Genomic DNA, 56,711 nt, shown 5'->3' on the forward strand with positions numbered 1-56,711 from the left:
CCCCGCCGATGACGAGCAGGAGCATCTGGAGCGAGCCGGTCGGCTTGTCGGCGGGCGCGTCGGCCGAGGCGAGCGCCACCGGGGCGGGGGATTCGGCCGGCTGCGCGCTCGGCTGCTCGGCCGCCGTTGCGGGGGCAGCTGCCGGCTGCGACGCAGGAGCGGGGGCTGCCGTCGTGGTGTCCGGCCAGCGCGTGGCGACTGCCGGCTGCTGCGCTTCGCTGCTCGTGGTCGGCGCGGGTTGAGTTGGCTGCGCCGGAATCGCTGAGGCAGGCGCGGTTTGTGCGGCGCCGCTCTGCGGCGCGATGTATTCGGCGCGCGCATTCTGCAACGATTGCGGCGGCGACGAATCCGGTTGCGGCGCGCTATTCGCGGTCTGCGCGGTGGTTGCGGCTTTGGGCCCCTCGGCGCGCAAATACCAGCATTGCCGCTTGGTTCCGCGTTCGACGCGATAGTGCCAGTGCTGTCCCTGCGGCGCTGCGCCCTTCGGCGAGGCGATACAATCGCTCGCGGCAGGTGCCGTGCTTGCGGTGGCAGGCGCGCTCGGCGCATTCTGCGAGACAGCGGCCAATGGTGCGCCGACAACAATGCTGCCGACCAGCGCGGATATGAACTTTGCGGTGCGGTTGCCCATCCTGGTCTCCCGATTACGCATGACGCAACTCGTTACCTTCCCTTTCTCACCAAAGAGTTAGGTGGCAATGAGCCGCAAATCCGGAGAGGATGTGGCTTGAATCGGGCCTGCGCGGCGTTCGTTCCAGCGCTAATTCAGGCTTTTTTCGTCTTTACTGCTTGGTTGAGGTCCAGGTTCCGCCGCAGCCGTCGGAGCGGCGCCAGGTGCCGGTCCCGCTGCGGCCGGAGAGGCGGCCTGCACTGGTGAAGGTCACGCCCTGGCCTTGTCCGTGCGTCGAGACCGAGCCGCTTGGGCTTACGGTTCCGCTCACCCCTTCGCCGATCACCCGGCCCGAACTGACCACGACCGCACCGCTGGTCGAGCCACCGCAGCCGACACTGGTGACGGCCCAGGCGCCGTCGAAGCTGCCGCCGCCGCCGCTACCGCCTCCGCCGCCGCGCCGCGACGACGAGCGCGGTTCATCGGCGGCCGGCTTGCTCCGGCGTGCCGACGGTGCGGGCTCCGCGGAACGATCCGATCGCGAGCCGGATAGCGATTTCTCGTCATTGCCGATCGAGCCGCCGGCGCTGCCGGATTGCGCGAAGGCCGAGGATGAGGCGAGGGACAGGACGAGCGCGGCGAGGAAAAAAGGGCGGCTAGTATTGTTCGACATGAGCGAGAAATCCATCATCATGAAAAATCAGCGGCAAGATCGACTGCAAGATCAACTGCAAGATCAACGGCCGGAGCCGTCGGCACAGACCGCACCAATAATGCGGCAAGCTTTGCCAGCCTTGCCGCAATCGTCAAGCGCGGCGTCCTTCGCGCGCTGGACGCTGTCGCGCTGGACCAGCGACCAGGACTTGTCCGAGATCGCGAACGCGCCACAGCTCTTGCCGTAGAAGGACAGCTCGATCGCACATTTGGCGCCGGCGCAATTGCCGCGTGCGTCCGCCACTGCCGCGCGCCGCGAGGCGTGATTCCACGAGATACCCCATTTGTTGGTGTCGGGCCCGTAGACGATCGAGCCCCACGGCTTGAGATCTTCCATCTTGCGCATCCGCAGCAGTAGGCCCTCGGTTGCTTCGCCGGTCGGCGCCATGGCAATGCGCTGTTGAAGCTTCGTGATGGCACGCGTCAGTCCGTCGGGCGTATCAGGATCGAAATTGAGCTCGTAGAGCCGCTCGTTCAACTCGCTGAGCAGCGCGGCGTCGCGCAACGGAACGCGGTCGGGATCGGCGCGGAGGCGCTCCGACGGCAGCGGATCTGCCTGCATCGCCGCGACCTGCGGCGGCGCAGTCTGCGTTGGCGGCACGAAATAGAACGTGCCGTCGATCGGCGAGGACGAGACCCAGGGTTGTTGCGCACCCGCGGTAGCGCGCTTCACGGCGAGGCCGACCTGGTTGAAGGTCTGGAACACGTCGAGGCCTGCGGTGCGTACGGTCGTAGCGAGCGCCTTGGTATAGGGGCTGTGACCGTCGCTGCCGTCCTGGGCGACATTGCCGGGCTGGGTCGCATAGGAGATCAGCGTGCCCTCGGGCGCGCGCATCTGCGCCAGGCCCCCCTCGGAGGAGCGCAGGCCGCGCGAGCCGAAGGGGTTGTTGCGGCAGGCGTCGAGGATGACGAGGTTGAGCCGCGTGCCGGAGCCCTGCATCTGCCGCAGCACCAGGTTGACGTCGGTCATCTGGAAGTCGACGTCGGCCTCGCGCGTCGGATTGGCGCCAACGGGCACGAGATAGTTGGAGCCGGCCACCTGCACGCCGTGGCCGGCATAATAGAACAGCGCAACGTCAGCGCCCTGCACCTGTTTCCCAAAGCTCTGCACGGCGATGTCCATCGCGGCCTTGTCGAGATCGAGCTGGGCACGGCCGCCGACCAGCGTGAAGCCGAGCGAGCCGAGCGTGTCGGCCATCAGGCTCGCATCCTTGGAGGGGTTGTCGAGCGGCGTGATGTTCTTGTAGGCGGAGTTGCCGACGACAAGCGCGATGCGCTTCTCGGCCGATGCCGGTTGTGCGGCGGTGAGCGTGGCTGCGACGAGCGCCGCCAGCATCACGACGCGATTGAAAATTCTCGCGTGCATCAATCCCCCCAAAGCAATGACGCCAGTTTATCAGCTGCATGCGTCGGCGGAAAGCGGTGTGAGGGAGAGCAACGACGGGCATGGGGCAAGCGGCCTGCCTTGACATACATCAAGAGCGGCGGCGGGCTGCCTTGCGAGGTATTGGCGTCGCCGCGTCGTGAGGGGCTGGGGCCATGCATCCGCTGTTCAAGGAAATCCGATCCAATCCTCTGCTCTGGATGCTCGTTTTCGTGCCCATTGTGCTTGTCGTCGAGCATGCCGCCCCATCCTCGCACACGACCTTGTTCGTGCTCTCGGTTCTCGCCATCGTGCCTCTTGCTGCGCTGCTCAGTCAGGCCACGGAGAGTGTCGCCGAAAGGACAGGCGATGCGATTGGCGGCTTGCTCAATGCAACGTTGGGAAACCTCACCGAATTGATCATCGCCATCGCCGCGCTCCAGGCGGGAGAATACATGCTGGTGAAGGCGTCGATTGCCGGTGCGATCGTGACGAACTCGCTTTTCATGCTCGGCGCCTCCTTTCTCCTCGGCGGACTTCGCAATCACGTCCAGGAGTACAATCGCGCCGGGGGCAGGCTGTATGCGTCGCTTCTTCTGATGGCGACGATCGCGCTGCTCGCGCCGGCCGCGGTTGCCGAGCTTGATCTGGCGCGAGGCGAGGTGATGGCGCAGAACCTCAGTGCGGCTCTCGCGGTGTTGCTGATCTGTGCGTATGGGCTGGGACTGTTGTTCTCGCTTCGGACACACAAGGAGCTGTTTGCCAGCGAAGACCATGGCGAATCCGGCAGCGGCGGATGGCCGATCGGACTGGCCGTCGGCACGCTCCTCGTAGTCACAGTGCTGGTAGCGCTGGTGAGCGAGATCTTCGTGAGTTCGGTGCAGAAGGCGGGAGGGACCCTGGGATTGAGCCCGGCCTTTGTCGGTTTCATCATCGTCGCGCTGGTTGGCGCCGCGGCTGAAATGGCGGTGGCATTTTCCGCCGCGCGCAAGAACCGGCTCGACATGAGCGTTAGTATTGCGCTCGGGAGCGCATCTCAAATCGCCCTGTTCGTTGCGCCCGTGCTGGTGCTGCTGAGCTATGTCGTCGGCCCAAAGCCGATGGACTTGCAGTTCTGGCCCGGCGCCGTGACCATGGTCATGATCGCGACCGTGACAGCTTGCTTCATCACCAATGGCGGCCGCTCGGCATGGTTTATCGGCGCCTTGCTTTTGTTTATCTATGCGATCTTTGCCATGACCCTTTACATGGTGCCGCCGGGCTCTCACGGCCAGATTTGACGCTTGCGGCGTCAGTTCGATCCGGGCGAAGGCTCATCGCCACACACGCGCCAGCTTCAGCGCCGACATGCCGAGAACGCCGCTGATCAGCCCCACCATCGCGTAGGATTGCGCGAACACGCCGGTCTGGATGAAAACCTGGCAAGCGATGGCAAAGCAGATCGCGGTGAGGAGCAGGCAGGCGCAGCCGGCGATGATCGTGACATAGCGGATCGCGACGGCGATGGGCCTGGCGGGGGATGCGGGCTCTGTCATGCAGGGGGATTAATATGTGGCGGACGGCGCGCGGCTGCGCCGTCACGCACGGGCAGGAGCATCACTTGCTTGCGCAGCTGTCGACCAGCAGACGCCAGATGCGCTGGATCTCGACGGACCTCTGCATCTCGAGCACGTGGTTCTCGGTTGCACGGGGGGAGGAAGCTACGATGCGGAGTTCGCGCGGCGCGATCCAGCGTTCCGAGATCGGATCGTACCATTTGCCGGGAGTCACCAAGGTCGTATCTCCTCTCCATTCCCCCCAAGTTGCCGCGCCTATCCCATGCGCCGATTGCTGGTGTTCTGGGTGAGGTTGCCGTGGGCCGCCTGTTCACGGATGTTCTGTTTCTCGTCGTCGCGATGACCCTTGGTCGTATCGACGGGTACGGTCGGCACGCTGCCGGCGCCCTTATGGCTCTGGTTCTCGTCGGGAACGGGTTGCACGTTCTTTGTCAGCGGCTTCGTCATGCAGTTCAGACTCCGTCGTTGCCTTGACTGGAAGACAACGCGCTGGACACGCAGGGCGTTCCAGCATCGGATCCGAAGTGATCTTGGATGAGGTGGATCGCGTCGCGCCAACTGGCCCCGTCGCCGGCTAACGCTACGTCATGTCGGCGCGAGGCTGCCGCCGCTTGAACTGGAAAGAAGTGCAGCGGAATTTGGACAATGCAGATCAGGCGACGATGTTCCTGATCGCCTCGATCGGGCGCGCCGTCAGGATACGCCTAGCATTTCGCCGAAATGTCTCTTCACCGCGCTGTTGCAGGCGCACGCGCTGGCTTGAAGAGCAGGGGCGTCAAGGATCAGGATCGCACCCCGACGCGTTGCCAGGATACGCCGTGCCTTCAGCATCTGGATGACGCGGCTGGCATAGCTGCGGGAGACGCCGAGCATGCCGGCGAGTTGCTCGTGGGTGAAGGGAATTTCGTCGCGGCCGATATGCTCCTGCGCCGCGATGATCCATTTCGCTGCACGCTGTTCGATCGAATGCGCGGCGTTGCATGCGGCGGTTTGCAGCAGCTGTGCGAGCTGGCAGTCCGCATAGCGCGCGAACAGATCCCGCAGGCTCGCCGATCGCTGCTGGATCTGCTCGAACGCGCGGAGCGGCAGGCGCTGCGCCGTGCCGCCGACCTTCACGATGATGCGCGCATAGGCCAGCGACGGACCGCGCCCCAGGGGAATGCCGATGGCGCCCTCGCGGCCGACCAGCAGGCTTTCCACCTCGCGATCGTCCTCGACCGGAACTGCGAACGACACGAAAGCGGCGTCGCAAGGGAAGTGGATGGCCGTGATGCTGTCGCCCGCATGATGCAGGATGTGGCTGGCGGGAAGATCGACCGGTTGCAAGTGAGGTGCGAGCAACTCGTAATCATGAGCGCTGAGCCTCTGAAGCAGCTCGTTCTGGGGCCGGCCGATCACGCTTGCTCTCTTGGCTGCCGGGAATCGGCACGGAGAGAACCCTACGTTCCCGCGGGGAAACCGACGGTTCCAAAGTGCACACAAGGGCTTACGGGAAATCGAAAAAGATTGGCGGAAAACGCCAATGCCCGCCTCGTGTTGCCTGTGCGCCACGCGCCGAACTCTGTTCTTGGCCGGAGAACACCGGATATGTCGAAAACGGAACACGTGCCCTGCCTGAGCGCTGATGGCCTGCGGCCACTACCCGAGGCGGGCCTCACGCGCCGCCGATTGGCGGTTCGCGCGCCGGTACGCATCGATCGCCCGGTTGGCGAGCATCAGCGGCCGCCGCTCGCCGGTTCTGAGCTGCGCTTCGATCGCGTCGAGAATGATGTCCGCAGAGACATCAGGCGGCCCGAGCTCGCCGGACTTCTCGAGGAAGCTCCAGGCGATGAAGAATGCGCTCTCGACTGTGCAGCGAATGGACATGCGCTGCCAACGCGGTGCGGCCGAAGCCGTTCCGCGCGCAGCGGCAAGACATCTCGCCGTCGGCGACGACTCAGTTCTTCAGCACGATGCGGCCGACCACCTTGCCGGCGCGCAATTCGTCGATCCATTTCTGGACGTCGCCCATCGGCTCCTCGCGCATCGGCGTCGGCTTGATCTTGCCGGCGCGGGCAAGCGCCATCAGCTCATGCGCCTCGGCAAGCGTGCCGACCATGAAACCCTCGACGGTCAGGCGCTTGTAGACCCATTGCACCATCGGCAGCGTGAACTGGCCGCCCATCAGGCCGGAGACCACGACCTTGCCGCCGCGCGCGGCGACTGCGACCGCAAACGCCATCGACTTCTCGTTGCCGGCGAAATCGACCACCTCGTCGAAGCCGCCATCGGTCTCCTTCAGGATACGCTTGATCACGTCGGGCTCGGACGGATCGTAGGCGTTGGCTGCACCGTTCTTCAGCGCAGTGTCGCGTGCGGCCGGTGACAAATCGGCAACCGTGATCGGCTGCTTGAACATTGCCTGTGCGAACGACAGGCCCATCATGCCGACGCCGCCAAGACCGATCAGCAACAGATTGCGCTGGCGCGGACGGTCGACCAGGCGCTTGAGCGCGCCGTAGGCGGTGACGCCCGAGCACATCAAGGTCGCAGCCTGGTTGACGGGCAGGGGATCGTAATCGAGCAGGTATTTTGCGTCGGGCACCAGCACGTGGGTGGCGAAGCCGCCGTCGATGGAGACGCCGAGGAAGCGCTGCTTGGCGCAAAGATTCTCGTCGCCGTTCTTGCAGTCGCGGCACTGGCCGCAACCGATCCAGGGAAACACCGCCTTCTTCGAACCGACGAGGCCTGCCGGCACGTCAGGGCCGACCTCGTCGACGATGCCGGCGATCTCGTGGCCGAGCGTGAAGGGCAGCGTCATGCCGCGCGTGGTGTCGAGCTTCTTGCCGCCGCCGAGATCGGCATAGCCGTCCTGGATGTGCAGGTCGGAATGGCAGAGGCCGCAGCGCTCGATGCGCACCAGCACCTCGGCACCTTGCGGCTTGGGCGTGTCGACGATGGTCTCGCACAGGGGCGCATCGAACTTGACCAGCGACTGCCGACGCATCAACGCCATATTCCTTCCTCCGAAATTCTTGATGTCAGGCTTCGCTGCGTATATCCGCCAATTCACGCGCCATGGCAACAAAGCCGGAGATAGGGATGGTCTCGGCGCGCCGCGTGGCATCGACGCCGGCAGCTTGCGCTAGTCGCGCGGGATCGACGCCCAGCGATTTCAGGCTCTGCCGCAGCATTTTCCGGCGCTGTCCGAAGGCGGCGGCAGCGACCTGTTCGAGCAGCTTGCGATCGCACGGCAGAGGTTCCGCGCGCGGCACCAGGCGCACGACGGAGGAGGTGACTTTCGGCGGCGGCACGAAGGCGGACGGTGCAATGTCGAACAGGATCTTGGTCTCGCAGCGCCAGTTGGCGAGCACGCCGAGCCGGCCATAGGCGTCCTCGTCCTCACGCGCCACGATGCGCTCGCCGACCTCGCGCTGAAACATCAGCACCATCATGTCGTACCAGGGCGGCCAGGGCTCGATGGTGAGCCAGTTGATCAGAAGCTGGGTCGCGATGTTGTAGGGCAGATTGGCAACGATCCTGGCGCGCTCGCCCGCAAGCAGCGGGCGCGGGTCGAAGGTCATGGCATCGCCATGCACGATCTCGAGCCTGTCAGGGTAGCGCGCGGAAATATCCTGCAAGGCCGGGATCGCACGCTCGTCATGCTCGATCGCGATGACGCGCTTGGCACCGAGGGCGAGCAGCGCCCGTGTCAGTCCACCGGGGCCGGGGCCGATCTCGACAATGACGCTCTCTTCGAGCGGAGCGGCCGCCCGGGCGATGCGCGCGGTCAGATTGAGATCGAGCAGAAAGTTCTGGCCGAGCGATTTGCGGGCCGACAGAGCGTGCTGGCGAATGACCTCGCGCAGCGGCGGGAGGTCGTCGATCGCGCTCATCAGCTGTTCGCGGCCGCCATGCGGCTCGCAAGCTTGAGCGCGGCGATCAGGCTCGCAGGGTTCGCCTTGCCGGTGCCGGCGATGTCGAAGGCGGTGCCATGGTCCGGCGAGGTGCGGATGAAGGGCAGGCCCAGCGTGACGTTGACGGCATCGTCGAACGCCACGGTCTTGATCGGGATCAGAGCCTGATCGTGATACATGCAGACGGCGCAGTCGTAGCTGTTGCGCGCGGCTTCATGGAACATGGTGTCGGCGGGCAGCGGCCCCCTGGCGTCGATGCCTTCGTTGCGCAGCACCTTGAGCGCCGGCGCGATCACGGTCTGCTCCTCATGGCCGAGCGAGCCATCCTCGCCGGCATGCGGATTGAGTCCTGATACCGCGATGCGCGGTTGCGCAATGCCGAAGCGGGACTTCAGCTCGGTCGCAACGATGCGCACCGTCGAGACGATCAGGTCGCTCGTGAGCTGGGTGAGGGCATCGCGCAGCGAGACGTGGATCGTCACCGGCACCACGGCGAGCCGCGGCGACCATAGCATCATCACCGGCTGTGGTGCGCGGCCGTTCGCTCCTGCGAGCTCGGCGAGAAATTCGGTGTGGCCGGGATGGCGGAAGCCGGCGCGGTAGAGCACGCTCTTGGCAATCGGATTGGTGACGACGGCGCTGGCGCGGCCTGCGCGGACATCGGCGACCGCCTCGCGGATCGAGACGAGCGCGGCCGGTGCGCTCGAGGCGTCGGGTTTGCCGGGCTCCGCGGTCGCGCTCTCGCCGGTCGCAACGACGGGCAGGGCGTCGGCAAAGGCGGCCACGGCCTCGCTGGGGTTCACCGAGGCGATCTCGATGTCGGCGCCGAGCGCTTTGGCGCGTCGGGCGATCAGCGCCTCGTCGCCGCGCAGATAGAAGGCGGGCAGGCCGAGCTCGCGGCGCCTGAGCCAGGCGGCGATGGTGATGTCGGGGCCGATGCCGGCGGGCTCTCCGAGCGTGAGCGCGAGGGGCTTTGCGGGAGCGGCCATCAGCGGTTGCGATATTCGATCATCGCCGCTTTACGGAGCTCGTCGAGATAGGCCTTCTGGGTCTTCTCGTATTTCTCCACGTACATCTTGTCGCGGATCTCGCGCTTCTTCGGCGTGTCGATCGTGGTCGGCTTGCGGTCGCACAGCACCACCATTTCGATGCCCGCCTTGGTCACCTCGGGCGCGGTGAGGTGGCCGACCGGGGTGTCGTCGAGCACCTTGCGCAGCGCCTCCGGCAGATCGGCCGTGGTCTTGGTGACGCTCTCGCGAATGGTGGCGTTCGGCGTCGAGCGGAATAGCGAATTGGCTTCCTCGCAGCTCCCGATGCGGGCGCGATAAGTCTCGGCTTCCTTCATCCGCGACTCCTGCAAGCCCGCAGACGAGCCGCGTGGCACGATCAGCACGATCGGCTGCATCTTGTATTCGGTGCCCTCGATCTGGAGCTTCTCGGTGCCCCCTTCGCGCACCTTGTCGGCGACGTCCTTCTCGCCGACGATCAGCTTCTCCTTGAACCGGCCACGTACGAGGCTGGTCCAGACCATTTCGGACTTCATGCGGCTCTTGAGGACGTCAGGACGGATGCCCTTGACCTCGAGCGACTTGGTGAGCTGATCGGGCGTGATGCGCATGCGCTGCGCCATACCCTCATAGGACTGGTTGACGTCGGAGACTGTGGGATCGACGCCGTATTTCTTGCCTTCCTTGAGCTTGATCTTGTCGTCGATCAGCTCGTTGATGACGTCCTGCCGGCTCGGCGTCTTCTGTGTCGTCAGCGTATCGAGCTTGGAGCGCTGCTCGATGTCGTAATCGGTAATGGGGTCACCGTTGACCATCACCACGATGTTCTGCGCCCGGGCCGGTGTGCCGGCGAGGACGAGTATGGCGATCAACACGGCGCCGAGGGCAGGAGTGAGGAGGCGGAAAACAGGCAAGGTGGTCGTCATGGTTGTCGCTCGCATGTCAGCCGAGATGATCCTGCGATAGGGATCGCGCGGCCGGCATTTTGGACGGGTTCACTGGATGCCGGTGGAACTGCTGGACGCCGCCGAGTTCGCGATCGTGCGCAAGCCGATCTGGAACATGAACGCGTGGCTCAGCACGGGCGGCGTGGTGCCCGCGGAATAGCTATACGAAGTTACATAGTTCGCCGCCAGCACGAAGCAATCGTCGACATAGCCGGCGCCGAGCACATATTGGTTGATCTTGTTGGCCTGGAGATCCCAGCGCGCCGAGCCCGTCACCACCCAGTTGGTCGCGACCTTGAGCGAGCCCGACGTCAGGATGCCCTCGCGCCGGGTCAGGTAGCCAAGTTCAGGCTGGGCCGCGTAATTGCCGTACAGCATGCTGACCGACCAGCGATTGAAATTGGCGCGGCCTTCCGCCTCGAAGCGCTGGAAGTTCCAGGTCTGCTCGTCCATGCGGGAGCGGACGCTGAACGTATAGGTGCTGTTCGGCGAGTAGCTGGCGCTGGCGACATAATCCGAACGCGGCTTGTCGAGACCGGAATTGATGCCGGTATTGATGGAGTCCTGCACCGCGAAGGAGTTCATGCCGAACAGCTGGTAGGACTGGCCGAACAGCACCTTGATCGCGCCGCCATGGTCGAACTGGGTGGTCGACTGCACGCCGACATTGGCGCGGCCGCCGCCCTCGACACGGTCATAGCCGGAGAACTTGTCGACGCTGAACAGGTTCGAGGCGTCGAACACCATGCTCTGCGCATCCTCGTTCGGAAGCCTGCCGGCATAGGTCTCGTTGGGACGGATGATGACCTGCGCGATCGGCTCGATGGTGGTCGAGCCCCAGGGCTGAACGTTGATGAAGGGATAGCGGTATTCGAGACCAACGGTCGGCATCAGGCGGAACGCCTGGGTGTCGCCGACCGGCAGGTAGTTCGAAACGCCCGGCTGGTTCGAGACCTCGGAGTTGATCGCATCGGCGCGCAGGATCGCGAACGGCGTCCAGATCTCGCCGAACGGATCGGTGTAGGACTTGCGCCACTGCGCCTCCGCCGACAGGCGGGTGTAGGTGCCGGGGAAGCCGCGCAGCAGGCACTGCGTCGGTGTGCGCGCGAGCGGATCGGCCGAGGCCATCGTGCACAGGCCGTTGGTATTGGCCGTCGTCGTGATCGGATCGAACGCCGCGTCGTTACGCGTCAGGTTGACGAAATTCGTCTTGTAGGAGACCTCGCCGCCGAAGATCGGATAGTTGAGCACGTTCGAGTAGTCGATCACGGGATAGATAACCGGGACCTGCTGCTGATTGCCCGAGAAGCTCAGGAAGTACATCGTGCGGGCGTCGAAGAAGCTGCGATTGCCGACGCCGGTCAGATAAAGCTGCGAGATCGCTTCCGTTGGTAGATTCAGGAACGATCCGAGCGGATCGCGATAGGCCGCCAGGCGGTAGTCCGACATGAAATAGTAATCGGACAGAAGAACGCCGTCCCAGCCCCAGACCCATTTGTCGTTCAGCGCGAACTGGCCCTTGGTCTCGACGCCGCCGCGGAACTGGCGGTCGCCGGGCTGGCCGGCGAAATTGCCCGGATTGAGCTGGTCGATGCCGTAGACACGGACCTGATAGGCGCCATCCAGCAGGCGCTGGCGGAACTCGGCCTGGAACAGCACGCCCTGCTTGGAGGTGATGCGCGGGTTGAACGTCGCGTCCATATCGGGCGCAATCGCCCAATAGAACGGGACTTCGACGCCGTAACCGAACGCCGTGTAGGAGGTGAAGCCCGGCATCAGGAAGCCGGTCTTGCGCTTCACGGTCGGATCGGGCGTCGAGAAGTAAGGCATATAGGCGAGCGGCACGCCGAAGAATTCGAGCTGCGCCGTCTCGAAATACAGCATCTTCTCCTGCTGGTCGTGGATGATGCGGGCACCCTTGACCTGCCAGAGCGGGGGCTTCTTCGGATCGTCCCGGCACGGCGCGCAGGCGGTGTAGACGCCGTTCTCGAACACGGTGTAGTTGCCCGAGGAGCGATCGGCGCGGGTCGCGGCCATCCGGGTCTGATCCTCGGTGTCCACGCGCAGCGAATCGACGAAACCGTCGCGGTAGTCGTCGGACAGATCCAGTATCTCGGCATAGGTGATCTTGCCGTCGGCATCCGTCATCCGGATGTTGCCCTCGGCATGCAGCCGCTTGGTCTTCTGGTCGTAGATGACCCTGTCGGCTTCGACGCTGGTGCCGTTGTAGAACAGCTGAACGTTGCCGACCGCCGAGACGCGCGAATTGTTGTAGTCGTAGTCGACCTCTGTCGCCTGCACGAGCATCTGGCCGTCATTGGCGGCCCGCGGCGGCTTCGGACGCGGCGGCAGCGGATTGTAGGTGAAGCCCTGCGCGGCGGCAGGCGCGACCGCTGCAACGTTCATCATTCCGGCCAGCGAAACGGTCGCGACCAGCGCGAGCAGGATCCGACGGACAGACAAGCCGTATCCGTTCGCGCGCACGCGGGTGCGCGACGTCGGTTCAGACACGGGTCCTCGTTGGACGGCAGTCACTAACCGTCCTCCTGGTACAGCAAGGCCAAAAAGCCGGTGAGGCCGCCCACCACTACGGGCAACCACGCCGCAGCGATCGGATGCATCAACTCAGCCTTGCTCAAGTCTTCAGTCACTTTCGACAAAACGTAGAGCAGAAAGCCTGCGCCCACGCCACTCAAAACCATCTTCTGTACGCCACCCATCCGGAAGAAGCGCAACGACACGGAGGCCGCGAGCATCACCATGGCTGCGAGCAAAAACGGCTGTGCCAGTAGCTTGTGATACTGGAGTCGATAGCCGGCTGTCGCGAAGCCCGAACTCTCGGACGAGCGGATGTAGCTCGGTAGTTGCCAAAAGGACACAGTCTCGGGTGTGGAAAAGCTGTTGCGGACCTGCGCCTCGGTCAGCGTCGTCGGAATCTCGAGGCTCGCCTGATCGACCGGCGGGGCATCGAGCGTGAAACGGCGCACGCCCCTGAACAGCCAATGGCCTTGCTCGAGCGTCGCCTCGCGCGCCTCGATCCGCTCCTTGAAGTGCTGATCTGTGTCAAACCGGAACAGCGTGAGGCCTGTCAGCCGGATGCCCTGCTGCTCGCTGCGTGCGGCATTGATGATGGTCTGGCCGTCGCTGGTGACCTGGTTGAGCCAAAAGCCGGAGGCGTCCTGGATGCCGCCGCCGGGCGCCGAGCCGAACAGCTCGGCTTCCATGCGCTTGGAGAGCTCGCGTAAGTTTGCCGACATCGGATTGTAGGCGACGGTGGCGAGCACGCCGATCACCAGCGCGCTGCCGAGCGCGGGCGAGATGAACTGCCAGGCCGAGATGCCGGCGGCGCGCGCCACCACGAGCTCGAGCCGGCGGGAGAGGGCGAGATAGCATGTCATGGCGCCGATCAGCATGCAGAACGGCGTCAGCTTCTCCAGCAGTTGCGGCACCCGGAACAGCGAGGTCTCGGCCACCATGATCGCGGAGGCGGACGCCAGGCCTGAAGTCTTGCGCACCATCTCGATGTAGTCGACCAGCACCAGCAGCAGGAAAATGCTCGCGAACACGCCGAGTGCGGCGACCACGAAGCGGCCGGCGAAATAGCGTCCGAGCGTGTTGGTGAGCATGCTCATGCGGCGGCCGGCCGTCCGAACAGCCGCGCAACCCGCGCGTTAGACCTGTTGATGGCTTCCAGCAGGCCGGGCGGCGGCTCGACCACGATGCCACCGACGATCATCCAGAGGCCGGTGCCGATCGCAGTCACCAGCATCGCATATTGCACGCCGGCGACGAACGGCGTCTTCACGGCCATCACCGAGCAGGCAAAGCCGGCCATGCGCAGTCCGAACACCGCGAGCACCGAGCCGCCGATCGAGAAGTTGCGGCTCTGCCGCGTCGTGCGCGGCGCGCCGAGGAACGCGAAGGTCAGCGCCGCAAAGGCGAACGGGTAGAGCGGCGCCATCAGGCGATCATGCAGCTCCGACCAGAACTGGCCGGGGACCGCCTTGTAGACGGGATCGTCCTGGGACGGCGCGAACAGCTCCCAGAGATAACGCTCGCGAATGCCGAGCGTGACGTCGTGACCCTGATTGCCGAACTTCGACATGTCGAAGCCATAGCGGCCGAATGCCACCAGCGCGGGATCGCGCTTGCCGGCCTCGAAACGTTCGAGATTGCCGTCCTTGAGCACCAGGAACGATCCGTTCTCGTTCTTCACGACCTCGCCGTGCTCGGCGACGATCGAGACGCGCTCATTCGGATCGCGGCGGTCGTCGATGAAGATGCCGGCGAGGATGCCGCCGGGCAGCCGCTCGCGGATGCGGATCGTGAGGTTCTTGTCGAGCTGGGCGAAGCGGCCGGGCTGCAGGATGTTGGTGAGCACGTCGGCGGTGATCTCGGCATCCCATTGCTTGATCCGCCGCATGCCGTCGGGGGCGAGATAGGCCGCGATGAAGGCGACCAGCAGCGCCACCACGCAGGTGGCGTAGAAGAACGGATAGAATAGCCGGAACGGCGAGAAGCCGGCGGCATTCATCACGATGATCTCGGAATCGGTCGCGAGCTTGTTCAGCGTGTGCGAGATCGCGATCATCAGCGCGATCGGCGAGATGATCAGCACCAGCGCGGGGATCACGAGGCTGGTGATGCCGAGGAAGGTCAGGATGGTTTGACCCTGGCTCGTCATCAGGTCGATGCCCCGCAACGCCTGCGTAATCCAGATCACGCCGGTGAGGCTGACCAGGACGAGCGCAAACGACGCCAGCGTCGTGCGGAAAATATACCTGTCAATCGACCCCATGCGCTACCGCACGAATCCCACCAAAGCCCCAACGCGCACACCGGAAATTCCTGATGTCCGACCAATCCCCTGACAGGGATCCCCAAGGCCGGCCAACCACCTCTTCCGGAGGCTTACTTTCTCACTACCATCCCTTTGATCCGTCAACAAAATGGCTGACCCAAGGCACCGTCAATATATGGTTAATATTTCCCTCGATGTGACCTCCACGCCACGGGCGGTGCTTGGCATTGTCAGCGCTTCTCGCCCATAGTGTGGAAAGCAGAGTGAATCGCCGTTCAGCCCAGGCCTCTGGCCGTCCCGGTTGATCGAAAAAAGTCCCATGAATCCGAGGAGTTACCCATGTCCGATGCCATCAAGGTCGGCTTTGTCCCGCTCGCCTCCGCCACCCGTGGCATTCTGGTCGTGTTTTGTGACGAGGCTCTGAAGGTCGGCCCGGCGACGGCCAAGGCGCTCGGCGGTGCTGGCGAACTCGTGAAGCGGGCGGCGGCGGCGGGCTCCTTCAAGGGCAAAAGCGGTGCGGCCCTGGACATCCTCGCCCCCGAAGGTCTCAAGGCCGAACGGCTGATCGTGATCGGGACCGGGAAGGCCGGAGGCCTGAAGGGCAACGACTTCCTCAAGTTCGGCGGCATGGCGGCCGGCAAGCTCAAGGCGGGTTCCGCTGCCATGACCATCATGGCGGAACTGCCTGACGGCGCCATGAACACCGAGCAGACGGTCGCGATCGCGTCGGGCCTGCGCTTGCGCGCCTACAAGTTCGATCGTTACAAGACCAAGAAGAAGGAGGGCGAGGAGGGCGCCTTGCGCGCCGACGTGTCGCTCGCGGTCGGCGATGTGGCGGCGGCGAAGAAGGCCTTTGCCTCGGCAGGCGCAGTCGTCGATGGTGTCATCATCGCGCGCGATCTCGTCAACGAGCCGCCGAACGTGCTTTTCCCCGAGGAGTTCGCGCGCCGCGCGGGCCAGCTCAGGAAGCTCGGCGTGCGAATCGAGGTGCTCGACGTCAAGGCGATGCAGAAGCTCGGCATGGGCGCGTTGCTCGGCGTCGGCCAGGGTTCGGCGCGACCGAGCCGCACCGTGATCATGCGCTGGGACGGGGGCAAGAAGGGCGAGGCGCCGGTCGCCTTCGTCGGCAAGGGCGTCTGCTTCGACACCGGCGGCATCTCGATCAAGGCGGCCGGCAGTATGGAGGACATGAAGGGCGATATGGGGGGCGCGGCCTGCGTCGTCGGCCTGATGCACGCGCTCGCAGCCCGCAAGGCCAAGGCCAACGTGGTCGGCGCCATCGGCCTCGTCGAGAACATGCCCGATGGCAATGCGCAGCGACCGGGCGACATCGTCACCTCGATGTCCGGCCAGACTATCGAGATCATCAACACCGACGCCGAGGGCCGCCTCGTGCTGGCCGACGTGCTCTGGTACGTCGCCAAGAAGACCAAGCCGAAATTCATGGTGGACCTGGCGACGCTCACCGGCGCGATCGTGGTCGCGCTCGGCACCGATCATGCCGGCATGTTCTCCAACAATGACGAGCTTGCCGGGCGTCTGCTCGCGGCGGGCATCGAAAGCGGCGAGAAGGTCTGGCGCCTGCCGCTCGGTCCCGAATACGACAAGCTGATCGATTCCCAGTTCGCCGACATGAAGAACACAGGCGGCCGCCACGGCGGCTCGATCACCGCGGCGCAATTCCTGCAGCGCTTCGTCGACGGCACGCCCTGGGCGCATCTCGACATCGCCGGCACCGCGATGGGCGCGCCCAAGACCGACATCAACCAGAGCTGGGGGTCTGGCTACGGCGTCCGCCTGCTCGATCGTCTGGTCGCGGATCACTATGAGCGCAAATGACGCACGATGACTGAAGTACTGTTCTACCATCTGCAGAACATGACGGTTGAGAACGTCTTGCCGCCGCTTCTCGAGAAATCGCTCGAGCGCGGCTGGCGCGTCGTGGTGCAGTCGACGTCACCGGAGCGGGCCGATGCGCTGGACGCGCATCTATGGACCTATCGCGACGATTCCTTCCTGCCGCATGCGACATGGCGGGTGAACGATGTTGCCGACCAGCCGATCGTGCTGGCGATCGAGGCAGACAATCCGAACCGCGCCAATGTCCGCTTCCTCGTCGACAACGCCGCGTTGCCCGAGGACGCGGAGGGCTATGAGCGCATGGTGCTGCTGTTCAACGGCGACGATCCGGATGCGCTTGCGATGGCCCGCAGCACATGGACGGATTGCAAGACGCGCGGATTTGAGGTCACCTATTGGCAGGCTGACGAACGGGGCCGGTGGCAACGGCGGAATTAGCCGCTTGCAATTAATGATGTCTTGGACTTTCAAGGGCAGATTGGTTTCGGCCACCTTCGTGCCGCAAAGTGATGTTGGGACAATCGCTTAGGGCTGCTGCTTCATGCGGGGAATTCAGGTTATCGTGCGACATCAAAAGCTTCCAAAGTCGCTTCTCGTTGCGTTGGCCGCTGTCGCGCCGCTGCTCGCGGGCTGTGCGGGGGGAACCGATCTCTTGGCGTCTGCCAAGGACGCCGAATGGTTCAACAAGCCGAGCCGCCTGTTCATCAAGAACATTTCGATCGAATCGCCGCCGCTGACCCCCAACAAGCCGGTGGGGGCTGAGGATCTCGTCAGCGCTGACGGCGCATGTCCCGGCATGGCGCCGCCGCCCGGACCTGCCGATGCCAATGCGTCGACGGCGCCGGCGCCGGTGGGCGGCACGGTTGCGCTCGGCCACACCGAGTGCGACGTCGTGCGCGGCATCGGCGCGCCTTCCAACGTCAATCTCTCCAGCGATGCCGCCGGCCGTCGCGTCGCGGTGGTCACCTGGACGACGGGCCCCCGCGCGGGCATCTACACCTTCACGTCAGGGCGCCTCTCCGCGATCGAAGGCAATCCGGAGCCGCCGCCCGCTCCAAAGCCGGTGAAGCCGAAGGCGAAGAAGAAGGCGGCGACGTAACGCGTCCTTGTCCTTAAGGCTGTGCCCATCAACGCGATTGGTTGCGCACGCTTCTCTTGGCCATCAAGCGGCCTTGCGCCCTTTGATCGCGGTCGCGCTGGCATGAACAGTGATTTCTCCCGTCGCGCTTGTCGGCAATCGCGATTCCAATCGGCGTTTCAGCTCTTCTCGCTCGCCATCCGATAGTTTTCCCAAGATGCCGCTCGGGCTGCTGACGACCATCGACAGCCAGTAATCGTCGAAGTCAGCGAATGTCCGCTCGACGACCAGCTCGCGGGTTTCGATCTCGCGCAGGCCAAGCTCCGCCCAAAGCGCTTTGAGCATCTCGAAGCGAGAGATGTCCGCGCTCGGCGGGCGAGCTGCGGGGATGCCGAGGGCATCCAACTCCTCCCACAGCGGCTGCGTCGGCGTGCCGCCCCGCAAAATGTCCCAGGTGTAGGACGCGACCATGCCGCCGGGCTGGGTGACGCGGACCATTTCCGAGGCGCCCTTGCGCGGGTCGGGGACGAAGAACAGCACCAGGGCCATCACCGCGACGTCGAAGCGGCCTGTATCGTAGGGAAGGGCCATCGCATCGCCGATCGAGAGCTCGACCGGTTTTGCCGCAAACTTCTGGCGCGCTGTTGCAATCTGGGCGTCGGAGGGATCGATTGCGCATACCTGCGATGGGCTGGATTTCGCAAGCAGGAGCTCGGTGAACGCGCCGTTGCCGGCACCGACATCCGCCCAGGCGAGACCAGGGCGTGGCGCCAGCCAGTCGAGGAACAGCGTCCCGGCCGATCGGCTCCACGGCGCCATGAAACGCTCGTAAGCCGCGCCGTCGGTGAATTTGATCGGTTCGGGTGACGACATCTGCGATCTCCCTCAAAATTGCCTATTCAAATGATCTTCGCGCCGAAAAGGTCCGGTCTCGATTTGGTAGCACGATAGCCTGATCGTGCGCGATGTGTCGCAGCATTTTGATCTGAACAATTTCCGATGAGAAGTCCGCCTTGCATCTATCGAATGCTAAGCCCGGGCAGCTACAGTATCGCCAGGGCTTTTGGGGGCGGGGGCATGAGGCGGCGCGAATTCATTGCGGGATTGACAGCGGCTGTGGCCGCGCCGTCGGGCGCGATCGCCCAACAATCCAAAGCACCGCGCCGCGTCGGCGTGCTGGTCGGCCTCGCGGCGAATATCGACGTGCCGGTCGCGCGGGCCTTTCTGAAGCCGTTCCGCGAGGCCATGGGTAAGGCCGGCTGGATGGAGGACGGCAATGTGCACATCGACTACCGCTTCGGCGGTGCGTTGTCCGATCTGGCCAGCACGAAAGCGTCAGCCGCCGAGCTCGTCGCGCTCGCGCCCGAGGTGATCTATGCTCAGGGCTTGCCGGCGACGTTGGCGCTGCGTCAGCAGACGACGACGATTCCCATCGTGTTCACGCAGGTGATTGATCCGGTTGGCTTCAAGCTTGCCGACAGCCTCGGACATCCCGGTGGCAACGTGACCGGTTTCGTGACCTGGGATTTCGCGATCGGCGGCAAATGGATGGAATTGTTGCGCGAGCTGGATCCGAAGCTTGCCCGCGTTGCCATCCTCTTCAATCCTGATACTGCGCCTTATGCGCCGGGCCTGGTCGCCGCTGCCAGGGATGCTGCTTCCGGAGTGGACGTGATCGAGATGCGGACGCGCAATGACGGCGAGACCGAAGCCCGGATCGAGGCATTCGGCCGCGCCGGCAATGGCAGCCTGCTCGTCATTCCGGAACCCTTCACCAACGGGCATCGCGATCACATCGTCGCACAATGCGCCCGCTTTCGCGTGCCGGCGCTGAATTCCGTGCTGGGCGCGGTCGATGGCGGAGCGCTGATGTCCTACACATTCGTCTGGGACGAACTCGTCAGCGCACCCGTCGACTACATCGATCGCATCCTGAAGGGCGCATCGCCGCACGATCTGCCGATCCAGGCGCCGCGCCGATATGAGCTCGTCGTCAATCTGACGACGGCCAAGGCGCTCGGCCTCGATGTGCCGCCCGTGCTGCTCGCGCGCGCCGACCGCGTGATCGAATAACTGGCTGCCTGATCGCACTGCTCATATGGCTCGAGGAATCGTCCCCGCCGCGCGCGTCGGGACGGTTCCGGTTGCACGCGATGGAGGCTGCTATCGCACACGACGGCACGCGCTCCTTCGTTTGCCTGAATCTTGCGAACAAGATCGGTGTGCTGTCGCATCGATTGCGACAAGGTTACTTGGGAAAAGTCGCTGGACCTTCCATCGGCAATCAATCCTTACAACATCGAAGTCGCGTCCCTGGGCCTCAAAATCACGCCGGCGTGACAAGTGATCCGGAAACGCCCGATGAGAGAGCGTTCGCAACCGCCGTTGAGAGTCGCCCCCAAGCAAATCTGGAGAGAATCTTCAGAATAATCACGCGCGTCTCAAGCAACGCTTCAAGAATGTCATGTTCGCGCCTGCTACGCATCGAGGGAGGGGCTAGATCGATCGAAGGATGATTTGAATGTCTATTACCTCTGTTTTTTCCCCGGTTACGGGGCAGCTCACGATTTTCGGCGACAGCGCCAATAACGGCCTCGTGATCGGCCGCGACAAGTCCGGACGCATTCTCATCAATAACGGGCACGTGAAGACGCTTGGTGGAGATCCCACCATCGCCAACACCGGCGAGATCGACATCTTCGGTCAGAGCGGTGACGACACGATCAAGGTCGATGAGCAAAACGGCCCGATGCCCGCGGTGCACATTTTCGGCGGCGACGGCAATGACAGGATCACCGGCGGCTCCGGGGGCGATCTGCTGTTCGGGCAGGGCGGTGACGATGTGATCAACGGCGGCGGCGGCAACGATCTGCTGTTCGGTGGTGCGGGCAACGACACGCTCGATGGCGGCAGCGGCAACAACCAGCTGTTCGGCGAGGCCGGCAACGATCTCATGATCTGGAATCCCGGCGGCGGCAGCAACGTTTTCGAGGGTGGTGACGGCAACGACACCGCTCAGGTCAACGGCAGCAATGCCTCCGAGACGTTCACCATCACCGCGAACGGCACCCGCGTGCGGTTCGACGAGACAGGGCCTGCGCCGTTCTCGCTCGATATCGGCACGACGGAAAACCTCGTGCTGCACGCCGGTGGCGGCGACGATGTCATCACCGCGGGCAACGGGCTCGGCAGCCTGATCTCGCTGACGCTCGACGGCGGTGCCGGCAATGACACGATCACCGGCGGCGACGGCAACGACCTCCTGATCGGCGGCTCCGGCAACGACATCGTCACCGGTGGCCGCGGCAACGACGTTGCCCAGCTCGGGTCGGGCGACGATACCTTCATCTGGAATCCCGGCGACGGCAGCGACACCGTGGAAGGTGGCTCGGGCAACGACAAGCTGGTGTTCAACGGCGCCAACATCAACGAAAACATCGACATCTCGGCCAATGGCAGCCGGGTGCGTTTCACCCGCGATGTCGCCAACATCACGATGGACCTCAACAGCATCGAACAGATCGAGTTCGATGCGCGCGGCGGCGCCGACAATATCACCGTCGGCGATCTCACCGGGACCGGCGTCAAGCAGGTGCTGGTCGATCTCGGAGCTATACCAGGCGGAACGCAAGGCGACGGCGCTGCCGATACGGTGACCGTCAACGGCACCAACGGCAATCAGCACATCCAGGTTGCGTCCGCTGGCACAACCGTGACGGTGACCGGCCTGCCTGAGGTCGTGACCATCGCGAATGCGGAATCTGCCAACGACCGTCTGGTGATCCAGTCGCTCGGCGGCAATGACGTGATCGATGCATCGCTGCTGGCCGCGGCGATCGGGCTGACCATCGACGGCGGCGCGGGCAACGACACCATCACCGGCAGCCAGGGCGCCGACACCCTGATCGGCGGCGACGGCAACGACAAGGTCACCGGCGGTCGAGGCAACGACGTTGCACTCCTCGGCGCGGGCGATGACACCTACATCTGGAATCCCGGCGACGGCAGCGACGTCGTCGAAGGCCAGGCGGGCACGGATACGCTGGTGTTCAACGGCTCCAATGTCGCCGAGAACATGTCGATCTCGGCGAACGGAAGTCGTGCGCTGCTCAGCCGCGACGTCGGCGCCGTCACCATGGATCTCAACGGCGTCGAGCACGTGCAGATCGCCGCCGCCGGCGGTGCCGACAACATCACCGTCAACGATCTCTCGGGGACCGATGTCACGCAGGTAGCAATCGACCTCAGCGCCGGTCCTGGCAGTCAGAGCGGCGACGGCGCGGCGGATCGCGTGACCGTGAACGGCAGCGGCGGCGAAGACACCATCAAGGTCACGACCTCAGGCGGATCGATCGTGGTCAACGGCCTGGCGGCGCAGGTGACGGTCGCGCACGCCGATGCCGGCGACGCGCTCGCCGTCAACGGTGGCGGCGGCAACGACGTCATCGATGCCTCCGCGATCAAGGCTGGGCAAGCGTTCAGCCTCAACATCAACGGCGGCGACGGCAACGACACCATCACCGGCAGCGCCGGCAATGATGTCGTGAACGGCGGCCGCGGCAACGATGTGGCCAATCTCGGCGCTGGCGACGACACCTTCGTCTGGAATCCAGGCGATGGCAGCGACACCGTCGAAGGCGGCAAGGGCACCGATACGCTGCTGTTCAACGGTGCCAACGTCAACGAGAACATCAACATCTCTGCGAACGGCGCACGGGTGCTGTTCACCCGCGACGTCGCCAACATCGCCATGGACGTCAACGGGGTCGAGCACATCGACTTCAACGCCCTCGGCGGCGCTGACAACATCACGGTCAACGACCTCTCCGGCACCGGCGTGAATCAGGTCAATCTCGACCTCGGCGCCAATGACGGCGCGGCTGACACCGTGACCATCAACGGGACCGGCGGGAACGACGTCATCTCGGTGACCGAGCATGACGGCATCATCACGGTGTCGGGCCTCGGCCAGGACATCAACATCAGTGATGCCGGCGCGGGCGACAGGCTCGTCATCAACGGCCTCGATGGCGACGATGTCATCACGGCCACCGGCCTGCAGAATGGCATCCAGCTGGTTGCGAGCGGCGGCAATGGCGATGACGTCCTCATCGGCGGCTCCGGCAACGATACGCTGCTGGGTGGGGCAGGCGACGACATCCTGATCGGCGGCCCCGGGCAGGACGTCCTCGATGGCGGCACCGGCAACAACGTCCTTATCCAGGACGGGGGTGCGATGGCGGCCGCGATGCTGCTCAACCAGGCCATGGCGGCGAGCTTCGTTCCCGCAGGCGACGGCCATGGTGCGATGCCGCTGGTCGATCCGCACACGGCGCAGACCCAGACGCTCGCTCCGCCGCAGCACGCTTGATCAGGTGCTCCAGTCTGGAGGACGCCCATGACGGCGAATGCGGTTTCGACTGATACCGGGCTCGACGCGATGCTCACCTTGCTTCATCTGCAGGGTGTGGCGGCCGATCGCGATCAGCTCAGGCACCGGCAAGGTGCGGCAAGCTTTGGCGCAGCGGATATCATCCGCTGCGCCAGGTCTCTCGGCCTGAAGGCGCGAACCTACCGCACGCAGTGGAGCCGTCTGGCGGACACCCCGCTGCCGGCGATCGCGAAGTTGCGCGACGGCAGCTTCATGGTCATCGCCAAAGCCTCGGCCGACAAGGTGCTGGTGCAGTCGCCAGTGGCGCAGCGGCCCGTGTTGATGGAGAGCGACGAGCTGTGCGCGATCTGGGGCGGTGAACTCATCCTGATGGCCCGCCGCGTCGGTCTATCCGATCTCGGGCGCCGGTTCGACATCACCTGGTTCATCGGCGCGATCGGCAAATACCGGCGGCTGCTGGGTGAGGTGGTGGCGGCCTCGTTCTTCCTGCAGCTGTTTGCGCTGGTCTCGCCGCTGTTCTTCCAGGTCGTGATCGACAAGGTGCTTGTGCACCGCTCGCTATCGACGCTCGACGTGCTCGTCATCGGCCTCGTCGTCGTCTCGCTGTTCGACACCGTGCTCGGGATCCTCCGCAATTATCTGTTCTCGCACACCACCAACCGTATCGATGTCGAGCTGGGTGCGCGGCTGTTCAACCATTTGCTGGCATTGCCGATGGCCTGGTTCCAGGCGAGGCGTGTCGGCGATTCCGTGGCGCGAGTGCGCGAGCTCGAGAACATCAGAAATTTCATCACGTCGTCGTCGCTGACGCTGCTGATCGACCTGGTCTTCACGTCGGTGTTTCTGGCGGTGATGTTCGCCTATTCGCCCGTCATGACCTGCATCGTGCTGGCCTCGTTCCCGTTCTACATCGCGATCTCCGCGGTGGCGACGCCGCTGTTCCGCCGGCGGCTGGAAGAGAAATTCCGCCGCGGCGCGGAGAACCAGGCCCTTCTGGTCGAGAGCGTCAGCGGCATCGAGACGCTGAAAGCGATGGCGGTCGAGCCGCAGATGCAGCGCCGCTGGGAAGAGCAACTCGCCGGCTACGTCTCTGCGAGCTTTGGCGTCACCAGCCTCGGGAACACCGCGAGCCAGTTGGTGCAGTTCGTCAGCAAGGTCGTGACCGCGGCCATCCTTTATGTCGGCGCGCGGCTCGTGATCGGTGACGCCCTGACCGTCGGCGAGCTCGTCGCCTTCAACATCTTTGCGGGCCGCGTCTCGGCGCCGGTGCTGCGGTTGGCGCAGGTTTGGCAGGACTTTCACCAGGCACGGCTCTCGATCGCGCGGCTTGGCGACATCCTCAACAGCGCGGCGGAGCCGGCTTACTCCGCCGGCCGCGCCGGGCTGCCGGCGCTGAGGGGCAACATCCGCTTCGAGCATGTCGGTTTTCGCTACCGGCTCGACGGACCGGAGATCCTGCATGATGTCTCATTCGACATTCCGGCTGGGCAGACCGTCGGCATCGTCGGTTCATCAGGCTCGGGCAAGAGCACCTTCGCAAAACTGGTACAGCGGCTCTACGTGCCGCAAGGCGGCCGCGTGCTGATCGACGGCATGGATCTGGTCATGACCGACCCGGCCTGGCTGCGGCGGCAGATCGGAATCGTGCTCCAGGAGAACATGCTGTTCAACCGGTCGGTGCGCGACAACATCGCGCTGGCCGATCCGACCCTGCCGATGGACCGCATCATGGGGGCGGCAAGGCTCGCCGGCGCGCATGACTTCATTCTGGAGCTGCCCGAAGGCTATGACACGGTCGTCGGCGAGCGCGGCTCGACGCTCTCGGGCGGGCAGCGCCAGCGCATCGCGATCGCCCGCGCGCTGGTGACCAATCCGCGCATCCTGATTTTCGACGAGGCCACCAGCGCGCTCGACTATGAGAGCGAGCGGATCATCCACGACAACATGAAGGAGATCGCGAAGGGACGCACTGTCCTGATCATCGCGCATCGCCTTTCCACCGTTCGCGGTGCCGACCGCATCTTCACGCTGGAGCGCGGCCGTCTGGTCGAGGACGGCACGCATGATGCGCTGATCAAAACTGGCGGCCGTTATGCCTCCCTGCATCGTCTCCAAGGAGGTATCTATGAGGTCGGCTAGCACTGTGCCGGTCCGAAAGCCGGAGCTATCGGTCGTTCCATTCAGGCCAGCGAACGGCCGGCGCCCCGAGGAAACTGCGTTCCTGCCGGCGGCGCTGGAGATCACCGAAACCCCGCCATCGCCAATCGGCCGCGCCATCGCGTTTGCGTTGATGGCGCTTGTCTGCGTGGTGTTCGCATGGTCCGCCTGGGGCACGATCGACATCGTGGCGTCCGCGACCGGCAAGGTCGTGTCGAGCGGGCGCAGCAAGGTGGTGCAGCCGTTCGAAACCGGCGTGGTGCGCGCCATCCATGTGCAGGATGGCCAGGCGGTCAAATCGGGCGACGTTCTGATCGAGCTTGATCCGACCGTAAATGCCGCCGAGCGCGACCATCTGCACGACGACCTCATGGCCGAACGGCTCAACAGCGCGCGCCTGCGCGCCGCGCTGGCCGCCGGCGAGGATGGATCTGCCGATCTTGTTCCGCCCGATGATGCCGATCCCTTGCTGGTTGCGACGCAGCAGCAGCTTCTGACAAACCAGGTCGGCGAGCACCGCGCCAAGCTCGCGGCGCTGGCAGGGCAGGAGGCGCAGAAGAACGCCGAACAGCAGACCATCGTGGCGACGATCCACAAGCTGGATGCGCTGCTGCCCGTCACCGAGCAGCGCGTCGATATCCGCAGGACGCTGATGGAAAAGGAAATCGGCTCCAAGCTGACTTATTACGAGACGCTGCAGCTCCAGATCGAGCAGCAGGAGGAGCTCGGCGTCCAGCGCAGCCGCCTGAAGGAAGCCGAAGCTGCCGTCGCTGCGATCCGCGAGACCCGCATCCAGGCCGTGGCGGAATATCGCAAGGGCCTGTCCGACGAGCTCGCCAAGAGCGAGCAGAAGGCCAACGGCCTCGCGCGGGACCTGATCAAGGCGGAGCAGAAGACAAAGCTCCAGCAGCTGACGTCGCCGGTTGACGGCGTAGTGCAGCAACTTGCTGTCCACACCGTCGGTGGCGTGGTCACGCCGGCGCAGTCGCTGCTCGTGATCGTGCCGTCGGATACGCATCTCGAGATCGAGGCGATGATCTCCAACCGCGACATCGGCTTCGTCGAGGCCGGGCAGGGCGCCGCCATCAAGATCGACACCTTCAACTTCACCCGCTACGGGCTGCTGCAAGGCCGGGTCGTGAGCGTCTCGCAGGACGCCATCATGCGCGACCGTCCGCCGGAGCGCGGCGATCGTTCGCCGGGCGCGCAACAGGCGAGCAGCGAGCCCAGCGGGCAGGAGCTCAGCTACAGCGCGACCATCGCGCTCGATCGCACCCAGATGCAGGTGGACGATCGCCTCGTCAGCCTGGCGCCGGGAATGGCGGTGACAGCGGAGATCAGGACCGGTTCGCGCACCATCCTGAGCTATCTGCTATCGCCGCTCCAGCGCTATCGGCACGAGATCATGCGAGAACGCTAGGATTCGTAGATTGGTAAATAATTTCAATAGCTTAATTTCTGTGGCCGCGACGTTGCCGGCCGCCGCGTCCTACTGTGCATGGGGTTGTTTTGCAGTTTGATCTAGCCCGCCGCCTCGTCGAATTGCGCGCTCGCCTCGAGCCACTGTTCCTCGGCACGCGCCAGCGCGTCTGCGGCATTGGCGCGCGCCTTCGACAACTGCGCGGCCTGCTTGGGATCCCGCGTAAAGATATCGGGGAGGGCGAGTGCAGTGTCAATCTTGGCGATGATCTCGGTGACCCTCGCGATCTCGGTCTCGGCTTCCGCGATGCGCTTCTTCAGCGAGCCGCGATTGTCCGATTTCGGACGCTGCGGCTTTTCGATTTGAGCGCTGCGTTCGCGCGGCGAGGCTTCCGCATTGCGCGCGGACAGCACCAGGCGACGATACTCGTCGAGGTCGCCGTCGTAAGTGGTCACGGTGCGGTCCGCGACGATCCAGAGCTCGTCGGCGCAGGCCTCGATCAGATAGCGGTCGTGCGAGACCATGATGATCGCGCCGGGAAATTCGTTGATGGCTTCGGCAAGCGCAGCGCGGCTGTCGATGTCGAGATGGTTGGTCGGCTCGTCCAGGATGATCATGTTGGGGCCGAAGAAGGTGGCGAGTCCCAGCAGCAGCCGCGCCTTCTCGCCGCCTGAGAGCTTTCCCGCCTTGGTGTCGGCCGCCTTGCCGGAGAATCCGATCGCGCCGGCGCGGGCGCGCACTTTTGCCTCAGGTGCCTCGCTCCCCATCAGCTTGCGGACATGGTCGTAGGTCGAGGCGTCCTCGTTCAGCTCGTCGAGCTGGTGCTGCGCGAAATAGGCGATCGACAGCTTGTCCGCGCGCGTGACCTTGCCGGAGAACGGCGCGAGACGTCCGGCGAGCAATTTGACCAGCGTCGACTTGCCGTTGCCGTTGGCACCGAGAAGCGCGATGCGGTCGTCATTGTCGATGCGCAGCGTCACGCGGTTCAGCACCGGCATGGCCGGATCGTAGCCGACCGAGACGTTGTCGACGGCGATGATCGGGGGCGACAGCAGTTTCTCCGGCGCGGGGAAAGTGATCTCGCGCACGTCCTCCGTCACCAGCGCCGTGATCGGCTTCAGCCGCTCCAGCATCTTCACGCGAGACTGGGCCTGGCGCGCCTTCGACGCCTTGGCCTTGAAGCGATCAACGAAGGCCTGCAGGCGGGCGCGTTCGGCTTCCTGGCGCTTGACAGCTTTGGCGTCGAGCAGCTCGCGCGCGGCGCGCTGCTCCTCGAAGGAGGAATAGCCGCCCTTGTAGAGCGTGAGCTTGCCGCGCTCCAGATGCAGGATCTGGTCGACCGAGCTTTCAAGCAGGTCGCGGTCGTGGCTGATCACGATCACCGTCCGCGGATAATGCGCCAGATGATCCTCCAGCCACAGCGTGCCTTCGAGGTCGAGATAATTGGTGGGCTCGTCGAGCAGCAGAAGGTCGGGGGCCGCGAACAGCGTCGCAGCCAGCGCGACGCGCATGCGCCAGCCCCCGGAGAATTCGGCGCAGGGGCGCAGTTGGTCCGCGGTGGAAAAGCCGAGACCGGAGAGGATCGCGGCAGCGCGGCTCGGCGCCGAATGGGCGTCGATGTCGACGAGCCGGGTCTGGATCTCGGCGATCCGGTGCGGATCGGTGGCGGTGTCGGCCTCTATGAGCAGGGCTTCACGTTCGAGGTCGGCCTTGAGCACCACCGAGATCAGGCCTTCGGGCCCGTTCGGGGCTTCCTGCGCCAGACTGCCGACGCGCCAGCGGGGTGGCAGGGTCACCGAGCCGTGCTCGGCTGCCAGCTCGCCGCGGATTACCTTGAACAGCGTCGATTTGCCGGTGCCGTTGCGTCCAACCATGCCGACGCGTGCGCCGGGCGTGATCTGCACGGAGCCGCTGTCGATCAGGAGACGTCCTGCGAGACGGACGGAGAGGTCGGTGATGGTTAGCATGCGGCCTTGTCACCGCAGGCGCGATCAAACGCAACCCGATTTTTCGCAACCCGATTTTTCGTCAGTGCGTGTCGAGGTCGCGCTTCCTCAGCTCGTTCAAAAGCTGCTCGAGATGAACAGGGAGCCGGGGTTCGGGGCGAATGCTCTGCTGAAGCCGTTCGCCCACGGCATCGCAAATCGAGCGGCTGGTGCGCCGGTCGATCTGTTCGCTGTCATTGGCAAGAAGGCCAGCCATATCAGGGTTCCGTGTTTTCAAAGTAACGACACGGTACCAAGTCATTGGCCCCCAAATTGGTTTCGCCAAGCGTTGGGGATGGCTGGCATTCTAGTAAAAATTGTATGAATTCGCAGTATCTGCCCAAATATAAGGCCCCAGTGGGGGGAACACCGGGGCCTCTCTTGGAAGGTACTGCAGGGGGGAACAGTACCTCAGGTAATCCAGGAACGTGCTGTCGGGCTCAGTAGCAGCGGTTGATCAGCCGCCAGCGGGGTCCCCAGGGTGTCGGGACCAGCCGGCGCACGTAGCAGCCGCCGTAACCGTAAGCGACGGGGGCGGCGTAGACGCGCGGTCCGCCCCAGCCCCAGCCACCGCCGTGATACCAGCCGCCATGCCAGCCCCAGCCGCCATGCCAGTGAGCGGAGGCGGAGGTGGGAGCGAGCGCGGCCCCCAGGGCGACCGCGGCGACTGCAGCGAGCGAAAGTTTCCTCAACATGGTGATCTCCTCGAGACTGCCGGCGCGGGGCTATCGCGTCGATGGAAAGGCCGCCGAAACGGTCCGCCTCGGCAAGGAGGCTTTGGTTTCGATGGAGCTGACGATATGCCAGCGAGGCTGAACCAAACCCTGACAGTGCCTTCAGATTGGGTTCATCTGGGTGAAATCGTTGTAATCCATGTTGGAATCCGGTCGGGATTCGGGTCTTTGCCTGCGGCGAAACGGCCGTGCGGCCGTTCCGGCACTCGCTTGCCGGATCGCGAAGGCGCCGATATAAGCCCCGCAACTCCGACCCACCCTTTTTCTCTTCAAGGACAAGATCATGGCCATCGAACGCACTTTCTCGATCATCAAGCCCGACGCCACCGCGCGTAACCTGACCGGCGCCGTGAACGCCGTGATCGAGAAGGCGGGCCTGCGCATCGTCGCGCAGAAGCGCATCCGCATGACCAAGGAACAGGCCGAGACCTTCTACGCTGTTCACAAGGCGCGCCCCTTCTTCGGCGAACTGGTCGAGTTCATGACCTCGGGCCCGGTCGTGGTCCAGGTGCTGGAAGCCGAAGGCGCGATCGCCAAGTACCGTGACGCGATGGGCGCGACCGATCCGTCCAAGGCTGCCGAGGGCACCATCCGCAAGCTCTACGCCAAGTCAATCGGCGAAAATTCGGCTCACGGCTCGGACGCTCCGGAGACCGCCGCGATCGAAATCGCGCAGTTCTTCTCGGGCAACGAGATCGTCGGCTAACGAGCCGATAGGGTAAGTCGACAGGGGACTCATTGTGAACTGGCTCGGGCAGATCTTCGATCCCGCCACGATCGGGGCATTCTTCACCCAGTTCCGCAATGAGATGGCCGAGCCGACCTTCTGGATTGCGGTCGGCAAGATCATCTGGATCAACATCCTGCTCTCCGGCGACAACGCGCTGGTGATCGCGCTCGCCTGCCGCGGCCTCTCGCCGCGGCACCGGCTGTGGGGCATGGTGCTCGGCGCCAGCGCCGCCGTTCTGCTGCGCATCATCTTCACCGGCGTCGTCGCAAGCCTGATGGCGCTGCCGTACCTGAAATTGGTCGGCGGTCTCGCGCTGATCGTGATCGCGGCAAAGCTGCTGGCGCCGGAGAATGAGGAGGAGGACGTCGAGTCCGCCTCGCATCTCTGGCAGGCGGTGCAAATCGTCGTCGTCGCCGACATCATCATGAGTCTGGACAACGTCATTGCGGTGGCGGCTGCGGCCAATGGCAGCGTGCCGCTGTTGGTCCTCGGCCTTGCCATCAGCGTGCCGCTGATCGTTGCCGGCGCGGCGCTGATCATGGCGCTGCTCGCGAAACTGCCGATCCTGGTCTGGGCCGGTGCGGCACTGCTTGGCTGGATCGCAGGTGAGGTGATCGCAACCGATCCCGGCATCGAGCCGAAGCTGCATTCGCTGTTCGACGGCCCATTCGGAGCGTCGCTGGACCAGATGCTCGGCACTCTGCATATTCCGCCGCAATTTGCTCATGGCGGCGAGGGCGCCGAATATCTCTGCGCCGTGCTCGGTGTCGTCGTCGTGTTGCTGGTTGGCGCGATCTGGCGCCGCCGTAGCATGCATGCCGCCGCGTTGGAGGCCTCCGAGGCGCACGCCAAGGCGTCGGCTGAGTAAGATCTAGCGTCTCACGATTGAACCGGATCGCCCGATCAGGCGGGCGAGCTGCTTGAAGCGGCTGCCGACGCGGTCAGCGACGAGATCGCCGAGCCTGTGCTCGAACACCAGCATCAGGTTGCGGCCCTGGCTGCGGAAATGCGTGGCGGGCAGCACGCCCGGACGCGCGGCCGAGATCAGATGCGCGACGCGGAACGCCGCACCCAACAGGCGGGCGCGCTCGAGCTGCGCCGGCGTCAGCAGCTCCTGCATGGTCAGCGGCGGCTGGTTCTCTTCGCTGAGGCCCGCATAGCGATAGAACACCGACAGTCCGACGAAGGCTCGCTCGCGATGGTCGATCGCACCGAAATTGGCATTGACCACGAGGCTCAGCGTCTGCTCGCCGCGATGATCAGGATGGACGCGCCAGCCGATGTCGGACAGAAGACAGGCGGTGTGGCGCAGGCGGCGATCCTCCTCCGTCTCGCGCAGCTTCACCACGCGCGCGAGGCGATCGGTCCAGGCAATCAGCTCGCGGGCGTGTTTTGCCGAGCGTGACAGCAACTGGTTCAGCTCTTCGGCCGCGCAGATCAGGCCGTCCTTGTTGCGCTCGGTCTCCGGGAGCTTCTCGTGCAGCAGGCCTTCGCGCACGCCGAAGGTCGAGAACACAATGGTTTTCGGCTTTGCGACGCGGATGATGTGCTCGAGCACGAGCGCTGCATAGGTGAGGAGCGGGCGCCGCGCATCCGCGACGACCTCGATGTCGGCGAGCATGTCGGCGGCGGCGAGGCGCCGCAGGCGGCGAGCGAAATCGAGCGCCTCGGTCGCGGGTATGGAATAGCCGTGCATCACCTGGAGCGGATAGCCGCTCTGGATGATGTGGATACGCGCAAGCGCGCGCCAGGTGCCGCCGACGGCGTAGAAGGTGCGGCCGCGACCGGCAGTGAGCTGGGGCACCTCGTCGATCGCCTCGCGCACGATGCGATCGGCGCGCTTGAGCGATTTATGAGCGAGGTCCTGGAGCGCGAGGCCGCCGAGCGGCAGCGTCACGCCGCTGCGCACGCTATTGCCGCGGACGTCGATCAGTTCGAGCGAGCCGCCGCCGAGATCGCCGACGATGCCGTCGGGACGGTGAATGCCGGAGATCACGCCGAGCGCCGACAGCTTTGCTTCGCGCGGTCCCGACAGGATCTCGATCTTCACCGCGCAGATGCGCTCGGCTTTCGCGATGAAGTCGGGGCCGTTGGAAGCATCTCGGCACGCAGCGGTCGCAATCGCGAACACGCGGCCGACCTGCATCACGCGGCACAGCGCGCGAAAGCGCTTCAGCGAGGTCAGCGCCTTGTCGACGGCGTCAGGTGCGAGCAGACCGGTGCTCTGCACCTCGCGCCCGAGCCCGCACAGAGTCTTCTCGTTGAAGATCGGAATCAGGCTCCGCGCCAGCGCCTCGTAGACGACGAGACGAACCGAGTTGGAGCCGATGTCGATGACCGCGACGCTAGCGCCACGCTTGCGCGGCCGTTTCACGGCAAAAATCCTTGGTCAGGACTGATGGCGTTCGTTTCGGCGCGTGAGACGGCGCGGCGAGGATTCCTTGAGCGACTTTCCACGGCCAGACAGACTCGGATTTGTCATGAAGTAGTTGTGCACGTTGAAAGGCTCTTCGCCCTTCGCGGCCTTCATACGCGTTGAGGACCCGTCCGGCAACAATTGCCAGCTCTGCTCATTGTCCTTCAGGTTCGCGACCATGATCTGTTCGAGAACCTGCTGATGCACCGTGGGATTTTGCAGCGGACACAGCACCTCGACACGGCGATCGAGGTTGCGCGGCATCATATCGGCCGACGAGATATACACAGCCGCTTTCGCGCTCGGCAGGCCCTGGCCCATGCCGAAGCAGTAGATTCGGCCGTGTTCCAGGAATCGTCCGATGATCGACTTGACGCGGATGTTCTCGGACAGGCCGGGAATGCCGGGACGGAGGCAGCAGATACCGCGCACCACGAGCTCGACCTGCACACCGGCCTGTGAGGCCTCGTAGAGCGCGTCGATGATATCGGGATCGACAAGCGCATTCATCTTCATCCAGACCGCGCCGGGCTTGCCGTGACGGGCGTGCTCGGTCTCGCCCTGGATGTGCTCGATGATGCGCTTGCGCAGGGTCAGCGGTGACACTGCCATCTTTTCCAGATCGCTCGGCGCGGCATAGCCCGTGATGAAGTTGAACACGCGCGCGGCGTCGCGGCCGATGGTCGGTTCCGAGGTGAAGTAGGACAAGTCCGTATAGATACGCGCGGTGACCGGGTGATAATTGCCGGTGCCGGTATGGACGTAAGTGGTGAGGCTGCCGCCCTCGCGGCGCACCACCATCGAGAGCTTTGCGTGCGTCTTCAGCTCGAGGAAGCCGTAGACGACCTGCACGCCGGCGCGCTCGAGGTCGCGCGCCCAACGGATGTTGGCCTCTTCGTCGAAACGTGCCTTCAGCTCGATCAGCGCGGTGACGGATTTGCCCGCTTCGGCGGCCTCCGCGAGCGCGCGCACGATCGGCGAATTGTTGGAGGTACGGTAGAGCGTCTGCTTGATCGCGACGACGTCAGGATCGCGCGTCGCCTGTTGCAGGAACTGCACCACCACGTCGAAGGATTCGTAGGGGTGATGGACGATCAGGTCCTTCTGCCTGATCGCAGCGAAGATGTCGCCGCCATGCTCGCGCACGCGCTCGGGATGGCGCGGCACGTAAGGAGTGAATTCGAGGTCGGGCCGGTCGAGACGCGTCAGCTGCGACAGCTCGTTCATGGCGAGCACGCCGTCGACCAGGAACACCTCGTCGTCGGCCGCCGACAACGCATGCTGGACGAAGTTGCGCAGCTCCTCCGGCATCTTGCCGTCGATCTCGAGCCGGATCACCGATCCGCGGCGGCGGCGCTTCAGCGCGGTCTCGAACAAGCGGACGAGGTCTTCGGCCTCTTCCTCGATCTCGAGCTCGGAGTCGCGGATGATGCGGAAGGCGCCTTGGCCGTGCAGGCTGTAGCCGGGGAACAGGCGGTTGATGAACAGGCCAGTGGCCTGCTCCAGCGAGATCAGGCGGACCTTGCCCTCGGCCGGCAGGCGGATGAAGCGATCGATCTTGCCGGGCATGCGGATCAGCGCGTTCATCGGCTTGCCGTCGGCTTCGCGCGTGAGCTGGAGCGCGATGGTGAAGCCAAGGCTCGGGATGAACGGGAAGGGGTGGGCCGGATCGATCGCCAGCGGCGTCAGCAGCGGGAACACGTTGTTGAGGAAATACTCCTCGAGCCAGGTCCGCTGCGCTTTGGTGACATCCTTGCCGTCGACCAGCACGATCCCGACTTCGGCCAGCGTGCCGCGCAGCTCGCGCCAGATCGCCTGCTGATCGCTGGCCAATTGCGAGACGGTCCGGTTGATCAACGCCAGTTGCTCTGACGGGGTCAGGCCGTCGGGCGCCCGCTCGGCAATGCCCTCGCGGACTTGCGCCTTGATGCCGGCGACGCGGACCATGAAGAATTCGTCGAGGTTATTTGCCGAAATCGACAGAAATCTCACCCGCTCCAGCATCGGGTGGCTGGGGTTGACCGACTCCTCGAGAACGCGACGGTTGAAATGCAGCCAGGACAGCTCGCGATTGATGAATCGCTCGGGGCTTGAGGCGATCGCCGGCAGGCCCTCGGTCTCCGTTGCTTTCTCTTTTGTTTCAATAGCTTGCGCGGAGTCCATGAGAAGTCGGTCCATCCAGTTCGCCCCAGTTTGCGACTTATCCGCAAAACCGGCGGGAGCATGTGTTAATGCGATGACGTTTCGATGACATTGATGTTCCGCTACCGCGCGACGTCAAGCGGGCCCAAGGGAGATCTAAGGGGAGGTCCAACCAGCGCCCGGCGGTCAGGTGTCCCTAAGCAGCTCGGCGGCCAGCGCCCTGGTGACGGGGCGGCCGAGCCGCAGTGCCTCGCTGTCCAGCCGCTCCACCGCGCGCCGCGCAGCGGCCGAGGAGCGCTCCAGCCGGGTCGCGAGGTAGCTCACGACAGTCTCGTCCACGGTGAGCTGTCGATCGGCGCAGAACTTGACAATCAGGCCGCGGAACAACTGGTCATCCGGTGGCGCGAGCGAAATCACGGGGATCGTCCGAAGCCGAGAGCGCAGGTCGCGGAGCTCGACCTCCAGTGCTGCAGGCGCCTCTCGTCCAGTGAACAGCACATAGGCGCCGTCCTCGCGGGCGAGGTTCATCAGGTGGAAGAGGGCGCGCTCGTCAAAATCCCCAGCCTTGAGATCCTCGACCACCAGCGCGCCGGTCGCGAGCGCGCCGGGGACAGTGGGGGCGCTGAGCGCATTGGCCGTGGTCGAGCGAGCGCCGGCCTCCTCGGCCCAGATCGCGGCAAGATGACTCTTGCCGGAGCCTTCCGGGCCGGTGAGACACATGATCCGGTTCGGCCATTCCGGCCAGCTGTCGATGAGGGCAAGACCGGCGGCATTGGCAGGGCCCTCGAGGAAATTGTCCCGGCTGAGGCTCTCCGCATGCGGAAGCGAAAACGCCAATTGTCGGGGGTGAACGCGGCCTGCCACGCTTGCTTTGCTCCGTGCCGGCGCGCCGGCTTGGTTGGAAGAGTCGAGATATCCGGCGGGAGTTGGCCTTTTGCGGGGCCCTTTCTCCCTCATTTGGCTTCGATCGTGCTCATGTGCCGCAGCCACTCAACGAGATAGAGCGACACCGAGGAGAGCGTGAAGATCGTAACGAAGCCCATCAAGATGATATCATAGGGCGCCGGCCTGAAGCCGAAGGCAAGTGCGGCCAGCACCAGCGCGGCGTAGGCGACCTGCGCCACTGTGTTTAGCTTGGATACTTTCGACGGTTTCATCTCGACCGGCTTGTCGAACAGCCAGGACACGATCACGGCTGTGACGATCATGATGTCGCGCGACACCACCAGGATGACGATCCAGCGTGGGATGTCACCCCAGATGCCGAGCGACAGGTAGATCGACACCAGCAGCGCCTTGTCGGCCAGCGGGTCGAGCAAGGCGCCAAGCTCGCTCGTCATGTTGAAGCGCTTGGCCAGAAAGCCGTCGACGGCGTCGCTGATGCCCGCGATGAGGAAGACGGCGAACGCCACCTCCATTTGGCTCGACACGATGGCCCAGACGATGATCGGGACCAGCATGATGCGGCCCAGGGTAATAATGTTCGGAATACTCACACGGCGCTTCCCGGCACCCGACCTGACCTTGAATCCGGCCTCTAAGAGGCTGAACCGGTTGATATCTCTACATAGTATAAGGCGGGGCGCCACGCTTGCCATTGCGCGTCCCCGGAATTCGACGTAACCAGCCGCAAACCCACTGGAAATCGGGCATGACCGACCGCAAAAACGGCCTCACTTACGCCGATTCAGGCGTCGATATCGACGCGGGCAACCGCCTGGTCGACCTGATCAAGCCGATGGTGCGCGCCACCGCACGGCCCGGCGCCGATGCCGAGATCGGCGGATTCGGCGGCCTGTTCGACCTCAAGGCGGCCGGCTTCAAGGACCCTGTCCTGGTCGCGGCTACCGACGGCGTCGGCACCAAGGTCAAGATCGCGATCGAGACCGGCCTGCATGGCGGAATCGGCATCGACCTCGTCGCCATGAGCGTCAACGACCTCGTGGTGCAGGGCGCCGAGCCGCTGTTCTTCCTCGACTATTTCGCCTGTGGCAAGCTCGATCCGGAGGCCACCGCCGCCATCGTGGCAGGCGTCGCCGAGGGCTGCCGCGAATCCGGCTGTGCCCTGATCGGCGGCGAGACCGCGGAGATGCCCGGCCTTTACAAGGACGGCGACTACGACCTCGGCGGCTTTGCCGTCGGTGCGGCCGAACGCGGCACGCTGCTGCCGCGCAAGGACATCGCTGCGGGTGACGCCGTGATCGGCCTCGCCTCATCAGGCGTGCATTCCAACGGCTTCTCCCTGGTGCGCAAGATCGTGGAACAGTCCGGCCTCGGCTTCGAGGCGCAGGCGCCGTTTGCCCCTGTCATGACGCTCGGCGGGGCGCTGCTGACGCCGACGAAGCTCTACGTCAAATCCTGCCTGAGGGCGATCCGCGAGACCGGTGTGGTAAAGGGTCTCGCCCATATCACCGGCGGCGGTTTCACCGACAATATTCCGCGTGTGTTGCCCGCACATCTTGGCGTCGGCATCGACCTCGCGCGCCTGCCGGTGCTGCCGGTGTTCAAATGGCTGGCCGCGCAAGCAGGCATCGCCGAGCTCGAAATGCTGCGGACCTTCAACTGCGGCATCGGCATGATCGCGATCGTCGAGCCCGAAAAGGTCGATGAGGTCCTGCGGGTCTTCACCGATGCCGGCGAGACCGTGGCCCAGCTCGGCACCGTGATCCCGGCCGAGGGCGAGCACCGCGTCGTCTATAACGGCCACCTCGACATGGCCTTGTGATGACCGGCGCTGTGATGAAACGGCGCGTCGCCATCCTGATCTCCGGCCGCGGCTCCAACATGTCCGCGCTGATCAAGGCAGCCAGCGCGGCGGATTTTCCGGCAGAGATTGCGCTCGTCATCTCGAACAAGGCAGACGCGCTCGGGCTCGAAAGAGCCAGGGCGGCCGGCGTGACAACCGAGGTGATCGAGAGCAAGCCGTTCGGCAAGGATCGCGCCGGGTTCGAGAAAGTGCTGCAAGCCGCGCTCGATGCGCACGGCATCGAGCTGATTTGTCTCGGCGGTTTCATGCGCCTGTTCACGGCCGAGTTCGCCAGGGCCTGGTACGGGCGGATGCTCAACATCCATCCCTCGCTGTTGCCGTCCTTCCCCGGCCTCGACCCGCATGGCCAAGCCCTGCGCGCCGGCGTCAAACTGTCTGGCGCGACAGTGCATTTTGTGATCCCGGAGACCGATGCCGGTCCAATCGTGATGCAGGGTGCGGTGCCGGTCAGCGACCACGACACGGCCGAGACGCTGTCGGAGCGCATCCTCGAAGTCGAGCACCGCATCTATCCAGCGGCGCTGAGCCTGCTCGCGACCGGCAAGGTCGAGATCGAGGGCGATGTCTGCAAGACGGCCGGGACCGCGGCGTCAGAGAATTTTCTGATCGCGCCGGTGGCGAACTGAAGCGCACGCGCGTTTCGTCGCTCCAAACAAATCCCCCGGCAGAGCCGGGGGCATCGTCATGATCTCTCGTGCTTGGCTTTGAGAGAAGTCAGGAGACCTTGAGGTTCTCCGCGGATGCCTTGCCGCGGTTTTCCACAAGGTCGTACTCAACCACTTGGTTCTCATTTAGGGTCGAGAGTCCGGCGCGCTCCACGGCCGAGATGTGGACGAACACATCTTTGTCGCCGCCGTTCGGCTTGATGAACCCGTAGCCCTTGGTTGGGTTGAACCATTTGACGGTGCCCTTTTGTGGCATCGTTAGTCTCCTCCGCTAGATACTAAAAAGACGCGGCCGCTTTTTCGCGTGCCACGTCACAAACGGGCTTCCGGAAGTCTGTTCGAGTCTTGAGCCTGTCGCGAAACGCACAGCCGAGCGGCCAATTCCGATTGTGTACGATATTCCAACACGAAAACCGGGCGCTAGCAAGCTGGGTGCAAACTTCAAGACCGCGCCGGAGACGTCCCGCTGCAATTTGTGACCTGTGGCCGCGGAACCACAATCGGAGGCAATCACCCGGGCGACAGCACGCGGACCGGTTGACCCCCAATGGCAGTTCAGCACAAATCGTCGCACCTGCGCGTCTCGGGTGTTGTATTTTTGCGGGCCGCCATTTTGCTTCGGGATTTAGTCGTCATGTGCTGCACGCGGCAGCCCACCGGGATACGGCAGACGATCGGGCTGGACCGTATCCGCCGGATCGTGACGGCGATTGCCATGACACTCGTGTTTGTTGCGATGTTACCGGCGATGGCGGCCTTCGCGCAGACCCCGACGCCGACTTCGTCTCCGACACCCACACCAACGCCGACGCCCACCCCGACACCGTCGCCGTCACCTTCGCCGACCCCGGGCGCGACGTCGGCCAACGCCAACCAGTCGGCGGGCAACAGCGCGCTCAATCTGGGTTCGAATTTTCTGGAGCGGCTGGGCGGCCAGGCTTCAAGCGGCATCAACCGGACCTCGCGCTCCAATCCCGGCGGCGGCGGTGCGTCGGAAAGTGCAGAGGATCCGCGCTACCGCACCTGGTATGAGGGGTACGGCATTTCGGTCCGCACCGACCCACAGGGCGATTTCGTCGGTGACAAGCGCACGACGTTCGGCGGCGTCGCCGGCTTCGGTGCGCGGGTCGCGCCGGGCGTCAATCTGGGCTTCTCCGTCGACCAGAGCCACACCGACATCGACGTGCCGCTCGCGCTTCAGTCGGCGACGCTCGACCTGACGCAGATCGGCTTCAACGGTTCTATCGACAAAGGACCTTGGACCTGGGCCTTCGCCTTGGTGCACGGTTTCGGCAAGGTGCGTACCGGCCGCGATACCGGCTTCGGCCTTGCGGTCGCGGGCTATCACGCCACAGTCGACGGTGCGCTCACCGAGATCAACTATTACTGGACCCAGGATCAGATGCGCATCGTGCCGAAGGGCGCACTCGAATATGTGCGCGCCACCAGCGCGGCATTCCAGGAGGCCGGGGGGCTTGATCCACTCAACGTCGGCTCGAGCGCGATCTCTCGCGCGCGCGTCATGATCGGCGCCGAGGTCGGGCGTTACTTCATCTTCGACCGCAAGATCCTGGACCTCTCGGCCTACGGCAAGTTCGTCGACAATTTCTACCAGGACCTCGGCTCGGTGCAGGTGAGCCTCGGCACCCAGAACATCGTCGTCCCCGGCATCGGCGAGAGTCGGTACGGCATGGACGCCGGCGCCTCGGCGTCGCTGAGCCTGACCAACACCGCGCGGCTATATGTCAATTACGACGGCAAGTTCCGCAACGAGCTGACATCGCACCAGGGCACGCTCGGCTTCGAATATCGCTGGTGAAGAGACTGCTCGATCCCACTCAGATCGGCGTCGCCGCAACATATCCGGACAATCCAAAGCCTTCTCGGGCCGCCGTCATCATCGGCACCAACGCGTTCGGATGAATGAACTCGTCGCGGAAGCAGGGATGGGTTTTGGGATCGAAGATCTTCTTCAGCCAGTCGACTACGATCTTGTGCCGCTCGGAGGCGCGGAACTCCTTGTGATAGGTGAGCCAGAGATCGGCGTGGTGGCTGACACCGAGGTCGACGGCGACCAGCGGAACACCGAGCGCGATCGACACCGTCGGCAGGAAGCCGATGCCGGCGCCGCGCTCGACTGCATAGAGCACGCCGACGGACGAGTTGGTCTTGATCCCGACGATACCCTCGAGCGATTTGAGCCCCAGGACGCGCGCATAGGCGCCGTCGTCGACCTGGGGCGCGTTTTGCTTGACGATGCGATGGTTCGGCAATTCGGCAAGCGTCGCGGGGAGGCCGTAGAGGTTCGCATATTCCCTGGAGACGAAGGGGTAGATGTGCAACCGGCCGAGCTTGGCGACGATGAGATCGGGATTGGTTGGTGGCTCGAACTGGATCGCGATGTCCGACTCCAGTCGCGCGACGTCGGCCTGCTCCATCGCGCAACGCAGATCGACGGTGATCTTGCGATAGGTCTTCTGGAAATCGATCAGCCGCGGCAGGACCCAGAAATTGCCTGGCCCTTCCGTCACCGCAACGCGCACGGTGCCCGACATATCGCTGGATGAGCGCGAGGCGCGGCGGAAGACGTTGAAGGCGTGACGCTCCATATGCGCGACGTCGGCGATCATCGCGGTGCCTTCGTCGCTGAGCGTGAGCCCGCTCTGGTCGCGCAGGAAAAGCTTGCAGCCGATGCGCTCTTCGAGCCGGTCGATCCTGCGCATCAATGTGGTGGAGGTGAGCCCGAGTTCCTCCGCAGCGTTTCGGAAACTTTTAAATTTTGCGCAAGCTAAAAACAGCTTCAAATCGTCCCAGGACGCATTTAGCGCTTCTTCATGGTGCTGCATCAATGCAGCACCCCGGTGCAATACTTGCTGCATACTCCGGATCTCCAGCCGCTAAGCTTCTGCTCGTAGCGGTGTACAAAACCCCTGAACGATAGAGGGACGACATGAGTATGGAAAGGGGCTCGTTTGCCGCAAGGCATGATTTCGATGCCTTGCCGCTGAGCCCCGACGTGGACGTCCGTTGCGCGCAATTCGGGGAAATCGACGCGCTTTCGGATATGGCGCACCGGCTGGTGCCGGGCGTGCAGATCGGGGCGAAGGAGCTTGCAAGATATTTCGCTTTCGATCCCCAGAGCATCCTGACCTTCAGCCGGAACGGCACGCTGCTCGGCGGCATGGCCTTCCTGTTTCTCAATGAGCGCGGGCACGATGCGTTGCTGCTCGACGATATCTGCCTGACCGCGCCCGACACGCACCATCTCGCCGCGGCGGATGACGAAGTTTCTGCGATCTACATCTGGGCGATTGCCGCAACCGGCCGCGGCATCGCCGGACTTGGCAAAGCTGCGGCTCATCTTCGGCAAATAAGGTTTCGCGGCGCGGACTGCTATGCACAGCCGTCAACCGTGGCCGGACGCGAAATCATGAAGGCGACGGGTTTCGAGCCGATCTCCAGCTTTCAGCCCGACCTCTGGTGTTACGAGCGACCGTGGCATCGGCAGCCGATGCGTATGCCTGGCGCGATCATCCAAACAAGGAGTTTCGCAGATGCACGGCACTAGGATTCCTCTCGCAAAGCCCGACTCCCGCGCCATCACCATCCGCCTCGCGCGCGATCCGAGTGACCTCATGCTGGTCACGGCCATTCGCTCAGCGGTCTATCTCGCCGAGCAGGATTGCCCGTTCGACGAGGAATTCGACGGCAATGACATGGTTGCCGCGCATTTCATCGGCTACATCGGCAACGAGCCGGCGGGCTGTTTGCGGGTGCGTTTCTTCGGCGATTTCGCCAAGGTGGAACGGCTCGCGGTGCGCCACCAGTATCGGCGCTCGCGCCTCTCGTTCAAGTTGGTCCAGGCGAGCATCGACTTCGTGAAGCGCAAGGGGTTCCGCAAGATCTACGGCCAGGCGCAGGACCGTCTGGTGGACTTCTGGGCTCATTTCGGCGCGAAGCCGCTCGGCCACAACAGGAAGATCACGTTCTCGGATTTCTCCTACACGGAGATGCTGCTGGAAATTGAGCCGGGGCCGGACGCCATCACGCTGGACAGCGATCCCTACGTCATCATCCGTCCCGAGGGCGACTGGGATCGTCCTGGCGTGCTGGACGCCTCGGCGGGGCGGGCGGTGAGCTCGCCGTTGCGAGACCTCGCGGTCGCCGACCGCTGAAACGGGTGCAGCTCTGCGCAAGTCAATGCCGGTCTCTCATGACGATCCGCTGGTCCTGGTCTGCGCGGATCTCCAGATGGAATATCTGATCCCGGGGCGTCGCCACGTCATTCTCGATGGCGACGCCGCAATCATGCGCTGCCTGGAACTGCTGGCGTTGTGGCGGAGCAACCTCTGGCCGGTGATGCATCTGAAACGGGTTGCGGGGGCGGCGTGGTTCGATCCGTCACGCAGGCTGACCGATTGGATTGCGGAGGCCAAGCCCCGGCCGGGCGAGATGACGTTCGAGCACGCGTTGCCATCGGCTTACAGCTCCTCCCGGTTTGCCGACCACATGTCCAGCCTCAATAACGTGCGCTGCGTGGTGATCGGCTTTTCCCTCGACGAGACCATCCTCGCCACTGCGGTCGAAGGGTTTCATCGCAGCCACCGCTACCGGGTGGTCGGCGATGCCGTGGCCTGCCGGCAGCCGGCCACGGGCGAAGCGGCCGACTACAAGCAGTCGGTGATGAATGTCATCGGCAATTTTGCTACGGTCCAGTCCAGCGCCGAACTGATCAGAACCAGCGGCGCCGTCGCGGTCTAGACGGACGCGATCGACGGATCGATAGGCGGGACATTGTCACGGGGACACGAGCTCAAGGAACTGGCGAGCGACCTGTCGCATGCCATCGAGGCGGCGCGCCGGATCGGTTTGCCCACGACGGTGTATTTGTTGTCGATGGCACTCGTCGAGGTGAGGGAAGCGATCGACGCTGCCGGCGATGACGACGACGGCGCGGCCTGATGTTTGGGTGCCAACAGCCGAAACGATCTCGTCAGGATTGGCCGACAGCGCGCATCAGGATCCGAGATGCGTCCACGCCGTCGTCGTTGCTCGCGTAAGCAACAAACTGATCGGGCCGGACCAGGATTAGTCGCGCCTCATATTTCTCGCGGCCGTCTGAGGCGGTATCCCTGATCAGCTTCAGCGGGATGCCAAGCCCTGCAGCGGCCCGCTCGAATGCGGCTCCCGCGGCGCCGTTGGTCATATCGATCAACGTGAAGCCGTCGCCGAGTTCCTCGAAGACATTCTTGCCTGACGACAGAGGTTGCGGCGCCAGATGATGGCCGGCGCGCGCCGCATAGGCGTGCGAGCCGATCGCACTGCTGATGCCGCCGGCTGGGCCGAATACGATCGGCGATCCCTCGTAATTCGGCTCGAAAGCGTTGACCTCCGCGCGCGCGCCGGAATGCCGTGCGTGCCAGGCAGCCTCGAAATCCGCCCGATCCCGCGCCGGATCATGCTGCCGAAGAAAATCCCTGTCGCGGAAGATCGATGCCTCGATGAAGTCGCGCGCGGTGGACGCAAAGACCGGGCGGCGCTCCGCGTCGTAGCTGTCGAGCAGACCAGGGGGTGCCCAGCCATGCAACGTTGCAGCAAGCTTCCACGCCAGATTGACGGCATCCTCGAACCCGCTGTTGATGCCATAGCCTCCGTAGGGCGGATGACTATGCGCGGCGTCTCCGGCGACGAAGATGCGGCCAACGCGGTAGCTGTCGGCGAGCGTGAAACGAAGATCCCAGAATCCGACGTGCTCGAATTCGACGTCGAATTCCGCGCCTGCAGCCTCGTGAAGCAGCCGCCGGAAATCGAAATTGTCGCGCGTCGTGTCAGTGGGGACGGGGGCGTGGAAGAACCAGGTGGTGCCGAGATCGACCCGGCCGAAGAACTTCCAGTAACCTTCGAGGTCCGGATGCAACACGTTGTAGAAGGACTTGCCCGGATATCTGCTGAGCAAGCGGTGCAATTCGGTGGAACGAAACACCAAAAGCACCATCAGGCGATCGTGGTCGGAGCGGGTCTGGGTGATACCCGCGTGCTCGCGCACGATCGACCGGCTGCCGTCGCAGCCGACGACGTAATCGGCGCGCAGGCTCTGCTTCATTCCATCGCGGTTGACGATCTCGATGACGACGCCGTCAGCTTCAGGCCGCACGTCTTGACAGGTCCAGCCATAGCGCAGATCGATGGCGGGAAGCTGCGCTGCTCGTTGCCGCAGCACCGCCTCGGTTGCGTATTGGGGCAGGCGCTCATTGTCGGTGAAGTAAAAAGGCCGAACCAGTTCGCGCTGGAGCCAGTTGTAATTGCTGCCGCTGAGCAGCGTGCCGTGGCTGGTCATTCCGCCGATGCCATAATCGGGTGGAATGGTGCGTGCCGCCCGCAGCGCCGCCTCCGCGCCCCAGAAATGGAAATGCTCCATCGTCCGCTGCGTGAGGTTCTGTCCCTTCGGGATAGGCTGCGGCTGCTCGTAGCGCTCGACCACGATGGATTTGATGCCGCGCTGGCCGAGTCCGATCGCCAGACCCATTCCGACCGGTCCGCCGCCGACGATCACGACCGGCGCGTCGTTGCTCGCCTGAGCCTGTCTCACGTCGTTTCCCTGTGCGTATCGTCGCGTCTGGCGCGACCGTTTGTTCTGATGAGGCGTCACCGATATTTCGTCAAGTCAAATCTCAAATAATGAGATTATAGTGAGTCGCCTTCAGTCGCGGCTGAGATCCTCTGGGCCGCTTCGCGGACCTCCGAACTGATGCGGTCGATCAGCTCGCCATTGGCATGTTGCCCGGCGATCGTGATGCAGAGGCTTGCGATCGGATAGCCTGCATCGAGGATCGGCGCGGCAATCCCGACCGCGCCGGCCGTCACTTCGCCGAACGCGACGGCAACGCCCGCGCGGCGCACGCGTTTCAATGCGGCGAGGACCTCGTCGGGCGTAGCGCCGACGCCGACGCTGCGCAGATCGTCAGCGTAACGCGTGACCAGCGGCATGACGCGCTGTTTGGGCAGGAAGGCCATGATGGAGCGTGCGATCGCGCCGCGCCCCATCGCCATCGGTCTGCCGCGCGGATAGCTGCTCGCGGGTGCAACAGCGGATGCGATCGAGGCTACGCACAGCATTTTATCGCCATACCAGCGCACGATGAGCGCTGTGCAGGGATACGCCGCCGAAAGGCGCTCGAGGTGCGGCGTGGCGGTTGCAATCAGCGGGTCGGAGCGGCGGCTGAGATAATCCATCTCGACCACGCGCGGGCCGAGCGCGAACCGCCCGCCGCGGGTCGGCATGACGAAGCCGCTGTCCTTCAGGCTCTTCAGATAGCGATATAGCGTCGGCCTGGTGTAGCCGAGCTCCTTCATGAGTTCCTCGGGGGACCATTGCGGACGTGCCTCGGTGAAGAGATCGAGCAGGGCGAGGACCCGATCCTGACTGTTTGCCTTGACCAATTTCGGTTCGATCCAGCTTCGCGTTTGGCGGTGTCATCAGCTTTTGGAGAGGTTGCAAAACAGCAAAATCTTCGCTGCTTGCGCTTCCAATAATCTCATTATAAGAGATTAAGGAAAGAAAAATAGTGCATGGATGACCCGGGAGGACGCCGAAATGGCCGCCGTAGCAATGGGCGAGGTCGTATCCGATACGGTCGACGTTCCCGCCTTTGTCGACCGGCAGCCGGTCGGGGCCTTTCAGATGCGGGTGCTGCTGGTGTGTGCCGCCGTGCTGTTCATCGACGGCTTCGACACCCAGGCTATCGGCTATGTCGCGCCTGCCGTAGCGCAGGAATGGAAGCTCGCGCGCAGCAGCCTCGGACCGGTGTTTAGCGCCGGACTTTTCGGTCTCATGATCGGCGCGCTGATCTTCGGTCCGATGGCCGACAGGATCGGCCGTCGCCGCATCATCCTCGCGAGCACGCTGGTGTTCGGCGTTGGGACCCTGCTCACCGTGTTCGCGATCGATGCGAATTGGTTGATCGCTTTACGTGTGCTCACCGGGCTCGGTTTGGGCGGTGCGATGCCGAACGCGGTCGCGCTGACCTCCGAATTCAGCCCACATCGCCGCCGCGCCACCCTTGTGATGATCATGTTTGCGGGCTTTTCGATCGGTGCGGCCCTGGGCGGGCTGCTCGCCGCCGCGCTCATCCCGACCTTCGGCTGGCGCTCGGTGTTTCTGGTCGGCGGCCTCGTGCCGCTGCTGCTCCTGCCGCTTCTATTCAAGGCGCTGCCGGAATCGATCCGGTTCCTGGCGATGATCGGCGGCCGCGACCACGAGGTGGCCGATCTCCTGAAACGGATGGCCCCGAACACGTCCTTCGCCGGCGAGGTGAAATTCGTCGTGCACGAGCCGAAATTGTCGGGCCTGCCCGTCGCGCATCTGTTTGCGGAGGGGCGCGGATCGGTAACTCTGCTGCTCTGGATCGTGTTCTTCATGAGCCTGCTCGACCTCTATCTGCTGTCGAACTGGCTTCCCACCGTGTTGAACGATCTCGGCGTCTCGGTGTCGGCCGCCGCCGCAATCGGCGCCATGCTCCAGGTCGGCGGCGTCGCCGGTACCTTCACGCTCGGCCATTTCATCGACCGCTTCTCGTTTCGTGCGCTGTCGCTGACCTATCTCGTCGCCGCAGGTGCGGTCGCAGCCATTGGCCTCGCCAGCCATTCGATCGTCCTGGTCACAATCGCGATCTTTGCGTCCGGATTCTGCATTGTCGGGGGGCAGATCGCCTCGAACGCGTTGACGGCGACTTTTTATCCGACAGCGATCAGGTCCACCGGTGTGGGATGGGCGCTCGGCATCGGTCGCATCGGCTCGATCGTGGGGCCGCTCGTCGGCGGGGCGATGCTGGCCCGCGACATGGGGGCGCAGTCGCTGTTTGCCGCGGCGGCGGTCCCCGCGCTGGTGGCCGCGGTCGCCGCCTTCATGCTGGCCCGGCGGAATTAGCCGCCGCGAGGCGGCCAGATGTCGAAGCGCCAGCGCTGCTTTCCTGCAACGCTCATGTGCAGCTGCCGTCAACGAAATGGCGTTGCAAGTTGCTGCGCTCCGCAATAGCCAAGGTATCGACGTTTTGTTTGGACAAGCCTCGTCTTCGGATGGAGGCTGCGTCATGACGTCCGATGACGCACCAGTTAGGGAATCCCGCGATGACGATGCTGCCCAATTCGCAAGAAGCCCGCGATGTGGCCTACCAGCTCCATGCCTACACCAACGCGCGCGCCCATCAGCAGGCCGGCCCCCTGGTGATCGAGCGCGGCGAGGGGCCCTACGTGTTCGACGCGTCGGGCAAGCGCTATTTCGAGGCGATGGCGGGCCTGTGGAGCGTGGGGCTCGGCTTCAACGAGAAGCGGCTCGTGGAAGCCGCGCACAAGCAGATGCAGGCGCTGCCATTCTATCACACCTTCTCGGCCAAATCGCACGGCCCCTCGATCGACCTCGCCGAGAAGCTGGTCGCGCTCGCGCCTGTGCCGATGAGCAAGGTGTTCTTCACCAATTCCGGCTCGGAGGCGAACGACACTGTCCTCAAGCTGATCGCCTATCGCTCGAACTCGCTGGGCCTGCCGCACAAAAAGAAGATCATCAGCCGGATGCGCGCGTATCACGGCGTCACCATCGCGTCGGCAAGTCTCACGGGCCTGCCCAACAACCACCGCTCGTTCGACTTGCCGCTGCCGAACATCCTGCACACGGGCTCGCCGCATTTCTACAAGGACGGTGTTGCAGGCGAGAGCGAGGAGGCGTTCGCGACACGCCGGGCCGAGGAGCTCGATGCGCTGATCCAGAAGGAAGGGCCCGACACGATTGCGGCCTTCTTCGGCGAGCCTGTGATGGGGGCGGGCGGCGTCATCGTGCCGCCGGCAACCTATTGGGACAAGATCCAGGCGGTCCTGAAGAAGTACGATATTCTGCTGGTCGCCGATGAGGTGATCTGCGGCTTCGGCCGCACCGGCAAGATGTTCGGCTGCGAGACCTACGGCATCAAGCCCGATGCCATCGTGGTCTCCAAGCAGATCACGTCGAGCTATTTCCCGCTGTCGGCGATCATCATGAACGACCGCATGTTCGAGCCGATCGCGGATGAGAGCAACAAGATCGGCGTGCTCGGCCATGGCTTCACCGCCGGCGGCCATCCGGTCGGCTCGGCGATTGCGCTGGAAAATCTCAAGATCATCGAGGAGCGCGGCCTGGTTGCGCATGCCGCCGAGCTCGGCGGTTACATGCAAGGCAAGTTGCGCGGGCTGACCAGCCATCCGCTGGTTGGCGAGGCCCTCGGCATGATCGCAGCGCTCGAGCTCGTGCTCGACAAGGGCCGCAAGACCGCAGCCGCGACGCCCGGCGCCGTCGGCGGCATGGCGAGCCGCATGCTGCAGGAGCGCGGCGTGATCGCGCGCAACATGCTCGACGCCATCGCCATCTGCCCGCCGCTGATCACCACCAAGGCCCAGATCGATGAGCTCGTGGCGACGATCACGGGCGTGCTGGATGACATGAAGCCGGAAGTGGCGAAGCTGACGCCGGCGTAAGATCTCTCGCTTCGTAGGTTAGCTCGGTCTAACCCCGTCACCCTGAGGTGCTCGCCTCTTTGGCGAGCCTCGAAGGGCGACGGCCCGACTGCGGCAGCGAGGCGTGCATCCTTCGAGGCTCCCCGCGCGATGCTTTGCATCGCGCCGCTCGCACCTCAGGATGACGGTCTAGCAGTTATTTCGCGTTGACGGTTGGCGGCTCGGCCCGCTGAACCCCGATCACGCGGCCCTTCTCGATCGCGAGCGCCAGTTCCCCGCGCTTGAGCTTCAGCGCGGCTTCGCCGAACAGCTCGCGGCGCCAGCCGCGCAACGCCGGCACGTCGGCCTCGTCGTCGGCGGCGATCTCTTCGAGATCGTCGACGGTCGCGATCACCTTGCTCGCGACTGCATGGCGCTCGGCCGTCATGCGTAACAGCACCTTCAGCAGCTCGACGGTCGCGGCGCCATTGTTATTGTTGCGCGGTTTCTCCAGCTTCGGCAGCGTCGAGAAATCCCGCGCAAGCCCGCGCTCGACAGCGGCGACGATGTCCGCGCCCCATTTGGATTTCTCAAACCCCTTCGGCACCGAGCGCAGATGGGCGAGCTTCTCGATCGTGTTCGGGGCGTGGGTCGCGATGTCACTGACGGCCTCATCGCGCAGCACGCGGCCGCGCGGCACGTCGCGGCTTTGGGCTTCCTGCTCGCGCCAGGCGGCGACTTCCATCAGCACCGCGAGGTCCTTCGGCTTGCGCACCCGGGTCTTCAGCCGTTCCCAGGCCCGCTCGGGATGGAAGTCGTAGGTCTTGGGCGAGGTCAGAACCTCCATCTCGATGGAGACCCACTCGCTGCGGTGGCGCTTCTTGAGGTCGGCGTCGAGCGCTGCGAACACGTCGCGCAGGTGCGTGACGTCCGAGACGGCGTAATGCATCTGCTCCTTGGTCAGCGGGCGGCGCGACCAGTCGGTGAAGCGATGCGTCTTGTCCGGGCGGTGGCCGGTGACCTTCTCGACCAGGGCGTCATAGGCGATGCTGTCGCCATAGCCGAGCACCATGGCCGCGACCTGGGTGTCGAACACCGGATGCGGGATGATGTTGGCCTGGTGCCAGATGATCTCGATGTCCTGCCGCGCGGCGTGGAAGACCTTCAGCACGGCCTCGTTGGCCATCAGCTCGAAGAACGGCTTGAGGTCGATGCCCTCGGCCAGGGTGTCGATGACGATCGCTTCCTCGGGGCTGGCCATCTGCACCACGCATAGCAGCGGGTAATAGGTGGTCTCGCGCAGGAACTCGGTATCGACGGTAATAACGGGGTGCTTGGCCAGCCGGCTGCAGGCAGCCGCGAGGTCAGCGGTGGTGGTAATCAAATCCATGAACGGCCCATGACACTTGGTATCAGCCGTTCTGCCGAAAGCGCTGTGATGTCAAGGGGCTCTAAGCGAATTCGAGCCTTGCATTGGGGCCAGAATCGCCTGGAGCGGGTAAAATTCCTATTCGTAGCGGATCCGGTGCGAGGATTTGCGGGCGCAGGGCAGGGCCACGACCACCAGGCACATGCCAATCAGCGCCAATCCCAGGAACTCGAAAACCAATATATCCACGGCGGAAATCTCCAGAAACATCGGTAGATTTGTCGTGGCTGCGTTGAGGGTCTGTTAATTCCAATGGTTACCGCGGGCAGGCCGGGCAGGATGGTGGACGAGGGGTTAACAACAGGAACCCGTCCAAAACGCATTCGGCGCCCCGCATGACGGAGCGCCGAAGATTGTTCGTGCGATGAGCAGTCGGCCTTACGGCAGCTTCAGCGAGGTCTCCGCGTTGTACGGTTGCAGCGTCTCGTCGGCGGCCTTCTGAGCGGCGACGAGGGCTTCCTTCGGCTGCTTCTTGCCGTTGAGGACCAGCATCACCTCGTCTTCGAGGTTCTTGCGGACCGGCACTGTCTTGTAGGTCGCAAACCACGGCTTGGCGACGTCGAGCTGCTCGACGGCGGTCTTGGCGTCCGGATTCTTGTTGAGGAAGTCGATCATGTCGGGCGTCTTGTAGGCGGCCATGTTGGGGGCGAAGTAACCCGTGGCGCGGCTCCACCAGGCGCTCTTTTCGGGCGAGGTCATCCACTTGATCAGCGTCCAGGCGGCCTTCTGCTTGTCGGCTTCGACGCCCGCCGGAATGATCAGCGAGGCGCCGCCGATCGGCACGGCGTTGCGGACGTTGCGCGGGATGAAGGCGACCTTGTAGTTGAACTTGGCGTTCTCGCGCACGTAAGTGAGCGAGCCCGTCGATAGCATCATCATCGCGGCGTTGCCCGAGATGAAGGAGGTGCTGACGGCAGGGCCGGGCGTGGCGCCGGGCGGGTGGACCTTGTGCTTGCTCACGAGGTCGTTCCACCAGGTCAGTGCGCCCAGCATCGAGGGCGTGTCGTAATAGACCTCGCCGCCGAACTCCTCGTTGTAGTAGCGCCCGCCATTGGTCATGGTGAGCGTTTCCATCATCCAGCCGCAATAGTCATAGGCGCAGGGGATCGCGATGCCCCATTGGGTCACCTTGTCGCCCTCGCGCTTGGTGAGCTTCTTGGCCCAGTCGGTGAGCTCGGCCCAAGTCTGCGGCGGCTTGCTCGCGTCCAGGCCGGCTTCCTTGGCCTTGTCGGCGTTGATGTAGAGCAGTGGCGTCGAATTCTGGAAGGGGACGCCATAGACCGAGCGATCGATCACCGCATTGCCGCTGAGCGCCGGGAAAAACTGGCCGAGAAATTGCTCTTTGGTGGTGCCGTCCGCCTTGATCAACGGATCAAGATTGGTCAGCTCGCTCTCGATCTGCATGTCGAGCAGGAAGTTCGCCGACATGATCACGGCGGCCGGCGGCTTGCCGGCCTTGATCGAGGCGCGCGTCTTGATCAGCGTGTCGTCATAGGAGCCGGTGTAGACGGCGGTCGCCTTGATGTCGGGGTGACCGTCGTTGAACTCCTTGATCAGGGTGCCCATGTCGCGGGCGAGCTTGCCATCGACGGGGACGGGGAAGAACAGATCGATCTCGGTCGGAGCTTCACCGGCGATCGCCGGGACGGCGAGGGCGCCTGCCAAAGAGCCTGCCATTGCAAGGCCGAGCATGAGCCTGCGGGAGAACAGCATCGGAAAATCTCCTATTTGATGCCTGAGGTGACGAAAGAGCTGATGAAACGCTTCTGGAAGACCAGGAAGGTGATGAGCAAAGGCGCGATCACCATCAGCGTGCCGGCGGCGATGGTGCCCCAGGCCTGCGTGCCTTCCGCGGTCGCGGTGAAGACGGACAGGCCAACGGTGAGCGGTCGCTTGTCCGGCGAGTTGATCACCATCAGCGGCCACAGGAAGTCGTTCCAGTGGCTGGTCACCGAGATGATCGCAAACGCCGAGAAGCTCGGGATCGACAGCGGAACGTAGATGTGGCGGATGCGCTGGATCAGGCTGGCGCCGTCGATCAGCGCCGCGTCTTCCAGCTCGGTCGGGATGGCCTCGAACGCCTGTCGCATCAGGAAGGTGCCGAAGGCGGAGGCGAAGAACGGCATCATGACGCCGGCGAGCGTGTCGTAGAGGCCGAGCTGGGCAACGAGCCGCAAATTCGGCACGATCAGCAGCACCGGCACCAGCATCAGCTGCATCAGGAACAGGTAGAAGATGGGCGTCTTGCCTGCGAAGTCGAGCCGCGCAAACGCAAAGCCCGCCAGCGTGATCGTGAAGAACTGCACCAAGAGGATGCCGGTGCAGATGATCGTGGTGTTGAGGAAGTAGCGCGGGAAGTCGCCGATCTCCCAGGCATCCTTGATATTGTCGAGCGTCGGTTTGAGGCTTGGGATCAGCTCGGCCATCAGATTGATGCCGTCTGAGGACGGACGCAGCGTCGCAACCGCCATCCACAGGAACGGGATCAGCCAGGCGAGCGCAAGCAGGACCGTCAGCAGGAAACCGAGTTTTGGCGTGATCTCGTTACGGGTTGCGAGCGGCGCGTCCTTGTAGATGACGTCGATCAGCTTCATGGCCCGCCCTCGCGCTTAGCCATGGTGCGGAACGAGAGCGCGGTGAGCGCCATCAGGGCGGCGAGCGTTAGCAGCGTTGCCGCCGAAGCCATGCCGATGTCGTAATGCTCGACCGCCTGCTGGTAGATGTAGAACAGCACGAGATTGGTCGCGTTCGATGGTCCGCCCTTAGTCATGACGAAGACGTGGTCGACCTGCGTCACCGCGTTCAGCGTCGCGATCACGATGACGAACAGGAAGGTGGGCTTGAGCTCCGGCAGGATGATGTAGCGCAGCCGCATGAAGGGACCGGCGCCATCGAGATGTGCGGCTTCCATGACGTCCTCGGGCACGGCCTGGAGGCCGGCAAGGAAGAACAGCATGTAATAGCCTGCGTTCTTCCAGATCGTGATGATCATGATCGCGTAGAGCGCGATGTCAGGGTCGCCAAGCCAGTTCGGCAGCACCGGCAACAGCCGGCCGATGTAGTAATCGAGCAGGCCGACATTGGGCAGGAAGATGAACAGGAATAGCGCTGACGCCGCCACCATCGGGATCAGCACCGGCAGGAACAGCGCGGCGCGCAGCGCGCTGGTGACCGCATTGGTGCGCGCCAGCGCCAGCGCGAAAAGCAGCGCGAGGCCGATGCTCGGGACGGCGGTGCCGATCGCGTAGATGAGGTTGTTGACGACCGCGCCGGTGAAGGCGGGGTCGGCCAGCACAGCAGCGATATTGTCCAGTCCGACGAAGCGAAGCGGCGCCTTCGGCGTGGCGCGCTGGTAGAGGGCATCGATGATCACGCGGCCCATCGCGCCGTAAGTAAACAGCGCGAGGAAGACCAGCGAGGGCAGCAGCAGCAGATAGGCCGGCAGCGAGGTTTTGAAGCGGGTGGCGAACCGCGCGACGATAGTCAGGCGCGGCGGCACGGAGGCCGCGACCGGGAGAGCCGCGGGTTCTGCGAGGCTCATATCACCGCGCCGGGAAATTGAGCGCATAGTCGCGGCCGTCCACGCCCGCAGGCGGGTCGAAGGGGAAACGCAGACTGGTGTCGAGGAAGTCGTGGCTGTGCACGACAAGGTTGTCCTGGTCGATCAGCACGACGCCATAGGCCGGCGGCTCGTGGCTCGCCAGATGGTCTTTGGCATTGGCATCGAGCTCGAACCAGACCTGATGGTTGGTGCCGCGCAGCGTCGAGAACGGGATCTTGCCGTAGCTGCCGAAGATCGGCCGGTGCACATGGCCGAAGAAGAGGTGGCGGATGCGCGCGCGATAGGGCGCGATCACCTCGGCGAATTCAGCGCTTTGCTTCAGCGCGATCTCGTCCATTGCGTGCACGCCGACCGGGAAGGGCGGATGATGCATGAACACGACGAAGGGCTGGTCGGCGGGCGCGGCCGCCAGCGTCTTGGCCAGCCAGTCGAAGCGCCTCGCGCACATCTCGCCGGCATGGCTGGTCTCATCCAGCGTGTCGAGAAAGACGAACAGGCCGTGCTCGGTGGTGCGGGTGCCCTGCACAAAACCGTTGGGATCGCGCGGCGCGGCCTTCAGGCCGTCGAGGCAGGCCACGCGCTTGTCGTGATTGCCGACCATGGCGATGTACGGCATCTTCAGCGCAGCCATCGCTTCAGCGAAATTGGCGTAGGAGTCAGGCTCACCCCAATGGGTGAGGTCGCCGGTCACGACCGCGAAGGCGGCATCGGACTGGTGCTTGTTGATGTCGGCGATCGCAGCATCCAGCCGGGCGCGCGGATCAAGCCCATAGAGCTTCAGCCCGGGGTTCGCGAGATGCGTGTCGGTGAGGTGGATGAATTTGAATGGCATGCGCGCGCGTCAGGTCTCTGGGAGGACGGTCGCCTCCGGCAAGACGGCCCGCCAGCCGGTTAAAGTGCCAGTGTTTCAGTTTGATGACAGTGGTTGCCGACGCGGCAAATTGTTGGGCAGAACGGCAGATGCGGTCAACCCGGTCGTCTCGCGCTGCGGTAGCCGCCCGACCTCAAGAATCTTGAAAACAACCCCATGCACAGTAGCCGGTGGTTGCCGCGACGACGGCTTACGCGTCTTTCAATATCCTTTGACACGTCGGGCAAAACAGCGGCATGATGGCAGCATCGGAAAATCCGTAGAACGCGGGTGCGTAGGGTGGATTAGCGAAGCGTAATCCACCTCTTTGCTTTCCGCCGGTGGATTACGCCTTCGGCTAATCCACCCTAAGAAGCCGAGTTTGTCGCTAGGTCCCGCAGAACGTCTGCAGCACGCGCTGGTCCGGCAGGGGCGGATCGGCGTAGGCGGCGTAGTCCGGCTGGTCCTCGAACGGTTTTGCCAGCACCTTCACCAGCTCTTCGAACGGCGCGTAGTCGTCGTTGTTGACAGCGGCCTGGATCACGGCCTCGACGCGGTGGTTGCGCGGGATGAAGAGTGGATTGACGGCCTGCATCGCGGTTTGCCGCTCAGTCGCAGTCTGCGGCTCCAGCGCGATGCGCGCGCGCCAGCGTTCGGCCCATTCGTCGAAGGCTGCGGGCTCGATGAACTGCGCGCGCACGTCCGCGCTGTCGTCAACGGCGGCGTCGCCGAGCTTGCGGAAGGTGAGGGTAAAGTCGGCCTGGTTCTTGGCCATGGCGTCGAGCAGGTCCTGGATCAGGGCCTCGTCGCCATCGCGCTCCGTGATCAGGCCGACCTTCTTGCGCAGGCCGGCCTGATAGGCGGCGCTGAACGTTTCGGAGAAGGCGCCGAGAATGTCCTGGGCTTCCGCGACCGCCTTCTCCTGATCATCGGAGAACAGCGGCAGCAGGCATTCGGCGAGCCGCGTCAGATTCCACAGGCCGATGCGCGGCTGGTTGGCATAGGCGTAGCGGCCCATCTCGTCGATCGAGGAGAACACTTGCGCGGGGTTGTAGGCATCCATGAAGGCGCAGGGGCCATAGTCGATGGTCTCGCCCGAGATGGAAGAGTTGTCGGTGTTCATCACGCCATGGATGAAGCCGACCAACAGCCAGCGCGCGATGAGCTCGGCCTGGCGTGCGACGACGGCGCCAAGCAGGGCGTGATAGGGGCGCTCGGCGTGGAGCAGGTCGGGATAGTGTCTGGTGATGACGTGATCGGCGAGCCGCCGGATTGCGTCGGTGTCGCGGCGAACGGCGAAGAACTGGAAGGTGCCGACGCGGATGTGGCTCGAGGCAACGCGCGTCAGCACGGCGCCCGGCAGCACGGTCTCCCGGATGACGTGCTCGCCGGTGATGACGGCAGCGAGCGAGCGCGTGGTCGGGATGCCCAGCGCATACATGGCTTCGCTGACGATGTATTCGCGCAGCACCGGCCCGAGTGCGGCCCGGCCGTCTCCGCGGCGGGAGAACGGGGTGGGGCCCGAGCCCTTGAGCTGAATGTCGCGGCGGATGCCCTCGCGGTCGATGACCTCGCCGAGCAGAATGGCGCGGCCGTCGCCGAGTTGGGGCACGAAATGCCCGAACTGGTGGCCGGCATAGGCCATGGCGATGGGATCGGCGCCTGATGGAACCGTCTTGCCGGCCAGGATCTCGGCGCCCTCGGGGGTCTCCAAGAGGTCAGGATCAAGCCCAAGCTGGACCGCCAGCGGCCGGTTCAGTTTGATCAGCCGGGGCGCAGCCACGGGGGTCGGCGCGACGCGGGCGAAGAAGCTGTCCGGCAGGGCCGAATACGAGTTCTGGAAGGGGAAATGGACGGTCATACCGTCAAGATAGGCGGGGAACGCCCGATGGCAAAGGGACCGGCCCGGATTGGGCAAAAATGGGCACTTCCAGCCCAAATCAGGCCGTTCCCTTGGTTGCTGCTTCGGGCCTCGTCGGGTAAACCCTGCCGCAACGTCGGACCGGCCGTTCCCGGCCGTCCGATTCGTATCCTCCGACATTGATTTTGGGACGACCATGCATCGCTACCGGTCACATACATGCGGCGCGCTCCGCGAGAGCAACATCGGCGAGACCATCCGCCTCTCGGGCTGGGTCCATCGCGTTCGCGACCATGGCGGCGTGCTGT

53 protein-coding genes and 1 pseudogene (1 of these 54 running past the window's edge) are annotated in these 56,711 nt (G+C 64.3%); 20 read left to right on the plus strand and 34 right to left on the minus strand.

Going from position 1 to position 56,711, the window contains the following annotated elements; all coding sequences use genetic code 11:
* The 4 genes and pseudogenes from Q0687_RS20140 to Q0687_RS20155 all read right to left on the minus strand — a co-directional run.
* Window positions 1-631: pseudogene (locus tag Q0687_RS20140) on the minus strand (hypothetical protein); the annotation flags it as partial.
* Window positions 632-782: 151 nt separating this feature from the next.
* Complete coding sequence (locus Q0687_RS20145) at window positions 783-1,283, minus strand: hypothetical protein (protein WP_298880287.1); 501 nt, start codon at window positions 1,281-1,283, stop codon at window positions 783-785.
* A gap of 63 nt (window positions 1,284-1,346) precedes the next feature.
* A complete protein-coding gene (locus Q0687_RS20150) occupies window positions 1,347-2,690 on the minus strand; it encodes a caspase family protein (protein WP_298880291.1) in 1,344 nt (447 codons plus the stop codon).
* A complete protein-coding gene (locus tag Q0687_RS20155; protein ID WP_298880733.1) occupies window positions 2,690-2,947 on the minus strand; it encodes a hypothetical protein in 258 nt (85 codons plus the stop codon). Before Q0687_RS20155 ends, Q0687_RS20150 begins: the two co-directional genes overlap by 1 nt.
* On the opposite strand from Q0687_RS20155, the gene cax reads away from it, so the two are divergent.
* Window positions 2,864-3,967 carry a calcium/proton exchanger gene (gene cax / locus Q0687_RS20160; RefSeq protein WP_298880292.1) on the plus strand — a complete coding sequence of 368 codons (1,104 nt, stop codon included), beginning with the start codon at window positions 2,864-2,866 and terminating at the stop codon, window positions 3,965-3,967. The two genes, Q0687_RS20155 and cax, sit on opposite strands and share 84 nt — an antisense overlap.
* Before the next feature lie 33 nt (window positions 3,968-4,000).
* Here the strand turns inward: cax and Q0687_RS20165 are convergent, their stop codons facing one another.
* The 12 genes from Q0687_RS20165 to lptF form a co-directional block, all read right to left on the minus strand.
* Entirely contained in the window at window positions 4,001-4,222 is a 222-nt protein-coding gene (locus Q0687_RS20165) for a hypothetical protein (protein WP_298880295.1), read from the minus strand.
* 61 nt (window positions 4,223-4,283) lie between these two features.
* Complete coding sequence (locus tag Q0687_RS20170; RefSeq protein ID WP_298880736.1) at window positions 4,284-4,460, minus strand: hypothetical protein; 177 nt, start codon at window positions 4,458-4,460, stop codon at window positions 4,284-4,286.
* 38 nt (window positions 4,461-4,498) lie between these two features.
* Entirely contained in the window at window positions 4,499-4,690 is a 192-nt protein-coding gene (locus Q0687_RS20175; protein ID WP_298880297.1) for a hypothetical protein, read from the minus strand.
* A 246-nt stretch (window positions 4,691-4,936) separates the two neighbouring features.
* Window positions 4,937-5,641, minus strand: a complete 705-nt coding sequence (locus Q0687_RS20180) for a Crp/Fnr family transcriptional regulator (RefSeq protein ID WP_298880299.1) — start codon at window positions 5,639-5,641, stop codon at window positions 4,937-4,939.
* Window positions 5,642-5,881: 240 nt separating this feature from the next.
* Window positions 5,882-6,109, minus strand: a complete 228-nt coding sequence (locus Q0687_RS20185) for a hypothetical protein (protein ID WP_298880301.1) — start codon at window positions 6,107-6,109, stop codon at window positions 5,882-5,884.
* 70 nt (window positions 6,110-6,179) lie between these two features.
* Window positions 6,180-7,238 (minus strand): alcohol dehydrogenase, encoded by a 1,059-nt coding sequence (locus tag Q0687_RS20190; RefSeq protein WP_298880303.1) that lies wholly within the window; start codon window positions 7,236-7,238, stop codon window positions 6,180-6,182.
* A 25-nt stretch (window positions 7,239-7,263) separates the two neighbouring features.
* Entirely contained in the window at window positions 7,264-8,118 is an 855-nt protein-coding gene (gene rsmA / locus Q0687_RS20195; protein WP_298880306.1) for a 16S rRNA (adenine(1518)-N(6)/adenine(1519)-N(6))-dimethyltransferase RsmA, read from the minus strand.
* Window positions 8,118-9,128, minus strand: a complete 1,011-nt coding sequence (gene pdxA, locus Q0687_RS20200) for a 4-hydroxythreonine-4-phosphate dehydrogenase PdxA (protein ID WP_298880309.1) — start codon at window positions 9,126-9,128, stop codon at window positions 8,118-8,120. The genes rsmA and pdxA overlap by 1 nt, the downstream gene beginning before the upstream one ends.
* Window positions 9,128-10,072, minus strand: coding sequence for a peptidylprolyl isomerase (locus Q0687_RS20205; RefSeq protein WP_298880310.1), 945 nt, complete (start codon window positions 10,070-10,072; stop codon window positions 9,128-9,130). The genes pdxA and Q0687_RS20205 overlap by 1 nt, the downstream gene beginning before the upstream one ends.
* 69 nt (window positions 10,073-10,141) lie before the next feature.
* On the minus strand, window positions 10,142-12,628 hold the full coding sequence (locus Q0687_RS20210) for an LPS-assembly protein LptD (RefSeq protein WP_298880313.1): 2,487 nt from the start codon (window positions 12,626-12,628) through the stop codon (window positions 10,142-10,144).
* The gene (lptG, locus tag Q0687_RS20215) at window positions 12,628-13,725 is read right to left on the minus strand and encodes an LPS export ABC transporter permease LptG (RefSeq protein ID WP_298880314.1); all 1,098 of its coding nucleotides are present in this window, start codon (window positions 13,723-13,725) and stop codon (window positions 12,628-12,630) included. The genes Q0687_RS20210 and lptG overlap by 1 nt, the downstream gene beginning before the upstream one ends.
* Complete coding sequence (lptF, locus tag Q0687_RS20220; RefSeq protein WP_298880316.1) at window positions 13,722-14,891, minus strand: LPS export ABC transporter permease LptF; 1,170 nt, start codon at window positions 14,889-14,891, stop codon at window positions 13,722-13,724. The genes lptG and lptF overlap by 4 nt, the downstream gene beginning before the upstream one ends.
* A 342-nt stretch (window positions 14,892-15,233) precedes the next feature.
* Here lptF and Q0687_RS20225 point away from each other — a divergent pair, with 342 nt between their 5' ends.
* The 3 genes from Q0687_RS20225 (at window position 15,234) to Q0687_RS20235 (ending at window position 17,853) form a co-directional block, all read left to right on the plus strand.
* Window positions 15,234-16,733, plus strand: coding sequence for a leucyl aminopeptidase (locus tag Q0687_RS20225; RefSeq protein WP_298880318.1), 1,500 nt, complete (start codon window positions 15,234-15,236; stop codon window positions 16,731-16,733).
* A gap of 6 nt (window positions 16,734-16,739) precedes the next feature.
* Window positions 16,740-17,192 (plus strand): DNA polymerase III subunit chi, encoded by a 453-nt coding sequence (locus Q0687_RS20230; protein WP_298880320.1) that lies wholly within the window; start codon window positions 16,740-16,742, stop codon window positions 17,190-17,192.
* 163 nt (window positions 17,193-17,355) lie between these two features.
* Window positions 17,356-17,853 (plus strand): hypothetical protein, encoded by a 498-nt coding sequence (locus tag Q0687_RS20235; protein WP_298880721.1) that lies wholly within the window; start codon window positions 17,356-17,358, stop codon window positions 17,851-17,853.
* Window positions 17,854-17,916: 63 nt separating this feature from the next.
* Here Q0687_RS20235 and Q0687_RS20240 read toward each other — a convergent pair whose 3' ends face one another.
* The gene (locus Q0687_RS20240; protein WP_298880323.1) at window positions 17,917-18,705 is read right to left on the minus strand and encodes a class I SAM-dependent methyltransferase; all 789 of its coding nucleotides are present in this window, start codon (window positions 18,703-18,705) and stop codon (window positions 17,917-17,919) included.
* Window positions 18,706-18,909: 204 nt separating this feature from the next.
* Here Q0687_RS20240 and Q0687_RS20245 point away from each other — a divergent pair, with 204 nt between their 5' ends.
* The 4 genes from Q0687_RS20245 to Q0687_RS20260 all read left to right on the plus strand — a co-directional run bounded on the left by Q0687_RS20245 (window position 18,910) and on the right by Q0687_RS20260 (window position 26,801).
* Window positions 18,910-19,905, plus strand: a complete 996-nt coding sequence (locus Q0687_RS20245; RefSeq protein ID WP_298880325.1) for an ABC transporter substrate-binding protein — start codon at window positions 18,910-18,912, stop codon at window positions 19,903-19,905.
* A gap of 448 nt (window positions 19,906-20,353) precedes the next feature.
* Window positions 20,354-23,203, plus strand: a complete 2,850-nt coding sequence (locus Q0687_RS20250; protein WP_298880328.1) for a calcium-binding protein — start codon at window positions 20,354-20,356, stop codon at window positions 23,201-23,203.
* Window positions 23,204-23,230: 27 nt separating this feature from the next.
* Entirely contained in the window at window positions 23,231-25,363 is a 2,133-nt protein-coding gene (locus Q0687_RS20255) for a type I secretion system permease/ATPase (protein WP_298880330.1), read from the plus strand.
* Window positions 25,350-26,801 carry an HlyD family type I secretion periplasmic adaptor subunit gene (locus Q0687_RS20260; protein ID WP_298880332.1) on the plus strand — a complete coding sequence of 484 codons (1,452 nt, stop codon included), beginning with the start codon at window positions 25,350-25,352 and terminating at the stop codon, window positions 26,799-26,801. The genes Q0687_RS20255 and Q0687_RS20260 overlap by 14 nt, the downstream gene beginning before the upstream one ends.
* A gap of 101 nt (window positions 26,802-26,902) precedes the next feature.
* On the opposite strand, the gene Q0687_RS20265 is transcribed toward Q0687_RS20260, so the two are convergent.
* From Q0687_RS20265 to Q0687_RS20275, 3 genes are all read right to left on the minus strand, one after another.
* Window positions 26,903-28,768, minus strand: coding sequence for an ABC-F family ATP-binding cassette domain-containing protein (locus Q0687_RS20265; RefSeq protein WP_298880335.1), 1,866 nt, complete (start codon window positions 28,766-28,768; stop codon window positions 26,903-26,905).
* A gap of 61 nt (window positions 28,769-28,829) precedes the next feature.
* On the minus strand, window positions 28,830-29,003 hold the full coding sequence (locus tag Q0687_RS20270; RefSeq protein WP_298880336.1) for a hypothetical protein: 174 nt from the start codon (window positions 29,001-29,003) through the stop codon (window positions 28,830-28,832).
* Between the two features lie 223 nt (window positions 29,004-29,226).
* Window positions 29,227-29,481, minus strand: coding sequence for a sulfur globule protein precursor (locus tag Q0687_RS20275; RefSeq protein ID WP_298880337.1), 255 nt, complete (start codon window positions 29,479-29,481; stop codon window positions 29,227-29,229).
* Between the two features lie 322 nt (window positions 29,482-29,803).
* Between Q0687_RS20275 and ndk the strand changes: the two genes are divergently transcribed.
* Together ndk and Q0687_RS20285 are read left to right on the plus strand one after the other, a co-directional pair.
* Window positions 29,804-30,226, plus strand: coding sequence for a nucleoside-diphosphate kinase (gene ndk, locus Q0687_RS20280; protein ID WP_212027602.1), 423 nt, complete (start codon window positions 29,804-29,806; stop codon window positions 30,224-30,226).
* 34 nt (window positions 30,227-30,260) lie between these two features.
* The gene (locus Q0687_RS20285) at window positions 30,261-31,118 is read left to right on the plus strand and encodes a TerC family protein (RefSeq protein WP_298880340.1); all 858 of its coding nucleotides are present in this window, start codon (window positions 30,261-30,263) and stop codon (window positions 31,116-31,118) included.
* 3 nt (window positions 31,119-31,121) lie between these two features.
* On the opposite strand, the gene ppx is transcribed toward Q0687_RS20285, so the two are convergent.
* The 4 genes from ppx to Q0687_RS20305 form a co-directional block, all read right to left on the minus strand.
* Window positions 31,122-32,624, minus strand: coding sequence for an exopolyphosphatase (ppx, locus tag Q0687_RS20290; RefSeq protein ID WP_298880341.1), 1,503 nt, complete (start codon window positions 32,622-32,624; stop codon window positions 31,122-31,124).
* Window positions 32,625-32,639: 15 nt separating this feature from the next.
* Window positions 32,640-34,829, minus strand: coding sequence for an RNA degradosome polyphosphate kinase (locus tag Q0687_RS20295; RefSeq protein ID WP_298880723.1), 2,190 nt, complete (start codon window positions 34,827-34,829; stop codon window positions 32,640-32,642).
* Between the two features lie 165 nt (window positions 34,830-34,994).
* Window positions 34,995-35,672: a DnaA/Hda family protein gene (locus Q0687_RS20300; RefSeq protein ID WP_298880344.1), complete on the minus strand. Its 678-nt coding sequence runs from the start codon at window positions 35,670-35,672 to the stop codon at window positions 34,995-34,997.
* A gap of 89 nt (window positions 35,673-35,761) precedes the next feature.
* Complete coding sequence (locus tag Q0687_RS20305) at window positions 35,762-36,304, minus strand: CDP-alcohol phosphatidyltransferase family protein (RefSeq protein WP_298880346.1); 543 nt, start codon at window positions 36,302-36,304, stop codon at window positions 35,762-35,764.
* Between the two features lie 155 nt (window positions 36,305-36,459).
* Here Q0687_RS20305 and purM point away from each other — a divergent pair, with 155 nt between their 5' ends.
* A complete protein-coding gene (gene purM / locus Q0687_RS20310) occupies window positions 36,460-37,533 on the plus strand; it encodes a phosphoribosylformylglycinamidine cyclo-ligase (protein ID WP_298880349.1) in 1,074 nt (357 codons plus the stop codon).
* Window positions 37,534-37,547: 14 nt separating this feature from the next.
* Window positions 37,548-38,201: a phosphoribosylglycinamide formyltransferase gene (gene purN, locus Q0687_RS20315; RefSeq protein ID WP_298880352.1), complete on the plus strand. Its 654-nt coding sequence runs from the start codon at window positions 37,548-37,550 to the stop codon at window positions 38,199-38,201.
* A gap of 88 nt (window positions 38,202-38,289) precedes the next feature.
* Here purN and Q0687_RS20320 read toward each other — a convergent pair whose 3' ends face one another.
* Window positions 38,290-38,496 (minus strand): cold-shock protein, encoded by a 207-nt coding sequence (locus Q0687_RS20320; protein ID WP_018645416.1) that lies wholly within the window; start codon window positions 38,494-38,496, stop codon window positions 38,290-38,292.
* Between the two features lie 378 nt (window positions 38,497-38,874).
* Between Q0687_RS20320 and Q0687_RS20325 the strand changes: the two genes are divergently transcribed.
* Window positions 38,875-40,059 carry an autotransporter outer membrane beta-barrel domain-containing protein gene (locus Q0687_RS20325; protein ID WP_298880361.1) on the plus strand — a complete coding sequence of 395 codons (1,185 nt, stop codon included), beginning with the start codon at window positions 38,875-38,877 and terminating at the stop codon, window positions 40,057-40,059.
* Window positions 40,060-40,078: 19 nt separating this feature from the next.
* Here Q0687_RS20325 and Q0687_RS20330 read toward each other — a convergent pair whose 3' ends face one another.
* A complete protein-coding gene (locus Q0687_RS20330) occupies window positions 40,079-41,119 on the minus strand; it encodes a LysR family transcriptional regulator (protein ID WP_298880364.1) in 1,041 nt (346 codons plus the stop codon).
* 71 nt (window positions 41,120-41,190) lie between these two features.
* On the opposite strand from Q0687_RS20330, the gene Q0687_RS20335 reads away from it, so the two are divergent.
* Genes Q0687_RS20335 through Q0687_RS20350 form a run of 4 tightly spaced genes read left to right on the plus strand, consistent with a single transcriptional unit; the run spans window position 41,191 to window position 43,202 of the window.
* A complete protein-coding gene (locus Q0687_RS20335) occupies window positions 41,191-41,808 on the plus strand; it encodes a hypothetical protein (RefSeq protein WP_298880367.1) in 618 nt (205 codons plus the stop codon).
* Window positions 41,795-42,415, plus strand: a complete 621-nt coding sequence (locus Q0687_RS20340) for a GNAT family N-acetyltransferase (protein ID WP_298880370.1) — start codon at window positions 41,795-41,797, stop codon at window positions 42,413-42,415. The genes Q0687_RS20335 and Q0687_RS20340 overlap by 14 nt, the downstream gene beginning before the upstream one ends.
* Before the next feature lie 25 nt (window positions 42,416-42,440).
* Window positions 42,441-43,001, plus strand: a complete 561-nt coding sequence (locus tag Q0687_RS20345) for an isochorismatase family protein (RefSeq protein WP_298880372.1) — start codon at window positions 42,441-42,443, stop codon at window positions 42,999-43,001.
* A gap of 33 nt (window positions 43,002-43,034) precedes the next feature.
* Window positions 43,035-43,202 (plus strand): hypothetical protein, encoded by a 168-nt coding sequence (locus Q0687_RS20350; RefSeq protein WP_298880375.1) that lies wholly within the window; start codon window positions 43,035-43,037, stop codon window positions 43,200-43,202.
* A gap of 31 nt (window positions 43,203-43,233) precedes the next feature.
* On the opposite strand, the gene Q0687_RS20355 is transcribed toward Q0687_RS20350, so the two are convergent.
* Both Q0687_RS20355 and Q0687_RS20360 read right to left on the minus strand, forming a co-directional pair.
* On the minus strand, window positions 43,234-44,829 hold the full coding sequence (locus Q0687_RS20355; RefSeq protein ID WP_298880378.1) for an FAD-dependent monooxygenase: 1,596 nt from the start codon (window positions 44,827-44,829) through the stop codon (window positions 43,234-43,236).
* 95 nt (window positions 44,830-44,924) lie between these two features.
* Window positions 44,925-45,680 (minus strand): IclR family transcriptional regulator, encoded by a 756-nt coding sequence (locus Q0687_RS20360; RefSeq protein ID WP_298880381.1) that lies wholly within the window; start codon window positions 45,678-45,680, stop codon window positions 44,925-44,927.
* 154 nt (window positions 45,681-45,834) lie between these two features.
* Between Q0687_RS20360 and Q0687_RS20365 the strand changes: the two genes are divergently transcribed.
* Together Q0687_RS20365 and Q0687_RS20370 are read left to right on the plus strand one after the other, a co-directional pair.
* On the plus strand, window positions 45,835-47,166 hold the full coding sequence (locus Q0687_RS20365; protein ID WP_298880383.1) for an MFS transporter: 1,332 nt from the start codon (window positions 45,835-45,837) through the stop codon (window positions 47,164-47,166).
* A gap of 200 nt (window positions 47,167-47,366) precedes the next feature.
* The gene (locus Q0687_RS20370; protein ID WP_298880386.1) at window positions 47,367-48,743 is read left to right on the plus strand and encodes an aspartate aminotransferase family protein; all 1,377 of its coding nucleotides are present in this window, start codon (window positions 47,367-47,369) and stop codon (window positions 48,741-48,743) included.
* Window positions 48,744-48,918: 175 nt separating this feature from the next.
* Here Q0687_RS20370 and rnd read toward each other — a convergent pair whose 3' ends face one another.
* The 6 genes from rnd to Q0687_RS20400 all read right to left on the minus strand — a co-directional run bounded on the left by rnd (window position 48,919) and on the right by Q0687_RS20400 (window position 56,403).
* Window positions 48,919-50,091 (minus strand): ribonuclease D, encoded by a 1,173-nt coding sequence (gene rnd, locus Q0687_RS20375; protein WP_298880389.1) that lies wholly within the window; start codon window positions 50,089-50,091, stop codon window positions 48,919-48,921.
* Between the two features lie 417 nt (window positions 50,092-50,508).
* Window positions 50,509-51,843, minus strand: a complete 1,335-nt coding sequence (locus tag Q0687_RS20380; protein WP_298880390.1) for an ABC transporter substrate-binding protein — start codon at window positions 51,841-51,843, stop codon at window positions 50,509-50,511.
* A gap of 11 nt (window positions 51,844-51,854) precedes the next feature.
* Window positions 51,855-52,724: a carbohydrate ABC transporter permease gene (locus tag Q0687_RS20385; protein ID WP_298880393.1), complete on the minus strand. Its 870-nt coding sequence runs from the start codon at window positions 52,722-52,724 to the stop codon at window positions 51,855-51,857.
* On the minus strand, window positions 52,721-53,671 hold the full coding sequence (locus Q0687_RS20390; protein WP_298880396.1) for a sugar ABC transporter permease: 951 nt from the start codon (window positions 53,669-53,671) through the stop codon (window positions 52,721-52,723). Before Q0687_RS20390 ends, Q0687_RS20385 begins: the two co-directional genes overlap by 4 nt.
* A gap of 1 nt (window position 53,672) precedes the next feature.
* Window positions 53,673-54,524 carry a phosphodiesterase gene (locus tag Q0687_RS20395; protein WP_298880399.1) on the minus strand — a complete coding sequence of 284 codons (852 nt, stop codon included), beginning with the start codon at window positions 54,522-54,524 and terminating at the stop codon, window positions 53,673-53,675.
* 406 nt (window positions 54,525-54,930) lie between these two features.
* Entirely contained in the window at window positions 54,931-56,403 is a 1,473-nt protein-coding gene (locus Q0687_RS20400) for a protein adenylyltransferase SelO (protein WP_298880401.1), read from the minus strand.
* 196 nt (window positions 56,404-56,599) lie between these two features.
* Here Q0687_RS20400 and aspS point away from each other — a divergent pair, with 196 nt between their 5' ends.
* A protein-coding gene (gene aspS / locus Q0687_RS20405; RefSeq protein WP_298880403.1) for an aspartate--tRNA ligase crosses the window boundary here: on the plus strand, window positions 56,600-56,711 show its start. It continues 1,658 nt past the right edge of the window; 112 of the gene's 1,770 nt are visible here — the first part of the coding sequence; the start codon lies at window positions 56,600-56,602; the stop codon falls past the right edge of the window.

It is taken from the genome of uncultured Bradyrhizobium sp., from assembly GCF_936928535.1.
Classification (GTDB): Bacteria; Pseudomonadota; Alphaproteobacteria; order Rhizobiales; family Xanthobacteraceae; genus Bradyrhizobium.

Excerpts from the sequence above, each read along its gene's own strand:
- Q0687_RS20145 (WP_298880287.1), bottom strand. The coding sequence starts at position 1,283 with ATGTCGAACAATACTAGCCGCCCTTTTTTCCTCGCCGCGCTCGTCCTG.
- Q0687_RS20150 (WP_298880291.1), bottom strand. The coding sequence starts at position 2,690 with ATGCACGCGAGAATTTTCAATCGCGTCGTGATGCTGGCGGCGCTCGTC.
- cax (WP_298880292.1), top strand. The coding sequence starts at position 2,864 with ATGCATCCGCTGTTCAAGGAAATCCGATCCAATCCTCTGCTCTGGATG.
- Q0687_RS20155 (WP_298880733.1), bottom strand. The coding sequence starts at position 2,947 with ATGCTCGACGACAAGCACAATGGGCACGAAAACGAGCATCCAGAGCAG.
- Q0687_RS20165 (WP_298880295.1), bottom strand. The coding sequence starts at position 4,222 with ATGACAGAGCCCGCATCCCCCGCCAGGCCCATCGCCGTCGCGATCCGC.
- Q0687_RS20175 (WP_298880297.1), bottom strand. The coding sequence starts at position 4,690 with ATGACGAAGCCGCTGACAAAGAACGTGCAACCCGTTCCCGACGAGAAC.
- Q0687_RS20185 (WP_298880301.1), bottom strand. The coding sequence starts at position 6,109 with ATGTCCATTCGCTGCACAGTCGAGAGCGCATTCTTCATCGCCTGGAGC.
- Q0687_RS20190 (WP_298880303.1), bottom strand. The coding sequence starts at position 7,238 with ATGGCGTTGATGCGTCGGCAGTCGCTGGTCAAGTTCGATGCGCCCCTG.
- rsmA (WP_298880306.1), bottom strand. The coding sequence starts at position 8,118 with ATGAGCGCGATCGACGACCTCCCGCCGCTGCGCGAGGTCATTCGCCAG.
- pdxA (WP_298880309.1), bottom strand. The coding sequence starts at position 9,128 with ATGGCCGCTCCCGCAAAGCCCCTCGCGCTCACGCTCGGAGAGCCCGCC.
- Q0687_RS20205 (WP_298880310.1), bottom strand. The coding sequence starts at position 10,072 with ATGACGACCACCTTGCCTGTTTTCCGCCTCCTCACTCCTGCCCTCGGC.
- lptG (WP_298880314.1), bottom strand. The coding sequence starts at position 13,725 with ATGAGCATGCTCACCAACACGCTCGGACGCTATTTCGCCGGCCGCTTC.
- lptF (WP_298880316.1), bottom strand. The coding sequence starts at position 14,891 with ATGGGGTCGATTGACAGGTATATTTTCCGCACGACGCTGGCGTCGTTT.
- Q0687_RS20225 (WP_298880318.1), top strand. The coding sequence starts at position 15,234 with ATGTCCGATGCCATCAAGGTCGGCTTTGTCCCGCTCGCCTCCGCCACC.
- Q0687_RS20230 (WP_298880320.1), top strand. The coding sequence starts at position 16,740 with ATGACTGAAGTACTGTTCTACCATCTGCAGAACATGACGGTTGAGAAC.
- Q0687_RS20240 (WP_298880323.1), bottom strand. The coding sequence starts at position 18,705 with ATGTCGTCACCCGAACCGATCAAATTCACCGACGGCGCGGCTTACGAG.
- Q0687_RS20245 (WP_298880325.1), top strand. The coding sequence starts at position 18,910 with ATGAGGCGGCGCGAATTCATTGCGGGATTGACAGCGGCTGTGGCCGCG.
- Q0687_RS20250 (WP_298880328.1), top strand. The coding sequence starts at position 20,354 with ATGTCTATTACCTCTGTTTTTTCCCCGGTTACGGGGCAGCTCACGATT.
- Q0687_RS20255 (WP_298880330.1), top strand. The coding sequence starts at position 23,231 with ATGACGGCGAATGCGGTTTCGACTGATACCGGGCTCGACGCGATGCTC.
- Q0687_RS20260 (WP_298880332.1), top strand. The coding sequence starts at position 25,350 with ATGAGGTCGGCTAGCACTGTGCCGGTCCGAAAGCCGGAGCTATCGGTC.
- Q0687_RS20265 (WP_298880335.1), bottom strand. The coding sequence starts at position 28,768 with ATGCTAACCATCACCGACCTCTCCGTCCGTCTCGCAGGACGTCTCCTG.
- Q0687_RS20270 (WP_298880336.1), bottom strand. The coding sequence starts at position 29,003 with ATGGCTGGCCTTCTTGCCAATGACAGCGAACAGATCGACCGGCGCACC.
- Q0687_RS20275 (WP_298880337.1), bottom strand. The coding sequence starts at position 29,481 with ATGTTGAGGAAACTTTCGCTCGCTGCAGTCGCCGCGGTCGCCCTGGGG.
- ndk (WP_212027602.1), top strand. The coding sequence starts at position 29,804 with ATGGCCATCGAACGCACTTTCTCGATCATCAAGCCCGACGCCACCGCG.
- Q0687_RS20295 (WP_298880723.1), bottom strand. The coding sequence starts at position 34,829 with ATGGACTCCGCGCAAGCTATTGAAACAAAAGAGAAAGCAACGGAGACC.
- purM (WP_298880349.1), top strand. The coding sequence starts at position 36,460 with ATGACCGACCGCAAAAACGGCCTCACTTACGCCGATTCAGGCGTCGAT.
- purN (WP_298880352.1), top strand. The coding sequence starts at position 37,548 with ATGAAACGGCGCGTCGCCATCCTGATCTCCGGCCGCGGCTCCAACATG.
- Q0687_RS20320 (WP_018645416.1), bottom strand. The coding sequence starts at position 38,496 with ATGCCACAAAAGGGCACCGTCAAATGGTTCAACCCAACCAAGGGCTAC.
- Q0687_RS20325 (WP_298880361.1), top strand. The coding sequence starts at position 38,875 with ATGTGCTGCACGCGGCAGCCCACCGGGATACGGCAGACGATCGGGCTG.
- Q0687_RS20330 (WP_298880364.1), bottom strand. The coding sequence starts at position 41,119 with ATGCAGCAAGTATTGCACCGGGGTGCTGCATTGATGCAGCACCATGAA.
- Q0687_RS20335 (WP_298880367.1), top strand. The coding sequence starts at position 41,191 with ATGAGTATGGAAAGGGGCTCGTTTGCCGCAAGGCATGATTTCGATGCC.
- Q0687_RS20340 (WP_298880370.1), top strand. The coding sequence starts at position 41,795 with ATGCACGGCACTAGGATTCCTCTCGCAAAGCCCGACTCCCGCGCCATC.
- Q0687_RS20345 (WP_298880372.1), top strand. The coding sequence starts at position 42,441 with ATGCCGGTCTCTCATGACGATCCGCTGGTCCTGGTCTGCGCGGATCTC.
- Q0687_RS20365 (WP_298880383.1), top strand. The coding sequence starts at position 45,835 with ATGGCCGCCGTAGCAATGGGCGAGGTCGTATCCGATACGGTCGACGTT.
- Q0687_RS20370 (WP_298880386.1), top strand. The coding sequence starts at position 47,367 with ATGACGATGCTGCCCAATTCGCAAGAAGCCCGCGATGTGGCCTACCAG.
- rnd (WP_298880389.1), bottom strand. The coding sequence starts at position 50,091 with ATGGATTTGATTACCACCACCGCTGACCTCGCGGCTGCCTGCAGCCGG.
- Q0687_RS20380 (WP_298880390.1), bottom strand. The coding sequence starts at position 51,843 with ATGCTGTTCTCCCGCAGGCTCATGCTCGGCCTTGCAATGGCAGGCTCT.
- Q0687_RS20385 (WP_298880393.1), bottom strand. The coding sequence starts at position 52,724 with ATGAAGCTGATCGACGTCATCTACAAGGACGCGCCGCTCGCAACCCGT.
- Q0687_RS20390 (WP_298880396.1), bottom strand. The coding sequence starts at position 53,671 with ATGAGCCTCGCAGAACCCGCGGCTCTCCCGGTCGCGGCCTCCGTGCCG.
- Q0687_RS20395 (WP_298880399.1), bottom strand. The coding sequence starts at position 54,524 with ATGCCATTCAAATTCATCCACCTCACCGACACGCATCTCGCGAACCCC.
- Q0687_RS20400 (WP_298880401.1), bottom strand. The coding sequence starts at position 56,403 with ATGACCGTCCATTTCCCCTTCCAGAACTCGTATTCGGCCCTGCCGGAC.